Origin of the sequence: Streptococcus mitis, from assembly GCF_002096845.1 — a bacterium.
Taxonomy (GTDB): domain Bacteria; phylum Bacillota; class Bacilli; order Lactobacillales; family Streptococcaceae; genus Streptococcus; species Streptococcus mitis_A.
The window spans coordinates 1-56,944 of the sequence record NZ_NCVK01000002.1; the positions used below are offsets into that span (position 1 = coordinate 1).

The 56,944-nt window shown below is 39.4% G+C and carries 59 protein-coding genes and 1 pseudogene (1 of these 60 cut by a window edge); 14 read left to right on the plus strand and 46 right to left on the minus strand.

Features of this window, described 5'->3' with window-relative positions:
- Positions 1 to 342: 342 nt before the first annotated feature.
- The 7 genes from B7695_RS00360 to B7695_RS00390 form a co-directional block, all read right to left on the minus strand.
- A complete protein-coding gene (locus B7695_RS00360) occupies positions 343 to 1,569 on the minus strand; it encodes a tyrosine-type recombinase/integrase (RefSeq protein ID WP_016398787.1) in 1,227 nt (408 codons plus the stop codon).
- A 3-nt stretch (positions 1,570 to 1,572) separates the two neighbouring features.
- Positions 1,573 to 1,767, minus strand: a complete 195-nt coding sequence (locus B7695_RS00365) for a DUF3173 family protein (RefSeq protein ID WP_070479310.1) — start codon at positions 1,765 to 1,767, stop codon at positions 1,573 to 1,575.
- Between the two features lie 4 nt (positions 1,768 to 1,771).
- Positions 1,772 to 2,587 (minus strand): rolling circle replication-associated protein, encoded by an 816-nt coding sequence (locus B7695_RS00370; protein WP_070479308.1) that lies wholly within the window; start codon positions 2,585 to 2,587, stop codon positions 1,772 to 1,774.
- Positions 2,588 to 2,690: 103 nt separating this feature from the next.
- Positions 2,691 to 4,100, minus strand: a complete 1,410-nt coding sequence (locus tag B7695_RS00375) for a cell division protein FtsK (RefSeq protein ID WP_084889270.1) — start codon at positions 4,098 to 4,100, stop codon at positions 2,691 to 2,693.
- Positions 4,097 to 4,534, minus strand: coding sequence for a hypothetical protein (locus B7695_RS00380; protein ID WP_001863907.1), 438 nt, complete (start codon positions 4,532 to 4,534; stop codon positions 4,097 to 4,099). The genes B7695_RS00375 and B7695_RS00380 overlap by 4 nt, the downstream gene beginning before the upstream one ends.
- 184 nt (positions 4,535 to 4,718) lie before the next feature.
- Complete coding sequence (locus B7695_RS00385) at positions 4,719 to 5,405, minus strand: hypothetical protein (RefSeq protein WP_084889271.1); 687 nt, start codon at positions 5,403 to 5,405, stop codon at positions 4,719 to 4,721.
- 4 nt (positions 5,406 to 5,409) lie between these two features.
- Positions 5,410 to 5,625, minus strand: coding sequence for a helix-turn-helix domain-containing protein (locus tag B7695_RS00390; protein ID WP_000626832.1), 216 nt, complete (start codon positions 5,623 to 5,625; stop codon positions 5,410 to 5,412).
- Positions 5,626 to 5,739: 114 nt separating this feature from the next.
- Between B7695_RS00390 and B7695_RS00395 the strand changes: the two genes are divergently transcribed.
- Together B7695_RS00395 and B7695_RS00400 are read left to right on the plus strand one after the other, a co-directional pair.
- Positions 5,740 to 7,104: a DUF6994 family protein gene (locus B7695_RS00395; protein WP_084889272.1), complete on the plus strand. Its 1,365-nt coding sequence runs from the start codon at positions 5,740 to 5,742 to the stop codon at positions 7,102 to 7,104.
- Between the two features lie 20 nt (positions 7,105 to 7,124).
- Positions 7,125 to 7,517, plus strand: coding sequence for a hypothetical protein (locus tag B7695_RS00400; RefSeq protein WP_070479298.1), 393 nt, complete (start codon positions 7,125 to 7,127; stop codon positions 7,515 to 7,517).
- Between the two features lie 185 nt (positions 7,518 to 7,702).
- Here B7695_RS00400 and guaA read toward each other — a convergent pair whose 3' ends face one another.
- Complete coding sequence (guaA, locus tag B7695_RS00405; RefSeq protein ID WP_041171154.1) at positions 7,703 to 9,265, minus strand: glutamine-hydrolyzing GMP synthase; 1,563 nt, start codon at positions 9,263 to 9,265, stop codon at positions 7,703 to 7,705.
- Positions 9,266 to 9,511: 246 nt separating this feature from the next.
- Between guaA and B7695_RS00415 the strand changes: the two genes are divergently transcribed.
- Positions 9,512 to 10,210 carry a GntR family transcriptional regulator gene (locus B7695_RS00415; RefSeq protein ID WP_084889273.1) on the plus strand — a complete coding sequence of 233 codons (699 nt, stop codon included), beginning with the start codon at positions 9,512 to 9,514 and terminating at the stop codon, positions 10,208 to 10,210.
- A 148-nt stretch (positions 10,211 to 10,358) separates the two neighbouring features.
- On the opposite strand, the gene B7695_RS00420 is transcribed toward B7695_RS00415, so the two are convergent.
- From B7695_RS00420 to parE, 8 genes are all read right to left on the minus strand, one after another.
- Positions 10,359 to 11,255: a DMT family transporter gene (locus B7695_RS00420; RefSeq protein WP_084889274.1), complete on the minus strand. Its 897-nt coding sequence runs from the start codon at positions 11,253 to 11,255 to the stop codon at positions 10,359 to 10,361.
- Between the two features lie 8 nt (positions 11,256 to 11,263).
- Complete coding sequence (locus tag B7695_RS00425; RefSeq protein ID WP_084889275.1) at positions 11,264 to 12,199, minus strand: serine hydrolase domain-containing protein; 936 nt, start codon at positions 12,197 to 12,199, stop codon at positions 11,264 to 11,266.
- A complete protein-coding gene (locus B7695_RS00430) occupies positions 12,196 to 12,921 on the minus strand; it encodes a CppA family protein (protein ID WP_084889276.1) in 726 nt (241 codons plus the stop codon). Before B7695_RS00430 ends, B7695_RS00425 begins: the two co-directional genes overlap by 4 nt.
- A 288-nt stretch (positions 12,922 to 13,209) precedes the next feature.
- Positions 13,210 to 13,911 (minus strand): thiol-activated cytolysin C-terminal domain-containing protein, encoded by a 702-nt coding sequence (locus B7695_RS00435; RefSeq protein ID WP_084889277.1) that lies wholly within the window; start codon positions 13,909 to 13,911, stop codon positions 13,210 to 13,212.
- A gap of 315 nt (positions 13,912 to 14,226) precedes the next feature.
- On the minus strand, positions 14,227 to 16,707 hold the full coding sequence (parC, locus tag B7695_RS00440) for a DNA topoisomerase IV subunit A (RefSeq protein WP_084889278.1): 2,481 nt from the start codon (positions 16,705 to 16,707) through the stop codon (positions 14,227 to 14,229).
- A gap of 473 nt (positions 16,708 to 17,180) precedes the next feature.
- Positions 17,181 to 17,741 (minus strand): nucleotidyltransferase family protein, encoded by a 561-nt coding sequence (locus B7695_RS00445; RefSeq protein WP_084889279.1) that lies wholly within the window; start codon positions 17,739 to 17,741, stop codon positions 17,181 to 17,183.
- On the minus strand, positions 17,738 to 18,598 hold the full coding sequence (locus B7695_RS00450; protein ID WP_084889312.1) for an aminoglycoside 6-adenylyltransferase: 861 nt from the start codon (positions 18,596 to 18,598) through the stop codon (positions 17,738 to 17,740). The genes B7695_RS00445 and B7695_RS00450 overlap by 4 nt, the downstream gene beginning before the upstream one ends.
- A gap of 27 nt (positions 18,599 to 18,625) precedes the next feature.
- The gene (gene parE / locus B7695_RS00455; protein WP_084889280.1) at positions 18,626 to 20,569 is read right to left on the minus strand and encodes a DNA topoisomerase IV subunit B; all 1,944 of its coding nucleotides are present in this window, start codon (positions 20,567 to 20,569) and stop codon (positions 18,626 to 18,628) included.
- A 135-nt stretch (positions 20,570 to 20,704) separates the two neighbouring features.
- Here parE and plsY point away from each other — a divergent pair, with 135 nt between their 5' ends.
- A complete protein-coding gene (gene plsY, locus B7695_RS00460; protein ID WP_084889281.1) occupies positions 20,705 to 21,346 on the plus strand; it encodes a glycerol-3-phosphate 1-O-acyltransferase PlsY in 642 nt (213 codons plus the stop codon).
- A gap of 38 nt (positions 21,347 to 21,384) precedes the next feature.
- Here the strand turns inward: plsY and B7695_RS00465 are convergent, their stop codons facing one another.
- The 9 genes from B7695_RS00465 to B7695_RS00505 all read right to left on the minus strand — a co-directional run bounded on the left by B7695_RS00465 (position 21,385) and on the right by B7695_RS00505 (position 29,758).
- Positions 21,385 to 22,341, minus strand: coding sequence for an ABC transporter permease (locus tag B7695_RS00465; RefSeq protein ID WP_000029124.1), 957 nt, complete (start codon positions 22,339 to 22,341; stop codon positions 21,385 to 21,387).
- 2 nt (positions 22,342 to 22,343) lie between these two features.
- A complete protein-coding gene (locus tag B7695_RS00470; RefSeq protein WP_084889282.1) occupies positions 22,344 to 23,402 on the minus strand; it encodes an ABC transporter permease in 1,059 nt (352 codons plus the stop codon).
- On the minus strand, positions 23,395 to 24,930 hold the full coding sequence (locus B7695_RS00475) for an ABC transporter ATP-binding protein (protein ID WP_084889283.1): 1,536 nt from the start codon (positions 24,928 to 24,930) through the stop codon (positions 23,395 to 23,397). The genes B7695_RS00470 and B7695_RS00475 overlap by 8 nt, the downstream gene beginning before the upstream one ends.
- A gap of 143 nt (positions 24,931 to 25,073) precedes the next feature.
- Positions 25,074 to 26,126: a BMP family lipoprotein gene (locus tag B7695_RS00480; RefSeq protein WP_084889284.1), complete on the minus strand. Its 1,053-nt coding sequence runs from the start codon at positions 26,124 to 26,126 to the stop codon at positions 25,074 to 25,076.
- 89 nt (positions 26,127 to 26,215) lie between these two features.
- Entirely contained in the window at positions 26,216 to 26,605 is a 390-nt protein-coding gene (locus B7695_RS00485; RefSeq protein ID WP_084889285.1) for a cytidine deaminase, read from the minus strand.
- The gene (deoC, locus tag B7695_RS00490) at positions 26,592 to 27,254 is read right to left on the minus strand and encodes a deoxyribose-phosphate aldolase (RefSeq protein WP_084889286.1); all 663 of its coding nucleotides are present in this window, start codon (positions 27,252 to 27,254) and stop codon (positions 26,592 to 26,594) included. Before deoC ends, B7695_RS00485 begins: the two co-directional genes overlap by 14 nt.
- A 19-nt stretch (positions 27,255 to 27,273) precedes the next feature.
- Positions 27,274 to 28,551: a pyrimidine-nucleoside phosphorylase gene (locus B7695_RS00495; RefSeq protein WP_084889287.1), complete on the minus strand. Its 1,278-nt coding sequence runs from the start codon at positions 28,549 to 28,551 to the stop codon at positions 27,274 to 27,276.
- The gene (locus B7695_RS00500) at positions 28,548 to 29,138 is read right to left on the minus strand and encodes a class I SAM-dependent methyltransferase (protein WP_084889288.1); all 591 of its coding nucleotides are present in this window, start codon (positions 29,136 to 29,138) and stop codon (positions 28,548 to 28,550) included. Before B7695_RS00500 ends, B7695_RS00495 begins: the two co-directional genes overlap by 4 nt.
- Positions 29,139 to 29,353: 215 nt before the next feature.
- On the minus strand, positions 29,354 to 29,758 hold the full coding sequence (locus B7695_RS00505; protein WP_084889289.1) for a hypothetical protein: 405 nt from the start codon (positions 29,756 to 29,758) through the stop codon (positions 29,354 to 29,356).
- A 213-nt stretch (positions 29,759 to 29,971) separates the two neighbouring features.
- Between B7695_RS00505 and coaA the strand changes: the two genes are divergently transcribed.
- From coaA to B7695_RS00520, 3 genes are all read left to right on the plus strand, one after another.
- Positions 29,972 to 30,892: a type I pantothenate kinase gene (gene coaA, locus B7695_RS00510; RefSeq protein ID WP_084889290.1), complete on the plus strand. Its 921-nt coding sequence runs from the start codon at positions 29,972 to 29,974 to the stop codon at positions 30,890 to 30,892.
- 67 nt (positions 30,893 to 30,959) lie between these two features.
- Positions 30,960 to 31,196: a 30S ribosomal protein S20 gene (gene rpsT / locus B7695_RS00515; protein WP_001274000.1), complete on the plus strand. Its 237-nt coding sequence runs from the start codon at positions 30,960 to 30,962 to the stop codon at positions 31,194 to 31,196.
- 52 nt (positions 31,197 to 31,248) lie between these two features.
- Positions 31,249 to 31,773, plus strand: coding sequence for a DNA topology modulation protein (locus B7695_RS00520; RefSeq protein WP_084889291.1), 525 nt, complete (start codon positions 31,249 to 31,251; stop codon positions 31,771 to 31,773).
- Between the two features lie 26 nt (positions 31,774 to 31,799).
- On the opposite strand, the gene deoD is transcribed toward B7695_RS00520, so the two are convergent.
- The 8 genes and pseudogenes from deoD to rpiA form a co-directional block, all read right to left on the minus strand.
- Entirely contained in the window at positions 31,800 to 32,510 is a 711-nt protein-coding gene (gene deoD / locus B7695_RS00525) for a purine-nucleoside phosphorylase (RefSeq protein ID WP_084889313.1), read from the minus strand.
- Positions 32,511 to 33,059: 549 nt separating this feature from the next.
- Positions 33,060 to 34,343 (minus strand): chloride channel protein, encoded by a 1,284-nt coding sequence (locus B7695_RS00530; protein ID WP_084889292.1) that lies wholly within the window; start codon positions 34,341 to 34,343, stop codon positions 33,060 to 33,062.
- Positions 34,337 to 34,582 (minus strand): annotated as a pseudogene (locus B7695_RS00535) (phosphorylase family protein); the annotation flags it as partial. The gene B7695_RS00530 and the pseudogene B7695_RS00535, both read right to left, overlap by 7 nt.
- Positions 34,583 to 34,865: 283 nt before the next feature.
- On the minus strand, positions 34,866 to 37,610 hold the full coding sequence (locus tag B7695_RS11700) for a galactose-binding domain-containing protein (RefSeq protein WP_084889294.1): 2,745 nt from the start codon (positions 37,608 to 37,610) through the stop codon (positions 34,866 to 34,868).
- Between the two features lie 330 nt (positions 37,611 to 37,940).
- Positions 37,941 to 38,750 carry a purine-nucleoside phosphorylase gene (locus B7695_RS00550; protein WP_084889295.1) on the minus strand — a complete coding sequence of 270 codons (810 nt, stop codon included), beginning with the start codon at positions 38,748 to 38,750 and terminating at the stop codon, positions 37,941 to 37,943.
- Positions 38,747 to 39,307 carry a DUF1697 domain-containing protein gene (locus tag B7695_RS00555; RefSeq protein WP_084889296.1) on the minus strand — a complete coding sequence of 187 codons (561 nt, stop codon included), beginning with the start codon at positions 39,305 to 39,307 and terminating at the stop codon, positions 38,747 to 38,749. The genes B7695_RS00550 and B7695_RS00555 overlap by 4 nt, the downstream gene beginning before the upstream one ends.
- A 1-nt stretch (position 39,308) precedes the next feature.
- Entirely contained in the window at positions 39,309 to 40,520 is a 1,212-nt protein-coding gene (locus B7695_RS00560) for a phosphopentomutase (protein WP_084889297.1), read from the minus strand.
- Positions 40,521 to 40,533: 13 nt separating this feature from the next.
- Positions 40,534 to 41,217, minus strand: a complete 684-nt coding sequence (gene rpiA / locus B7695_RS00565; RefSeq protein WP_084889298.1) for a ribose-5-phosphate isomerase RpiA — start codon at positions 41,215 to 41,217, stop codon at positions 40,534 to 40,536.
- A 203-nt stretch (positions 41,218 to 41,420) separates the two neighbouring features.
- On the opposite strand from rpiA, the gene B7695_RS00570 reads away from it, so the two are divergent.
- Entirely contained in the window at positions 41,421 to 41,606 is a 186-nt protein-coding gene (locus B7695_RS00570) for a hypothetical protein (protein ID WP_084889299.1), read from the plus strand.
- A gap of 112 nt (positions 41,607 to 41,718) precedes the next feature.
- Here the strand turns inward: B7695_RS00570 and trxB are convergent, their stop codons facing one another.
- The 7 genes from trxB to B7695_RS00605 all read right to left on the minus strand — a co-directional run bounded on the left by trxB (position 41,719) and on the right by B7695_RS00605 (position 46,093).
- Entirely contained in the window at positions 41,719 to 42,630 is a 912-nt protein-coding gene (gene trxB / locus B7695_RS00575) for a thioredoxin-disulfide reductase (RefSeq protein WP_084889300.1), read from the minus strand.
- 85 nt (positions 42,631 to 42,715) lie between these two features.
- A complete protein-coding gene (locus tag B7695_RS00580) occupies positions 42,716 to 42,940 on the minus strand; it encodes a DUF4059 family protein (protein WP_000926599.1) in 225 nt (74 codons plus the stop codon).
- Between the two features lie 77 nt (positions 42,941 to 43,017).
- A complete protein-coding gene (locus B7695_RS00585) occupies positions 43,018 to 43,761 on the minus strand; it encodes an amino acid ABC transporter ATP-binding protein (RefSeq protein WP_000590965.1) in 744 nt (247 codons plus the stop codon).
- Positions 43,761 to 44,561, minus strand: coding sequence for an amino acid ABC transporter permease (locus tag B7695_RS00590; RefSeq protein ID WP_084889301.1), 801 nt, complete (start codon positions 44,559 to 44,561; stop codon positions 43,761 to 43,763). The genes B7695_RS00585 and B7695_RS00590 overlap by 1 nt, the downstream gene beginning before the upstream one ends.
- A 157-nt stretch (positions 44,562 to 44,718) precedes the next feature.
- Positions 44,719 to 45,075: an arsenate reductase family protein gene (locus tag B7695_RS00595; protein ID WP_078351980.1), complete on the minus strand. Its 357-nt coding sequence runs from the start codon at positions 45,073 to 45,075 to the stop codon at positions 44,719 to 44,721.
- A gap of 5 nt (positions 45,076 to 45,080) precedes the next feature.
- Positions 45,081 to 45,599, minus strand: a complete 519-nt coding sequence (locus tag B7695_RS00600) for a methylated-DNA--[protein]-cysteine S-methyltransferase (RefSeq protein ID WP_084889302.1) — start codon at positions 45,597 to 45,599, stop codon at positions 45,081 to 45,083.
- On the minus strand, positions 45,599 to 46,093 hold the full coding sequence (locus B7695_RS00605; RefSeq protein ID WP_084889303.1) for a GNAT family N-acetyltransferase: 495 nt from the start codon (positions 46,091 to 46,093) through the stop codon (positions 45,599 to 45,601). The genes B7695_RS00600 and B7695_RS00605 overlap by 1 nt, the downstream gene beginning before the upstream one ends.
- A 134-nt stretch (positions 46,094 to 46,227) precedes the next feature.
- Here B7695_RS00605 and B7695_RS00610 point away from each other — a divergent pair, with 134 nt between their 5' ends.
- Positions 46,228 to 46,671, plus strand: a complete 444-nt coding sequence (locus tag B7695_RS00610; RefSeq protein ID WP_084889304.1) for a DUF1836 domain-containing protein — start codon at positions 46,228 to 46,230, stop codon at positions 46,669 to 46,671.
- The gene (gene trhA, locus B7695_RS00615) at positions 46,671 to 47,318 is read left to right on the plus strand and encodes a PAQR family membrane homeostasis protein TrhA (protein WP_001097996.1); all 648 of its coding nucleotides are present in this window, start codon (positions 46,671 to 46,673) and stop codon (positions 47,316 to 47,318) included. The genes B7695_RS00610 and trhA overlap by 1 nt, the downstream gene beginning before the upstream one ends.
- Before the next feature lie 281 nt (positions 47,319 to 47,599).
- Here trhA and B7695_RS00620 read toward each other — a convergent pair whose 3' ends face one another.
- From B7695_RS00620 to B7695_RS00640, 5 genes are all read right to left on the minus strand, one after another.
- Positions 47,600 to 48,526, minus strand: coding sequence for an aldo/keto reductase (locus tag B7695_RS00620; RefSeq protein WP_084889314.1), 927 nt, complete (start codon positions 48,524 to 48,526; stop codon positions 47,600 to 47,602).
- A 101-nt stretch (positions 48,527 to 48,627) separates the two neighbouring features.
- Positions 48,628 to 50,625 (minus strand): methionine--tRNA ligase, encoded by a 1,998-nt coding sequence (metG, locus tag B7695_RS00625; protein WP_084889305.1) that lies wholly within the window; start codon positions 50,623 to 50,625, stop codon positions 48,628 to 48,630.
- 123 nt (positions 50,626 to 50,748) lie between these two features.
- Positions 50,749 to 52,008: an ABC transporter permease gene (locus B7695_RS00630; protein WP_001180431.1), complete on the minus strand. Its 1,260-nt coding sequence runs from the start codon at positions 52,006 to 52,008 to the stop codon at positions 50,749 to 50,751.
- 1 nt (position 52,009) lies between these two features.
- On the minus strand, positions 52,010 to 52,711 hold the full coding sequence (locus B7695_RS00635; protein WP_033680086.1) for an ABC transporter ATP-binding protein: 702 nt from the start codon (positions 52,709 to 52,711) through the stop codon (positions 52,010 to 52,012).
- A complete protein-coding gene (locus B7695_RS00640) occupies positions 52,695 to 53,903 on the minus strand; it encodes an efflux RND transporter periplasmic adaptor subunit (protein ID WP_192855697.1) in 1,209 nt (402 codons plus the stop codon). Before B7695_RS00640 ends, B7695_RS00635 begins: the two co-directional genes overlap by 17 nt.
- A gap of 289 nt (positions 53,904 to 54,192) precedes the next feature.
- Between B7695_RS00640 and gor the strand changes: the two genes are divergently transcribed.
- From gor to B7695_RS11310, 3 genes are all read left to right on the plus strand, one after another.
- Entirely contained in the window at positions 54,193 to 55,539 is a 1,347-nt protein-coding gene (gor, locus tag B7695_RS00645; protein ID WP_084889307.1) for a glutathione-disulfide reductase, read from the plus strand.
- A 196-nt stretch (positions 55,540 to 55,735) separates the two neighbouring features.
- Positions 55,736 to 56,272: a biotin transporter BioY gene (locus tag B7695_RS00650; RefSeq protein ID WP_061425168.1), complete on the plus strand. Its 537-nt coding sequence runs from the start codon at positions 55,736 to 55,738 to the stop codon at positions 56,270 to 56,272.
- A 61-nt stretch (positions 56,273 to 56,333) separates the two neighbouring features.
- The gene (locus tag B7695_RS11310; protein ID WP_033683202.1) at positions 56,334 to 56,480 is read left to right on the plus strand and encodes a hypothetical protein; all 147 of its coding nucleotides are present in this window, start codon (positions 56,334 to 56,336) and stop codon (positions 56,478 to 56,480) included.
- Here the strand turns inward: B7695_RS11310 and B7695_RS00660 are convergent.
- Positions 56,477 to 56,692 carry a YdbC family protein gene (locus B7695_RS00660; protein ID WP_000807437.1) on the minus strand — a complete coding sequence of 72 codons (216 nt, stop codon included), beginning with the start codon at positions 56,690 to 56,692 and terminating at the stop codon, positions 56,477 to 56,479. The two genes, B7695_RS11310 and B7695_RS00660, sit on opposite strands and share 4 nt — an antisense overlap.
- A 98-nt stretch (positions 56,693 to 56,790) precedes the next feature.
- On the opposite strand from B7695_RS00660, the gene B7695_RS00665 reads away from it, so the two are divergent.
- Positions 56,791 to 56,944, plus strand: the 5' end (the start) of a protein-coding gene (locus B7695_RS00665; protein WP_084889308.1) for a hypothetical protein. It continues 167 nt past the right edge of the window; only the first 154 of its 321 coding nucleotides appear in the window; its start codon is at positions 56,791 to 56,793; its stop codon lies off the right edge, out of view.

A 56,944-nucleotide genomic window follows, 5' to 3' on the forward strand; every position in this document is an offset into this window, starting at 1 on the left:
ACTTACCCTGACACGGATTTCCACTGGTTTTTACAATTTTTATCAGACTAACTTCCACTTGGATTAGCGGTGGAACTTAGTTTGGGAATTTAGCTTCTAATATTTTAAGCTTTGTATAGTAATTGTTAAACTATCGAATATAAACCAATTTAACAAGTAGCCAAAAAGTCTAGAAAGGTAAAAACCAGTATCCAATGATACTGGCTCGTAAAAATATATAAATTAGTCCTTAGATGACTACTCCCACTCAATTAAAAATTTCATAGGTTTAGTGCCAGAAAACCTTGATTTATTAAGGTTTATAATGCCTTTTAAATATATTTGGCGGGATTTCTGGCGGGGTTATCTTTTTAGATTTTGATTCCCGTTGAATTGAATTTTTGTTTTTGGAGCTGTATGTATGGATATATTCCCACTCATTATTTCAGCAATAGATTCGTCAGCTCCACGCCAAAGGTGTGAGTAATGTTTCAAAGTAATTTCTGGGCTAGAATGACCTAACCTTTTCGACAAAATCAAGACAGATACATTAAACTCGTTTATCAAATAAGAAGCGTTACTATGACGAAGTCCTTTTCCCTGTATTCGCTTTACATTAGCTAGTTCAGAATATCGTTGAATAATTCTAGCTAGTGTAGATTTTATCATTGGAAGGCTATCATATGTAAATATAAAATCAGTTTCATTGCCTAAACCAATTTCTTTCTGTCTGTCTTTCCAACGCTTTAAAATAGAAATCGTATCATCATCTAGGGAAATAATACGTTTGCCATCACTTGTTTTGGTATAGGCATTTCTTTGCCAGTTTTTTCTTGATTTTAGAATAAGCATATGATGAACACGCATACGCTTTTTATCGAAATCAATATCATTCCACCAAAGTGCCATTCCTTCATTTACTCGAATACCTGTCATGAAAAAAGTCCAAAGCATAACGAAATTAAGATGTTCATAAAAATCATCAAGACAGATTTGAGCAATAACACGCTCAAATTCTACTTTAGTCCAGTATGGAACGATAGCCTTTCCTTTCGGAATAGCTTTGGCTTTCTTAGAGATATTAGTTTCCAAATAACCCATTTCTACAGCATAATCAAGAGACTTTCTAAACATACCAAAGATTAGACTAGCGTAGGCTTGAGAGTAGCCAGAACCGTTTTCATCTTTACTTGACAGTAACCATATCCGATAGTTTTGAATATCTTCAATAGTCAAACCACGTAGTGTCTTGTTATAAAATCGTTCAGCAATCTTTTCAAGATTTTTGATTCTGACAGCATAAGTACTTTCTTCCACATACGATTTATAATATGGTATATAACAATCTAAAATAAACTGCTTGACAGTCATATTGTAATTAGCGTAAGTATGAGCTTTGTGATACTCTCGTTTTACCCGAGTCAATTCTAAATACGCCTCTCTGGCAGTAGAAAAAGGCTTACCGTTGCTATCTTTTCTACTTTTCTTTCTAATACGTTTACCACTGATTCTATCAATACCTAGCTCTGTTTCATAGAAATATTTTCCTTTCGTATCAACAAACACACCGCTATAACGTGTTTTTGCCATTTGTTATTCCTCATCTAGTTTTACACCGATAAGGTTTTCTACTCTTTCCCGTGGGACTAGTCCAAGTCTACGGTTATTGTAGAATGGTATACCTTTATTATACACCAAATCCTGCTTTACCGCTTGAATAATACTAATTGCAGTATGTTTCTTATATCCTAGTTTTATCAAGTCGTCTTTACTAATCAATGATTTCATACGCTTACTGTTCCCTTCTGATTTTTATTCTTGTATCAGTTGAATTTTGAATAACCTCCCCATTGTCATCTATTGATAGATTGTAAATCGCAATATCTTCTTTGTACTCAAGATTATCTAAATGACCTACTGAAAAACTGGGGGTTAATCCCTCAAAATAATTTCTTTCTAAATTTTCATAGCTTACTATCGGTTTTATTAAACCACGAGATGAAAAATATTTTGGCTGTTTATATCCACTTGGAATAGCTAGTAAATCTTTTGTGATATATTTTGTAATGTAGTTAGCAACTTTTTCAGAAGAATCGATTTTTGTAACGGTACTAAATCCTAATTGATATGAATCAACATTATAGACTTGCTTGCCATTCTTTTTTATCAATCGACCAGTTTTAGTATTTCTTGCTTTTGTTAATTTTGGACTAAAACCGCCTGTTACTCCATGAAAATGAAGCCGTCCATTTTTGTGTAATTCTGGTATGAAAATATAGTGAAATTTTCCATATTTTTCACGCTGAGCTTTGAGCCAAGCGCGTATTTTCTTTTTTACGATTAAATAATCATGGGAATTGATTTTTTCGTCGTTAAAAGTTAATGTCCAAAATAAATCGAAATCATTGCACAGCATGTAGTGACGAATACGCCTTTTTATCCTATTGGCTTGCTGATAGAGTTCTTTTTCACTTGGACTTTTAAAAGTATTAGATACTGTAGTATCGGTTTCTCCTAGTCTTCTAAATTTTGGTTTTCGATAGTATATGACCTCGAAAGTATTTGGATTATATTGAATTATTTTTGTGTTATATAATTCTCTAGTCATTAGTCCTCCGCTTATCATGCCTGCATGTCAAGTAGCAGGCTAATATACACATCTAGCGAGCCCTGGCTTGCTTATGGGCAAGCCGGCTCACTAGATAGTTAGTTCATTCTATCTGCTTTCTTGGAATAGTTTGAAAGTCCCTTATTTTATCTTTGAAATCTATTGAATCTAAATCAAAATATGGAGTCTCAAAATATTTTATTCCGTTTGTTCTCGGAGTTAAAATATATCCTTTTCCAACTCCTCCTCTGTACTCCGCCAAAAGGTCTCTTTTCTCTTTACCCATGACACTGTAAAACGTTTCTTCGGATATGCTTGATTCACTTCCTAAAATAATTCTTGTCTGGCACTGTTCGGTTACTGCACGTGGTAAATCTGAAGCAAGTAATTTTTGGCTTGCCAAGATGAGTAAACCACGTCCGGAAGCTCGTGATTTTAGGGCAAGTATTTTTAGCAATCTAACCATCTCCTTTTGTTGGGAAGGTGTGCCAGATTCTAAGGCTGCAAGCACCTCATCAAATATAAGATAATGGGCTGGAAGTGAGAAATCACTATAAGTAGTTGAAAAATCAACTGAAGAAAAAGAGAAATAACGTTTGTAGGTATCTTGCATTTCAAAAACCATTTGCTCAAGAAGTAGAACAATCTCTTCTGCTGTACGTGCAACAGGAATACCGAGGTTTTCAAAGGTTGCACCTAAAGAAGTTCGTTTTGCGTCAATTAAACTCACAGAATGCCCCTGTTTAATTAGCATACCAGCAAGAGCAGCAAGATAAAGTGATTTTCCTGCTCCGCTAGGGGCTATAACAATCTGGTGGCAAGCCTCGCTAGCTATATCAAAGCGAATGTCATTATATAGTTTTATAGGAGAGTAATTGATACAGTAATCGTCATCGGCTATCTCAAATAATTCACTTACAGAATATCTCATTGGATTCTCTCCGTATTTAAGAACAATAATATTCTTCTCTATAGTGGATTCTAAAAGATTCCATTCTCTATAGGTAGTCTGAATAAGAAATTCGGTCAACCGCCTTGTTATTTCTTTTACTTGCTGAATATTAGGAATTGTCCCTGAAGGATTGAGTTCAATTATAATCCTTTCATTTTCTTTATAAAATTTCCATTCAACTGTTTTTATCTGTATTTTATTAAAGGGAAGTTGAATTAGGTCTAAACGTTCTGTTGCAAGTCTAAGAATGCTTAAAAATCTGTACTTCCATATAGGAGAATAAGTAGAAAATAAGAATTTTACTACAATATACCATATAAAAATAGCTAACAGAACAGAAGATATAACAATACTTATCTTGTAGATAGTGCTTAATAAAGGAAAATGTGATGAAAGAAAGGTAATAATAACAGATATTAGGAACACCTTTAACAGTTTCTTAATAAGAGAGTACTGCCTTTCTTTACGGCTTTCTATAGTTTCTGAAACAGATAAGTAAGTAGGGGTATATTCACGACAATCATATTTACTAAGTTTCCTTTTTATTTTAGATACTATCATGATTTAGCACCCGATAACTTTATTTCTGAAATAATGAGTTTGAATTCTCGGTACGCACCACCATTTCGACCATCAGATACCCATTTTAACGCTAATAATGCTCCTTCTAAATCTATTGTTTTAGCAATGATTAACTCATTATTAATTTTTTTTAAAAAAGATTCATCGTTGTATATCTCAATAGTGAAAGGTTTTATGCTACTTAAATCTCCACCAACCTCTTGAATAGCCTTAACAATTTCTGGCTGAAGAGCCAATAAAACTTTTTTACTTATTGTTCCATCAATGACTTCATTTTTTTCATTACGTTTAGGAACATCTCTACATTCAATAACAAAAGCACTAGTAGGAGTATGTTCTACATTGGACGTACCAATTAGTAGATTTTTCAAGCTTGGTGAGTTAAAACTCACTTTTCCAAAATTATTTTCCATTTGTTACCTCTTTATCTTTGTGTGCACACTAAATTAATTTTATCAAGCAGTTCATGACCTCCTTGACAGTCATATTGTCTCATTTTTAATTAGTTGAAATGTGGGGATAAAAATTTTTTGACAACAAAAAAATCCCCACGCGAAGTGGGGAAAATATGCTATACAGTACTAAATAAAAATTGTATCATTTACGATAAATTAAACTTTCGAGTGTTAGTTTATCTATTATTGGTAATAAAATATACTTTGCTAATAAATCCAACTTTTCTGGAAGTTTCTGGTAGCTAAGATAAGATTCCTTATTTTTATGTGATAGTGTGACAGAGTCTTTTTTTCTAAATAAAAATACTGAATCATTTTCTAAAATTTCTATAGTATCAAACTGATTATAGGTAAAATCAATAAATTTATCTTTTAATTCATTGTAAGAAGAACTTGCTAAAGGAAAATGTTGTTGAAAATATTCTTTTATATCCTCTGTATTTGTTAGTGATAAATTCAATAAGTGCTTAGAATATTCTGGAATTTCTTGAATATCAAGAATCATTTCAATAAAGAAATCTTCTAAATATTCGTCTATATCACAGCCCCATAATACTTCATTCTCATCATTAAAATAATGTTCTTCATTAACAAAGTATTTCAATACACTGGGAGTGATTAAATAGGGATTGTTCCTACTTAAATCAGATAAATTGGAGTAATTTAATATTTTCCCAATAAGTTTTTCATCTGAATGTAAATCAATATGTCTTTTGAGTTTTAAATCTTTGTATTTCTCTTGGATTCTTTGTGAACATTTTTTAAAAATAAAATGACATGAGTTAGGAAATTTTTCCTTACATGAATTATTGAATTGCTTACTTGACATATATTTAAACTTCTTCTATATCATCTGGAATATAAGTAATTACATCATACACATTGCAGTTCAAAATAAAACATAGGGTATCTAATGTAGCTGTAGTTATTGGTTTTCCTTTTTTCATTCTATGTAGTGTATTGCTGGATAGACCGTGGTGAAAAATTAATTCGTATTCTGTTTTTCCTTGTTTAAACAAAGTCTCGTAGAAGGGTTTATATGAAATCATCGTTCTCATCTCTTTTCTAAATAGATAATTTCATTTTATCGTTATTAATCTATTGACTATACTCAATAAATTGACTATAATTAGAGGGAGAGTTATTGATTGGAGGATTTTATATTGAAACTTGAAGATTTTCAGACTTTCCCATTTAAAAGTGTGCAAGAATATATTTCAGACAAAGAAAAAGCAATAAAATTCAGTTTCTTATTGCAAGGAGATGAGCCTGACCGTTCTGAATTGATAAAATTAATATATAAAGACATTTTTGAATGGTATGATGATAAAGTACATAGTGGCGATACTCTTATAACATATCGTACAGCAATTTTTCGAAAATATTATGGAAAATCATATAGTAACTTATCAAGAGATAAACAACACGAGATTCTTAATATTATAAAATCATATACTGAACATGACGATGATTTTCCTTTCGAGTTTGAACTTGATAATAAAGAAAAAAAAGTTTATCAGATTTGTAACAATTATCAAATAGGAAATTTTGGAATTTTCCCAAAAGGAAGAATAAATCCTAAAAGAGCACAGTCTCCATATAATGATTATTTTGACCTTGCTTTATCAGTAATATGGGATTTATATGATGGTACATTGACTCCAGACGATGAGTTTAAAAAAGCAATTTTAGATGAGAAAGAATATTTTGACCAATTTAAAGATTTTGAGACATTTCTATCTGAGAATTTCCTAACTGTATTTTTTGATGATGACGGATATTTAATTCGATTATCTGAAATTGATAATTTTGAGGAATATGTAAGAATTAGTAATCAAATTATTTATACTAGAGGACTTGCCATTCTAACCTACCTTCAATCAAGGTATGATGATAATAGTGAAGTGCCCACCCAACAACTTGAAGAAAAGAAAACAGTTCCTAAACCAACTACCAAAGAGATGGCACATCGAACTCTGGAAATTGCAGAAGAAGAAATAGATAAAATTTCTAAACTTGATGAACATTTTAATGAACTTGAGGTTAATCTTCATAAAGTAAAATTTGAAGCTACAAAAAAACGAATACACGGTGCTATTGTTCTTTTCTTGCTCGTTGTATCACTATTCTTTTATACTTCAGAAATTCTCATATTCATTTGGATTTTATCTGTAATACTATATGTAGCAGATAAAATCAGAATTATTAAAGAGAAAATAAAATACGATAAAATGCTAAATACGACTCAGGAAAAATATAGAGAAGAAAAGAAAAAATTATTATCTACTTTGCGAAAAGAGTACTATTCCATTCCAACTGAATTTAGAACATACAATCATGTCTCAGGTATACGATATTTTTTGAACGCTGATATTGCATCAAATTTGCAACAAGCTATTCACTATTATTCAAATGAATACAATTCTAAAAGAATGCAAGACCAAATTTATAGCTTACATCATTCAAACACAATATTACAAGATAGAATTAAGGAGCTCGAATTAGAAAGAGAGCTGGAAAAATACTAATCAAAAAGGAGAATACTACAATGACAAAATTTAATTTACAATCAAATCAAATTTATAGTGAATTAAGTAAGTTTGAGATAGAAGAAATACTGTATAATGCTACAAAACAATTGAACGGTAGTGTTGAACGGCAAAGTTCTGAAGAAATTTCATACTCTGGACAGGGAAATTTTTTTGATTACATGAAGCACCCAGGTTTAAGTAGATATACATGTTGGCAAGTCTTAGTTACTATATCAGATTTAGGGGATAAACGAAAAGTTGAGCTAACTGCAGTCGGAGAAAGTCCGATTAGTTACCTACTCAATAATTTTCTATCATTCATTACTTTTGATACCTTATTCCAAGGTCATCGTAATCTTAATTTTGGCATATCAAAAGAAAAGGCTAAATATCTTTCTAATTTGTTGTAGAAGATAATTTATATACAAAAAACTCTCTTAGTACATATTCACACTAAGAGAGTTTTTTGTAATCTATTTGCCAAGTTTGGCGGGAAAATTGGCGGGGTAACTTTTCTAAAAAGATAAATTTATACCATTCTAACTTCTAGAAACCCGATAGAATCGGTGTAAAACATTCATTTTTACTTTCTATATTATTCCCACTCTACTGTTGCAGGTGGTTTACTTGTAATATCATATACGATACGGTTAACGTGATCCACTTCGTTTACGATACGTACTGAGATTTTTTGAAGTACTTCCCATGGAATTTTGGCAAAATCAGCAGTCATACCATCGATAGAGGTGATAGCACGGATTGCAATCGTGTAGTCGTACGTACGACCGTCACCCATAACCCCAACTGAACGAACGCCTGTGTTAACAGTGAAGTATTGCCAGATATCGCGGTCAAGGCCAGCTTTGGCAATTTCTTCACGGAGGATAGCGTCTGATTCGCGAACTGTTTCAAGTTTTTCTTCAGTTATTTCACCCATGACACGGATCGCAAGTCCTGGTCCTGGGAATGGTTGGCGCCATACGATATGGTCTGGCATACCAAGCTCTGTACCAAGGGCACGAACTTCGTCTTTATAGAGAGTGTTGAGTGGTTCGATCAATTCAAATTGCATATCTTCTGGAAGACCACCCACGTTGTGGTGTGACTTGATAGTTTGAGCTGTATCTGTACCAGACTCGATAACGTCTGTATATAAGGTACCTTGAGCAAGGAATTTCACATCTTTGAGCTTGCTTGCTTCGTCATCGAATACATACACAAACTCGTTACCGATGATTTTACGTTTTTGTTCAGGGTCAGAAACGCCAGCAAGTTTGTCAAGGAAACGTTTAGCAGCGTCTGCTTTGACGATATTCAAACCAAACTTACCACCAAGCATGTCCATAACTTGGTCCGCTTCTCCTTTACGAAGAAGACCGTGGTCTACGAAGATACAGATCAATTGATCGCCAATAGCCTTTTGGAGAAGAACTCCAACGACAGATGAGTCAACCCCACCTGAAAGGCCAAGAAGGACACGTTTATCACCGACGGTTTCACGGATTTTTTGAATCTGCATATCAATGAAGTTATCCATTGACCAGTCGCCTTTAGCTTTACAGATGTTAAGGGCAAAGTTACGAAGGATATCATTTCCGTATACAGAATGGCGAACTTCTGGGTGGAATTGGATACCGTAAATGTGTTTATCTGGGTTTTCAATGGCTGCATATGGGCAGTCAGCTGATGTACCTGTACGAACAAAGTCAGAAGGAATTTCAGTAACTGCATCACCATGGCTCATCAATACAGTTTGTTCATCAGGTGTTGATTCAAAAAGCGCTGATGGTGTGTGAGTAAGAGTTGATTGACCGTATTCACGATTTCCAGCATCACCTGCAGGAACAACTTTTCCTCCAAGTTTATGGGTTAATAACTGCATACCGTAACAGATTCCCAAAATTGGAATTCCAAGTTCGAAGATTTCTGGGTCAATATCAAATGAACCATCTTCGTATACAGAGTTTGGACCACCTGAAAGGATGATTCCTACAGGATTGATTTCACGAACTTCAGCAGCTGAAATTTTATGGCTCTTTAGTTCTGAAAAAACACCAATCTCACGGATACGGCGTGAAATCAGCTGGTTGTATTGGCTACCATAATCCAATACGATGATTTTTTCGACATCTTGCAAATCAGTTGAAATGTTGCTCATCTTTTTCCTTTCTCAAAAGAAATATCTTTTCCAATATTCTATCACAAATAAGGGCGAATTACCAACTAATACTCAATGAAAATCAAAGAGCAAACTAGGAAGCTAGCCGCAGGCTGTACTTGAGTACGGTAAGGCGACGCTGACGTGGTTTGAATTTGATTTTCGAAGAGTATAAACAAGGCGAAGATTGACTTTTTCTAGTTTATTGAGGTACAATAGAGAAAAGATAGAAATGAAGTGAAAAACATGCTACCCGCTTATATGAAAATCCATGATCAGATTAAAAAGGATATTGACGAGCACCGTTGGGCCATTGGTGAGAGGTTGCCGAGTGAAAGAGATTTGGCTGAACAATTTGAGGTCAGTCGCATGACCCTCCGCCAAGCTGTATCTCTATTAGTCGAAGAAGGCGTTTTAGAGCGTCGTGTAGGAAGCGGCACCTTTGTTTCCAGTACTCGGGTACAAGAAAAGATGCGAGGGACAACCAGTTTTACTGAAATTGTTAAGTCCCAAGGCAAAATTCCCTCTAGTCAACTCATTTCCTACAGAAAAACCATTCCCAATGAGCAGGAAGTTGCCAAGTTAGGAATTTCTCCAACCGAAAACATTATCCGAATGGAACGTGTTCGCTATGCCGACCAAGTTCCTCTGGTTTATGAAGTTGCTTCTATTCCTGAAAAATTCATTAAGGACTTTAAAAAAGAAGAAATCACCAGTCATTTCTTCCAAACCTTGCAAAAACATGGCTACCGTATTGGTAAATCACAGCAGACTATTTATGCTCGCCTCGCTAAAGAAAAAATTGCCCACTATTTGGAAGTTGAAAAAGGACATGCTATTCTTGGTTTAACTCAGGTTTCTTACCTAGAAGATGGTACTGCTTTTGAATACGTGAAAAGTCAGTATGTAGGCGAACGCTTTGAATTTTATCTTGAAAACAATTAATACTCTTCGAAAATCAAATTCAAAACGTGTCAACGTCGCCTTGCCGTACTCAAGTACAGCCTGCGGCTAGTTTCCTAGTTTGCTCTTTGATTTTCATTGAGTATAAAATACTACGCAAAAACTCTCTGTCACGGACAAAGAGTCTTTTTTATTTTTCTAAGAGTAAATCTTTCAAAGAAATCAGAGTTACTGCAATTAAAATCATTGCCATGCCAAGAAAATCAATGGGATAAAATTGTTCATTCATGATTAGGAAGGCAAAGAAAACAGCCGAAATTGGCTCAATTGAAGCCAACAAACTTGACTTGACCGGCCCAATCAGACTGGCTCCTTTTAGAAAGGCTGTATAGGCAAAGACAGTCCCGATAAGGATAATACCTGCAAATGCAAGGAGAAAATCAAGACTAGTCGGTATATTGGTCTGTAGAACCCCTGTAAAAGGAAGGGCAACCAAACCTGCTATGACCATTCCCACACCAATGACCAAACTGCTCCCCCACTTCTTAATCAAGGTTATGGGCAAAATGATATACAGGGCGTAAGTCAGAGCAGAAAAGAGCCCCCAGAATAAGCCAGAAGGTGTCATGGATAACTGGTCCAACTGCCCATGTGTTGCGATCAGGAAGGTTCCTCCGATGGCTAATATGATAGAAACAATCTCTCCCAGTGTCGGCGCCACCTTATCCTTGATACAGCTATAAATCAAAATCCCGACAGGACAAACATACTGAAGCACCGTCGCGGTTCCTGCATTGGTTTCCTGAATAGCAGTTAGATAGGCAAATTGATTGAGGAAGAGGCCAATTAGAGCAAAAATGAGAAGAGACAGCAAACTCTTCTTATCCGTTAAAAAGGCCAGCATTTTATCCTTTGCAGTAGCATAAGCTAAGAGCATGAGAATTCCACCAGCGATTAAAAGACGCAAGTTGGTCAAAACCAGAGCCGAAATTCCGTGCGCCATCAGGTATTGGCCACTCGTTCCTGACAAGCCCCAAGCAATACCAGCCACAACTGTTAGTAAAGTCCCTTTTAAAATATTTGACATGTCTCTCCTTACTCTTCTTTGCGAATCAAGTCCATCACTTGATTACGGTCTAAAATCCATTGAGCCCTCTCATCCTTTTCATAGGTACGATTCGATAGGAAAATGGCCGCTTCTTGCTTCTGACGATTCCACATGATAAAGGTACCTGTATAGCCCGTATGGTCTAGCCAATCTCCTTCCAAATTCCATGCCAAAGAACGTTCCTTGTCATCCAAAGGAGAAAAATTTTGACTTAAGTCTCTTGCAAAATCATCTGCTAAATAGTGTTCTAAAAAGATTTGTAAATCCTTTACAGTCGAAAACAAACCAGCACTACCAGCATGTCTACCCAGAAGGCGAGCCTTGGGATCATGTACCATACCTGCCTCTACACCTCTAACTGTTGGAACAGCAAGCTCAACAGGGCCAAACTTGGTTTCCTTCATTTCCCAAGGTTTCAAAACTTGTTCTTGTAAAATCACATCCAAGTCTTGATTAAAGATTCTTTCCAAAATAAAACCCAAAAGTAAAAAATGAACATCCGAATAAAGAAAGGCTGGCTGGCTTCGTCTGTTGAGATGAAACATAGCTTCCTTTAATTCAGAAGCTGCTAAAAGATCTCTATTGGGAATAAAAGGATCAAGATTTGTAGCGTGAGTTAAGAGCTGGCGAATAGTGATATCTGGATAATCACTTTCAGGTAAAAAATCGGTTACTGGTCTGTCAATATCTAATTGACCGTTTTCCCACAAGAAGGTAAAAACGGTGCCAACCCCAACAACCTTGCTGACACTAGCTAGGTCATAAACTAGTCCTGACTCAGTCTGCAAGCCATGCTCTGGGTCACTCTGACCTAAATAGAACTCCGTCCATTGATTGTCCTTAAAATACGCAAAAGAGGCTCCGGGATAAATCCCTGCCTCGATTTGTTCTTCTATTTTTTTAATAATCTGGGTCCACTTCATACTTCTTCAAACCACAATTCAACATTATTTCTATCTTTTCCAAGGAAGAATTTTTCAGACTTAGGAATAAAATATTCAGTAGACTCAAATTTCTGGCGCAGACTTGCTATATCTAGTTCATTGACCAAGAACTTAAGCATCGATAAGTCCCAAGTAATCGCATTGTCCACAGTCAGATCCTGCCCCTGAGCTGGAATAAAATCAAGGGATTCTCCAACTTCAGATGGCTCCAAGAAACTATCAACATCAGTTGGGAGGTGTAATTCCATAGAAATTTCAAATTTACTTAAAGAAATTGACTCCAGATCTGTTTGAAATTCTGGCTTTTCTCCTACTTCTACTAAACTTTCTCTATCATCTTCCGCATGAATCAAAATCAAATCATCTTCTGGTGAGAAAATTTCAAAAGCGTAGCCATTTTGACCTTTATATAATCGATGAATCGAATCTGTTTTAGCTAATAAGGCCTCGATTTCTAAGGGATTTTCCACCTTGACAATCAATCTAGCTAGTTTTTTTCTTCCCTCTACCTTACGAGTGCGCATACTTGGAGCTTCTTCTAAAACCAGCTTTTCTAGACCTGTTTGATCACCTAGTGACAGAAAGGCTGACTCTTCTAACAAGGCCTTCATGCCAAGGGTTTCAATATAAAATGTTTCATTTAATTTTCTATTATTAACTTTTAAAGTAGGAATAATCCGTACAATCTGATTTACATTCATAAATTCCTCCAACTCTTTTATTTTAAAGGATTTTAGAATTTTTTACAAGAAATTATGCTCAGATTTACCAATTTTCACCCCATTAATAATTTTTCTTCAAAAGGCTGACCTAAAACTCCATTTTTAGGAAAAAATAAAAAAGTCAAAAAGTAGATAGGATAAAACTGGAACTCTAATTAATGGATTGATAAGAAATAATTGACTATCTTTGTTGATTTTTGATTACAGAGGAGTATTAGAAAGAAAAAGAACCAGCTCTTAGAACTGATTCCTTTTACAAGTGAAAAATTAGTTGTTTTCAACTTTTTCATCGTATTTTGGTCTGATTGTTGTACCTGAGTTAACAATGGTACGTTTTTGAACAAGAGGAAGGTCTGTACGATTGTAAACTGTACGCCATGGTTCCCAAACAAGACCTGTTTTTTCTTGAATCTTCACGCGTATATTACGTACATTTCCTTTAAATTGAAGCTCCGTTTGGAAGCCAGCAGTTCTGTTCTGACCGTTATGCTCCCATTGACGTGAGCGAATGCTTTCAATTCCATCCTTATCATAAGTTACTTCATTTCCATCTTTGTCCAATAAAATAACATCAAAATTAGATAAACGATTTGCTACATCTCCATCTCCACGATTGTAAATACGAACAATTCCTACTGATTCTTCTTTCTCTAAATCTACTTTCCACCAAGAATGATCTTGAAAATCTGTATGGGTAACAGAACGGTGGCTCCATGCGTTATCACGATTGCCGTCAACTGCTCTAGAAGCATCTCCTCCATAAGCAATTGAACTCTGACTCGCAGGTTTATGAGCAGCAATATTTTCACCAGCAACTGCAGCTACACTTGGCTCTGTCGCTTTTACTACATTTGATTGAAAAATTAGTCCAGAACCTAGTAAAAATGTTGCAATGGCAACGCCACATACTCCAACGCTACGTTTACGAATAGAAAAACGAAATCCTTTATCTTGTTTGTTTTGAGACATACAAAACTCCTTTTATATTTGAATAAACTATTTATAGAACGCGCTTTCTTTAAACAACAAAAGTATAACATAAAAATATTATAGATGCAATTGTTTTCTTAAAAATTATTATTTTTTATTAGGAAAACTTGTATAGTTGCTCATATGTTACTAATTTCACATTCAAATCGATAGCGGTCTATACCAATGAAAGCAGGCCTAAGTCCCTATCAGTTGGGAATCAGCACTGTTCGTTTTTTGTATATATAATCAAACTCAAGTCTTAAATCTATGGCTTAACAAATTTCTCAATGAAAAGCTTTTCATTGTTTTTTATCATTTCTTAGATTCAAATTCTGTATAAGGTTCCTGAAGATAGGCATCAAAAACTTCTTCATCAGAAATGGTGTCTGATATAAAGCTACCGTTACTTGTGCGTTCTGATAGATTCAAATCTTGTAATCGGCTTTCATAGATCGTGCCTTTGTTAGATTGGACAAGCAGAGTTTGATCGTTCCCATCCACTTCTGTACTAAAGAGATCACCAACAAATCCTTGCTCTGCAACTGCTCCTGCTAAGAAGACTCGATGTGGTTTGTTTTTCAACTCACGCAAGACTTGTAGTCCTCGTTTGGCACGGCTAGTTGCTGGAATTTCCTCAATGGAAACACGTTTTAAACTTCCACGCTGGGTCAAAAGGTAGAAGGATGAAGTGTTACAGATAAAGGCAGATTGGAGGATGTCATCTTCTTTCAGATTCATAGCCTTGACCCCTGCCGCCCTAGCACCGACAATCGGAACCTCTTCAATATTGAAACGAAGGGCATAACCATTTTGACTAATCAAGAGAACATCATCGAGTTTAATCGGAGCTACTGCTACAATCTGGTCTGTCTCGTCTTTGAGCTTAGCATACTTGACAGACTTAGACTTGTAGGTTCGCCATGGAGTAAACTCTTTACGTTCTACCCGCTTGATTTGACCGAGACGAGTCGCTACAAAGTAGGTTGTCGCATCATCAAACTGATCCACTACTTCAACATAAAGGATTTCTTCATTCGTTTCAAAGTTTGTAATGGTCTGGCTCAGATGCTCGCCGATATCCTTCCAGCGAATATCTGCTAATTCATGGATTGGTCGATAAATGACATTTCCAAGTGTCGTAAACATCAAGAGATGCTGGGTAGTCTTGACAGCTTGAACAAAAATCAAACGATCGTCATCACGTTTGCCCATTTCTTCCAGCGTTGAAGCCGCAAAGGAACGTGGACTAGTACGCTTGATGTAACCTGCCTTTGTCACGCTGACGTAGGTATCTTCCTCGGCGATAAGACTAGCTGTATCAATCTCAATTACTTTTGCTGTGTCTTCTAAAGTACTCAAACGAGGAGTCGCAAACTTCTTCTTAACCTCACGAAGTTCTTTCTTCATGAGATTATACATAGTCCGCTCATCACCGATAATCGCCGCCAGCATGGCAATCTTTTCACGCAGTTCTGCTTCTTCTCCCTGCAAGACAACCACATCGGTATTGGTCAAACGGTATAGTTGCAAGGTAACGATAGCCTCAGCCTGTTCTTCCGTAAAATCATAGCTAACTTTGAGGTTTTCCTTGGCGTCCGCCTTATTCTCAGAAGCACGGATAAGAGCAATGACTTCATCCAAGATCGAAATCACACGAATCAAACCTTCGACGATATGGAGACGTTTCTCAGCCTTTTCCTTGTCAAAGCGGGAACGCGCCAAAATCACTTCGCGACGGTGGGCGATGTAGCTAGACAAGATTGGAACGATCCCAACCTGACGAGGCGTGAAATTGTCAATCGCCACCATGTTAAAGTTGTAGTTGATTTGCAGGTCTGTATATTTGAAAAGATAATTAAGAACAAGCTCCGTATTGGCGTCTTTCTTGAGTTCGATAGCGATACGTAGACCATCACGGTCAGACTCATCACGAACCTCAGCAATACCTGCAACTTTGTTATTGACACGAACATCATCGATTTTTTTGACCAGATTAGCCTTATTGATTTCATAAGGAATCTCAGTAATAACGATTTGTTCCTTACCACCTTTTAGCTTTTCAATCTCAGTCTTGGAACGAACAACCACACGCCCTTTCCCAGTTTCGTAAGCCTTCTTGATTTCGTCACGGCCCTGAATAATTCCTCCTGTCGGGAAGTCTGGTCCAGGCAAGAATTCCATTAGTTTATCTACCTTGGCAGTTGGGTGGTCAATCATGTAAACCACCGCATCAATAACCTCAGCCAAATTATGAGGTGGAATATCTGTGGCATATCCAGCCGAAATCCCAGTCGAACCATTAACTAAGAGGTTTGGAAAGGCTGCTGGCAAAACCGTCGGTTCTTTCTCGGTATCGTCAAAGTTCCAAGCAAAAGGAACTGTTTTTTTCTCGATATCCTGAAGAAGATAGCCAGCAATCTCAGACAAACGTGCCTCGGTATAACGCATAGCCGCAGGCGGATCACCGTCCATAGAACCGTTATTACCATGCATTTCAACTAGAATCTCACGGTTTTTCCAGTCCTGTGACATACGAACCATGGCATCATAGATAGAACTGTCACCATGTGGGTGGAAATTCCCCATGATATTACCGACAGACTTAGCCGACTTACGGTAGCTCTTGTCAAAGGTATTGCCATCCTTATTCATAGAATAAAGAATGCGACGCTGAACCGGCTTCAAGCCATCACGAATATCTGGCAAGGCCCGGTCTTGAATAATGTACTTGGAGTAGCGACCAAAGCGCTCTCCCATGATGTCCTCTAGGGACATATTTTGAATGTTACTCATATAGGATACAGAGCCCGTAAAATATCAAGTGAAAATAGAAAATTCTTGAAGTAAGCAAGCTCAGCAGAGAATTTATCTTTTTTACGCATCATTTAGGGCGTGTTTAACTCCTTTCAAAGAATATAGAGTAGGTTTTTACAGAAAAGGTGTTCAGTTAAGATATAAAGGGACGATTTGGCTTGCCAAAACTGTCTGTAGAAAAATAGAAAATCGACGTAGGGATGGATGAAGTCAAGACGATTTGACTTTTTTCCGAATAAAATTAGTCCCGTGTTCAGTTACTACAAATAACTAAATGACTCTTTCTGTAGTTTAATGTGTTTAAAATGTGTTGCTTCAATTAATAAGAAATTTCACATAGCATTTAGGGCGTGTTCAACTCCTTTCGAAGAATGTAGAGTAAATACTATGAAAAAAATATAGAGTAAGTGAGTTTCACCCAATTCCTGTATCGTCATTTCCACTTGAAATGTCTACTTCACAAATCCTCGTTTATACTTGATATGACTGACGATATTGCTATCTACATCTTTCCTATCCCAAAGTTGAAGTTCCCATGGGTAATAAAAATTACTTTTATTTTTAAAATAGATATGAATACCGACATAGCCGTCTTTATCTCGTAAATACCAGTTTTTTAGTCCGTACAGCTCTTGCCAATCATCTAGTTTCTCCATAACTTGAGCTATCTCTTTGGAACTTAAAATCATACGAGCACCAAAAATATCATTAAGAATGGAATTCACAGGATAGCCCTCTTGACGCTCAGAAAAACGTGTAATTTTATCTAAAATAGACTCAGAAGTTTTGACACGATAAACATAGGCAATATCTTGGACATCCGCTTTCATCAGATAGTCATTAATTGACTCATGTAAATTCAGACGGTAGGCCAAAATCGCTTTAGTCGGAACTTTTGAAAAGGTATGCTTGAGATTGATTTTTTCCACCTTACCCGTTTCAAAATAATCTTTAGAATATTCTCGATGAATACGATTAATCTCTGTAATGAGGCGTTCCACTTTTTCAATCATGAGTCTCCTCCTCTCGCTTTTTCGTTTTTCCAGTTATTCCCAAACTTCTTCACTCTTTCCTCAGCATACTCAATCATCTTCTCCGCCACTTCTTTATCGTAGTCAAAGCCCAGCTTTTGAGCAAGTTTTTGAGCTTCTCTATGGAAAAGTTGCATCGTAGCCAATAAAGACTGAATGATTTTATCTAAACTTGCGAAATCAAGTAGACTTGAGAATTCCTTCTCTTTCTCAGCAGGTAAATAGTTGAAGAGATACTTGTAGTTCTTGCCGATATCGACTTTCCCCCTATCACTTGCAACCTGCCAAGCCAAAATTTTCAAGAATTCTTGTTGACAAATGCCGTAGAGATGGTCAGTCGCGTAGATGAGCTGATTCCGACAAATCCCTTTAACCACGTAGGCTGACACCCACCAAAATTCATTGCAGGATTTTACAAAATTCGTTTCAGTAGCTGGGCTTGTCCAGTAACGCTCTAGATTTTGAGAATAGGGTTCAAATAAATGTTCTGGATCTTCTAAAACAGTGAATCCTGCCTCACTATCCACCCACTCTTGGATGTGGTCTTTGGGGCAGAGAGTCAAATCAATACGATTACCATCTTCAAAGAGCATGAGATAAAGACGACGATGGTCAAGAACAACCTCTTGCTCTATAATTCGTTTTCCGAAATAGTCCAACCAAGAAAGGTCACTCGTCAGATTATCAAAATCATCCACGACATAGACCACATCGTAGTCTTGAAATTCATCTTTTGGAACATTTTGGTTTGTCCGTGAACCAGACATAGCGACAGCTTTGACTTGTAAGGTTTCGGCAGTCTTTAAAATTACATCGAACATTTCTGCTTCAGTTCTCATGTTGATACCCATTCATTAAAAAGTGACTTAAAATACTGTCGCTTCTTCCAGCGTAAACTTGACATTATCCTCAATCCACTTACGGCGTGGTTCGACCTTGTCTCCCATGAGGACGTTTACGCGGCGTTCAGCGCGAGCCAAGTCTTCGATCGTGACACGGATAAGAGTACGAGTTTCTGGATTCATAGTTGTTTCCCAGAGCTGGTCCGCGTTCATCTCACCAAGCCCCTTGTAGCGTTGGAGGGTAGCGCCTTTACCGAACTGTTTACGGAGTTCTTCTAGTTCCCCGTCCGTCCATGCGTAAGCTACTTCTTCCTTCTTGCCTTTACCTTTTGACATCTTGTAAAGAGGCGGAAGGGCGATATAGACATGTCCTGCCTCGACAAGAGGACGCATGTAGCGGTAGAAAAATGTCAAGAGCAAGGTCTGAATGTGGGCACCATCCGTATCCGCATCGGTCATGATAATGATCTTATCATAGTTGGCATCCTCAATAGAAAAATCTGCTCCAACACCCGCACCTATAGTATAAATCATGGTATTGATTTCTTCATTTTTGAGGATATCCGCCATCTTGGCTTTGGCTGTATTGATAACCTTACCTCGAAGGGGCAAGATAGCCTGGAACTTACGGTCACGGCCTTGCTTGGCAGAGCCACCGGCAGAGTCCCCCTCGACTAGATAGAGTTCATTCTTAGCAGGATTCTTAGATTGGGCTGGGGTCAATTTCCCAGACAGCAAGCCCTTGTCTTTTTTATTTTTCTTACCATTACGGCTCTCATCACGCGCCTTACGTGCTGCTTCACGAGCATCACGGGCCTTGATGGCTTTGCGAATAAGATTTGAAGCTAGTTCCCCATTTTCCATAAGGAAGAAAGTCAACTTATCAGCTACAATTCCATCCACAACCGGACGAGCTAGAGGACTTCCAAGTTTATCCTTAGTCTGACCTTCAAACTGAAGGTGTTCTTCAGGAACAAGAATAGAAAGAACAGCTGCTAGTCCCTCACGATAGTCTGAACCTTCTAGGTTCTTATCTTTTTCCTTGAGAAGACCTGTCTTACGCGCGTAGTCATTCATGACCTTGGTAATGGCAGACTTGAGTCCTGTCTCGTGCGTTCCACCGTCCTTGGTACGAACGTTATTAACAAAGGACAAGATGTTATCTGAGAAACCATCATTGTACTGGAGGGCCACTTCCACTTGGAAACCATTGTCTTCCCCTTCAAAGTATAGAACAGGTGTCAAGATCTCCTTATCTTCGTTCAGATAAGAAACAAAGTCTTGTACCCCATTCTCATAGTGGAACTCAATCGCTTCATCTGTTCGCTTGTCCGTTAATGACAAGGTCACATTTTTCAAGAGAAAGGCTGACTCATTGAGACGTTCTGAAATGGTGTTGTACTTGAAGTCTGTCGTAGAAAAGATTGTCGCATCAGGCATAAAAGTAACCTTGGTACCTGTTTTAGACTTAGGTGCCGTTCCAACCTTTTCTAGAGTGGTAACTGGCTTGCCACCATTTTCAAAACGTTGCTTGTAGATTGCACCATCACGAGTAATTTCAACCTCCAGCCAACTAGATAGGGCGTTTACAACGGAAGATCCAACCCCGTGGAGACCACCAGAAGTTTTATATCCTCCTTGACCGAATTTTCCTCCGGCGTGAAGAATGGTAAAGATAACCTCAACGGTTGGAATTCCCATAGCGTGCATCCCTGTCGGCATCCCACGTCCATGGTCTTGTACAGTCAAACTCCCATCTTTATTGATGGTCACATCAATACGATCACCAAATCCAGACAAAGCCTCATCGACAGCATTATCGACGATTTCCCAGACTAGGTGGTGGAGACCAGCTCCATCGGTCGATCCGATATACATCCCTGGACGTTTTCGGACCGCATCCAACCCTTCTAGCACCTGAATGGCATCATCATTATAATTATTAATATTGATTTCCTTTTTTGACACAAGGAACCTCCTATTCGTTCATCTTTACTATTCTACAGGTTTTCCAAGGATTTTGCAAAATTTTTCTTTCTCCGGTGTGACAATTTTAGAAGAGATTCTCTGCCTTTCTTCTCCATTTCATGATATAATAGGAGTATGATTACAATAGTTTTATTAATCCTAGCCTATCTGCTGGGTTCGATTCCGTCTGGTCTCTGGATTGGACAAGTATTCTTTCAAATCAATCTGCGTGAACATGGTTCTGGAAATACTGGAACAACCAATACCTTCCGCATTTTAGGCAAGAAAGCTGGTATGGCAACCTTTGTAATTGACTTTTTCAAAGGAACCCTAGCAACGCTTCTTCCGATTATGTTTCATCTGCAAGGCGTTTCGCCTCTCATCTTTGGACTTTTGGCTGTTATTGGTCATACCTTCCCTATCTTTGCAGGATTTAAGGGTGGCAAGGCTGTCGCAACCAGTGCGGGAGTGATTTTCGGATTTGCGCCTGTCTTCTGTCTCTACCTAGCAGTTGTTTTCTTTGGGACCCTCTATCTTGGTAGTATGATTTCACTCTCTAGTGTCACTGCATCTATCGCAGCTGTCGTCGGAGTTCTACTCTTTCCACTTTTTGGTTTTATCCTGAGTCACTATGATACTCTCTTCATCGCTATTATCCTAGCACTGGCTAGTTTGATTATCATTCGTCATAAGGATAATATCACACGTATCAAAAATAAAACTGAAAATCTTGTCCCTTGGGGATTAAACTTGACCCACCAACATCCTAAAAAATAAAACGCCAGTTTGAACAGAACTGACGTTTTTTTGTATGCTTATTTTGATTTGATATAGTTGATACCATCTGCTTTTGGTGCAACTGCTTTTCCAAAGAAGGCTGCCAAGACTAGAATTGTCAAAACATAAGGTGCGATTTGAAGATAAACCGCAGGAACTCCTTGTAGGAATGGCAATTGAGAACCGATAACAGCCAAACTTTGTGAAAGTCCAAAGAAAAGACTAGAAAGCATGGCTCCGATTGGATTCCATTTTCCGAAGATCATCGCAGCAAGAGCGATAAATCCAGGTCCAACAATAGTTGTTACTGAGAAGTTAACTGAGATTGATTGAGCATAAATCGCTCCACCAATTCCACCTAGGAAACCGGAAATAATAACCCCTAAATATCTCATCTTGTAGACATTGATTCCCAAAGTATCCGCTGCTTGAGGGTGTTCACCGACAGAGCGAAGACGAAGACCAAAGCGAGTCTTGAAGAGGATAAACCAAGCAAGGAACGAGAAGGCAATCGCCAGATAACCAAGAAGACTAGTTGACTTGAAGAAGATATCACCAATCACTGGGATATTTGCCAAGACTGGGAAGTCAAAACGTCCAAAAGTTTGACTTAGGTTGTCGGTTTGTCCTTTGTTATAAAGAACTTTAACCAAGAAAACAGCCAAGGCTGGCGCCATCAAGTTCAATACCGTACCGCTGACAACATGGTCTGCACGGAAATGAACCGTTGCTGCTGCGTGGATGATGGAGAAAAGACCTCCAACCAATCCTGCTACAAGCAAGGATAGCCATGGAGTTGCTGCTCCAAATTGTTCTGCAAATTCAAGGTTAAAGACAACCCCAGAAAAGGCACCCATAACCATAATTCCTTCAAGGCCGACGTTGACCACACCACCACGTTCAGAGAAAACACCACCAATACTTGTAAAGATGAGGGGTGCTGAGTAAATCAGCATAGAAGACACCAAGAGGGTGAGCAAGGTTGTAATAGACATCTTTACTTACCTCCTTTAACTTGTTTTTTCGGTTTGACAAAGCGTTCGATAAGATAATGAACACTGACAAAGAAGATAATAGAAGCTGTTACAATGCTGACAAGCTCAGACGGTACCTGCGCCGCATTCATACCAGGGGCTCCAACTTGGAGAACACCAAATAGGAAGGCTGCAAAGAGAATACCGATTGGTGAGTTGGCTGCAAGCAGACTAACTGCCATCCCGTTAAATCCAACAGCCAATGACGCCCCTTGAACATAGACGTTCTGGAAGGTTCCAAGCCCTTCAACAGCTCCACCAAGACCTGCCAAGGCACCTGAAATAATCATTGATAGAATAATAGTCCGTTTGGCAGAAATACCAGCATATTCTGAAGCATGTGGATTAAGACCAACCGCACGGATTTCAAAACCAAGAGTCGTTTTCTTGAGCATGAACCAAATGACTGCAACGGCAATGATGGCAAAGAAAATACCAATATTCATCCGCGAGTTACCAGTCAACTCAGCCAACCAAGGTGTCTGATAGGTTGCATTAGCCCCAACACGAATGGTCGAATCTGTACTTTGCATGAAGTCTTTAGGGAAAGCATGGATAAAGGCATTTCCTACATACAAGACAATGTAGTTCATCATAATGGTTACGATAACCTCTGACGTCCCCAGATAGGCTCTCAGAATACCTGGAATCGCTCCGACAATCCCACCAGCAATCAAGGCAATCACGATGGTTGCTAGAATCATCAAGGGACGTGGCATATCTAGATGCGACAGGGCAAACCAACCACTGAGAATCCAACCAGCCAAAGCCTGACCAGGAAGCCCGACGTTAAAGAAACCAGCGCGACTGGCAACAGCAAAACCAAGACCAATCAAGACCAAAGGCCCCATGGCACGGAAGATTTCTCCAATCCCACGCAGGCTACCAAAGGCTGTATAGAACAATTCTTCGTAGCCCCAAATAGCATCATAACCGAAGATCCACATGACAATGGCTCCAAGTAAAATTCCTAGGAAGACAGAAATCAAGGGAACCGAAATTTGTTGTAATTTTTTAGACATCACTCTTCTCCTTTCCCAAGTTTCCACCCGCCATCAAGACACCAAGTTCTTGTTTATTGGTTGTTTCTGGTGATACAATACCTTGAATCTTACCATCGTGGATAACGGCAATACGGTCTGAGACGTTTAAAATCTCATCCAATTCAAAGCTGACAACAAGGACAGCCTTCCCATTATCACGCTCTTCAATCAAGCGTTTGTGGATATATTCAATGGCACCGACATCCAACCCACGAGTTGGCTGGCTGACGATAAGAAGATCAGGATCACGATCAATTTCACGAGCAATAATTGCTTTTTGTTGATTTCCTCCTGAGAGTGCAGCTGCAGGAACAAATTCACTGGCAGCACGAACATCAAATTCTTCCATTAGCTTTTTAGCATAAGAAGTAATATTTGAATAGTTCAAAATTCCATTTTTACTATGTGGTTCTTTATAGTAAGTTTGAAGGGCAATATTTTCAGAAATCATCATTTCCAAAATCAAGCCATCACGGTGACGGTCTTCTGGAACGTGCCCAACACTCAACTCTGTAATCTGACGTGGGTGCAAGCCTACAATTGAATCTCCTTTTAGCTCAATGCTACCAGATTCAACCTTGCGAAGACCTGTGATGGCTTGAATGAGTTCAGACTGACCATTTCCATCAATCCCCGCAATACCAACAATCTCTCCAGCACGAACATCCAAGGACAGATTTTTCACAGCTGGAACACCACGGTTTTCATTGACCACCAAATCTTTGATTGACAAGACCACTTCTTTTGGTTGAGAGGCTTGTTTCTCTGTTTTAAAGGAAACAGAACGTCCTACCATCATTTCTGCCAAATCAGCATTAGTAGCCCCTGCAATTTTGACGGTTTCAATTGATTTCCCACGACGGATAACTGTAACGCGGTCAGAAACTGCGCGAATCTCGTCCAACTTGTGAGTAATCAAGATAATTGATTTTCCTTCTTTGACAAGATTTTTCATAATAGCCATCAACTCCTCAATTTCTGATGGAGTCAAAACAGCCGTTGGCTCGTCAAAAATAAGAATATCAGCTCCCCGATAAAGGGTTTTTAAAATTTCTACACGTTGTTGGGCTCCAACTGAGATGTCTGCTACCTTGGCAGAAGGGTCCACAGCTAAGCCATAACGTTCAGAAAGAGCCTTGATTTCTTTGCTAGCTCCAGCGATATCTAGTACACCATTTTTAGTCAATTCACTTCCTAAAATAATGTTTTCAGCCACCGTGAAAGCCTCTACCAACATAAAGTGCTGGTGAACCATTCCGATTCCCAAGTCAGCTGCTTTAGATGGGGAGTCGAGGTTGACAACTTGACCGTTGACCGCGATTTCACCACTAGTTGGTTCAAGAAGCCCTGCTAACATGTTCATGAGCGTGGACTTACCAGCCCCATTTTCTCCTAAAAGTGCATGAATTTCACCTTTTCGTAGGTGCAGGTTGATTTTGTCGTTGGCAACAAATTCACCAAACACCTTGGTAATATCACGCATCTCAATGACATTTTCGTGTGCCATGTGCTCTTCCTTTCAGAGTCTTATTTTATTTCAATAAAACTTGCTAGTTTGTCTAGTAGCAAGCTTTACTGAGACAAAATGACTTTGTCTCAATTCTTAAAAAAGCGGCCGATGGCCGCTTCCTAAGAAATAACTTCCATCCATTATTTTGCAGGAACTTTTACGCTTCCATCAAGGATTTTAGCTTTTGCATCTTCAACGGCTTTTTTACCTTCTTCAGAAAGGTTAGTTGTTACCAAGTCAACCCCTTTATCTTTCAATGAGTAAACGATCACTTGACCGCCAGGGAATTCACCTTTTTCTGCCTTGTTAGAAATATCTTTTACAGTTGTACCAACTTGTTTCAAAGTAGATGCAAGAACAAAGTTTGATTCTTTGCCATCTTTAGAAGTGTATTTACCTTCTGCTTCTTGGTCACGGTCAACACCGATAACCCAAACTTTTTCATTTTCAGGACGGCTTTCGTTGAGTGATTTTGCTTCTGCAAAGACACCAGCACCTGTACCACCAGCTACTTGGTAAACAATATCTGCACCGGCTGCGTATTGTGCGGCTGCAATTGTTTTACCTTTAGCAGCATCACCAAATGAACCAGCGTAGTCAACTTGTACTTTGATAGATGGGTCTACTGACGCAACACCAGCCTTGAATCCTGCTTCAAAACGAGAGATAACTTCTGACTCCTGCCCACCTACAAAACCAACTTGTTTTGTTTTAGTTGTTTTTGCTGCAGCTACACCTGCAAGGTAACCTGACTCATTATCAGCGAAAGTTACGCTCGCAACATTCTTTTGATCTTTAATCACATCATCAATCAAGACATAGTTCAAATCAGTGTGCTCTGCTGCTGCATCTTTAACTGCATTGTGAAGGGCAAAACCAACACCGAAGATTAGGTTGTAACTTCCAGCCGCTTGTTGCAAGTTGTTAGCATAGTCAGCTTCACTTGTTGATTGGAAGTAAGTGAAACCTTTATCTTTTGCAAGATTGTGTTCTTTACCCCAAGCCTGCAAACCTTCCCAAGCTGATTGGTTGAATGATTTATCATCAACACCACCAGTATCAGTGACGATTGCTGCTTTTGTCTTCACATCAGAAGATGAATCTGCCTTACGAGAAGAGCGGTTACCACATGCAGCAAGTCCAACTGCTGCCACTGCAACTAGACCAAGGCCTAGCCATTGTTTCTTGTTCATTACTGAACCTCCTAAATAAGATGTGCAACGATGTTGCAAGTATGGATTGGTTGGCCACAAGGACCGTGCCACTCAGAGAGCGACTCAGACTAATTTAAGTCTGTAAAAGAATATGGAAGTAATTCCCCGACCGTCATCTCGACCGTCGATTTATCTTTTGCGACTAAGGTCACTTTTAGATCTTGTTCAAAAAATTCGACCATTACTTGACGACAAGCACCACATGGTGAAATTGGTTTTTCAGTCTCTCCATAGACAATCAATTCTGAAAATTCTCTTTGCCCTTCAGATACAGCCTTAAAAATGGCTGTTCTCTCACCGCAATTGGTCAAAGGATAGCTAGCATTTTCGATATTGACACCTGTATAAGTGCTACCATCTTTCGCTACTAAAACAGCTCCGACTGGAAAATGAGAATAGGGCACATAGGCTTTCTTGCTGGTTTCAATTGCCAGTTCAATCAACTCAGTAGTCGCCATCTGCCAATTCTCCTTTTAAAATGGCTACCCCAGCTGACGTTCCGATACGTGTCGCCCCTGCTTCCACAAAGGCAAGAGCATCTGCATAAGAACGAGCTCCGCCAGCAGCCTTGACCCCCATATCAGGACCAACTGTTTCACGCATTAATGTAACATCTGCTACCGTAGCACCACCAGTTGAAAAGCCAGTTGAAGTTTTGACGAAGTCAGCTCCCGCTTTTTGGGCTAATTGGCAAGCTACAACTTTTTCTTGGTCTGTCAGCAGGCACGCTTCAATAATGACTTTCACTAACTTGTCACCACTTGCTTCCACTACTGCGCGAATATCCGATTCAACCAAGGCTAAATTGCCTGATTTGAGAGCCCCAACATTGATCACCATATCAATCTCATCTGCACCATTTTGGATAGCTTCCTTGGTTTCAAAAGCTTTCACAGTTGAAGTTGTTGCTCCCAAAGGGAAACCTACTACTGTGCAGACCTTGACATCTGTGCCTTCAAGTCCTTTTTTAGCATGTTCAACCCAGGTCGGATTAACGCAAACACTGGCAAAATCATACTCTCTAGCTTCAGACAACAAACAATCAATTTGATTTTCTGTTGCATCTTGTTTTAAAAGCGTATGATCGATATATTTATTTAATTTCATATTCGGATTCTCCTGCGGTTTATGAGATAATTTCTATAATTTCTCGTAAACTTTGCACCCTATCATTTATTTTAACATATTTTTGAAAATCTGTAACTAGCTGAGGAGAAATTTTTCCATTTGTGTATACTTTTGCAACAATTTCTCCCTTTTGAACAGAATCTCCAACCTTCTTTTCAAAAACAATTCCTGTTTCATAGTCCAAGGCATCAGACTTGACTGCACGGCCTGCCCCCAGTCTCATAGCATAAAGCCCAAATTCCATTGCTGGAAGAGCTGAAATGACACCCGTTTCCTGGGCAGGAATTTCTACCACATGGGCAACATTGACAGGACGGTAGAGGTCTTCCAAGTCCCCACCTTGGGCTTGCACCATTTCCTCAAACTTAGCCAGTGCTTGACCATTCTCAAGATGTTGGCGGACTTCTTCAACTGTTTTATTTACATTTGCCAGGCCAAGCATAATTTGAGCCAATTCACAGATGAAGTGGGTAATATCCTGACGTCCTTGACCCTGTAAAATCTCCAATGCTTCAAGGATCTCCAGACGATTTCCAATAGCACGCCCTAAAGGCTGGCTCATATCCGTAATCACTGCTACTGTCTTCCGACCAACAGCCTTACCAAGTTCCACCATGGTTTGAGCCAGTTCACGCGCCTCATCAACCGTCTTCATGAAAGCACCCTCACCAACAGTCACGTCTAGCAAAATAGCATCCGCTCCTGCCGCGATTTTCTTGCTCATCACCGAACTCGCAATCAAAGGAATCGTGTCGACAGTTGCAGTCACATCACGGAGGGCGTAGAGAAGCTTGTCTGCTTTAACCAGCTGGTCTGATTGCCCAATGACAGATACTCCAATGTCCTGCACCTGACGAATGAAATCTTCTTGACTGTGCTCGACTTGATAGCCCTTAATGGACTCCAATTTATCAATTGTACCGCCAGTATGGCCGAGACCACGACCACTCATTTTCGCGACTGGAACTCCAAAACTCGCTACTAAAGGAGCTAAAATCAGGGTCACCTTATCACCAACACCACCAGTAGAATGCTTGTCAACCTTAACCCCATCAATAGCAGATAAATCAAACTCTTGCCCTGTCTGAACCATTTTCATAGTTAAATCAGATATTTCTCGAGTCGTCATTCCTTTGAAATAAACAGCCATAGCAAAGGCAGACATCTGATAATCAGGGACAATTCCTGACACATAGCCTTCTACCAGCCATTCAATTTCACTCGAAGTCAGTTCTTGACCGTCTCGTTTTTTTTGGATTAAATCAACTGCTCTCATTCTTTCACACTTCTAAGGATATAGTATCCCTTATCTTTTTTGACGATTTCACAATTACCAAACACATCTTCCATCTTGGACTTGGCACTTGGAGCCCCTTGTTTTTTCTGGATAACGATTGTCAAATCCCCACCAGTTTCCAAGAAATCTTTACTTTTCTCAATGATTTCATGAACCACTTGCTTGCCTGCACGGATAGGAGGATTGGAAATGACATGGTCAAAATGTCCTTCAACTTGTTCATAGATGTTGGACTGGAAAATCGTCGCTTCTACTTTATTTCGTTCAGCATTTTGTCGCGCCAAATCCAAGGCACGATTATTGATATCGACCATGGTCGACTGAACTCCATAAGCCTTAGCTAAAGACAAGCCCAAAGGTCCGTAACCACAGCCTACATCAAGGACAGTTTCTCCTTGATTGACCTCAAAACACTTGAGCAAGAGTTGACTTCCAAAGTCAACCATTTTCTTGCTAAAAACACCCGCATCCGTCAAAAAGGTCATTTTTTCTCCCAACAAGTCCACTCTCAATTCATGAATGTCGTGAGCAGCGTCAGGATTTTCTGCATAGTACATTTTATTCATAACCCTATTCTATCATATTTTGGATCGAATTGTAAATCGTTTACATATCAAGGCTAAAACAAAAAAATTGAAGGAAATTGCTTTACAATAGCTCCCCTTCAATCTCTTTCAACCTTTATAAGCAACTTGTATTTCATCTAGGACTACAGGTATCATTACCATGATAAAACACATAACACAAAGTTTATTGTTTATCATCAGGCGCATTGTCAGCGCTATTTCTTTACTTTTAAATATTTCATTATCAATAGGATTCCCAACAAAATGTTTAAATAAAAGCCCAACTGATACGTTTTTGTCAGGAATTCCAAACTTGTCCAAAGTCGTATCAAATCTTCTAGTGACATGCGGAAGAAATAACCCTCTGTAGCAATCCATAGAACCAAAAAGAAATAACTACCAGCAGCAAGCCATTTCGTCCACCGTTTTTTTAGGAAGAAAGCAATCAAGAGCGAACAGATAAAGACAGCTGTTACAATGGCATGTTCCATCAAAAAAGTAAAACCGTAATAGATTTCCACAAAGCGTCTACCATTATCCGCATTGACTCCTTTTATAAAAGGTAGAGCAAAACTTAAAATAAAACAGAGTTCCAATAGGTAACGTTTCAAGATTTTCATAGTACACCTCCTATAAGTTATAAACCCAAAATCCCCCTTTATAGCTGATAAGTCAGTAGAAAGCAGCTCCTACTTCATCAATAAATTGGTCATCCTCTATCTACTTATAGTATATACTATTGGGTATATACTATTGACTTAACACATTCAAGAAACCGCTTTATTTTTTTAGCTTTTTATGGTATGATAGACAAAATATCTAGGGGAAAACAAATGACCAACGAATTTTTACATTTTGAAAAAATCAGCCGCCAGACTTGGCAATCTTTACATCGAAAGACCACACCTCCTTTGACAGAAGAAGAATTGGAATCTATCAAGAGTTTTAATGACCAGATTAGCTTGCAGGATGTTACCGATGTCTATCTCCCCCTAGCCCATCTCATCCAGATTTACAAGCGTACCAAGGATGATTTGGCCTTTTCAAAAGGAATTTTCCTTCAACGTGAAAGTAAATCCCAACCTTTTATCATTGGGGTTTCTGGGAGTGTTGCTGTTGGAAAATCAACAACCAGTCGCCTACTGCAAATCCTACTGTCTCGTACACTTACAGATGCTAGGGTTGAGTTGGTAACAACTGACGGCTTTCTCTATCCCAACCAGACCTTGATTGAACAGGGGATTTTAAATCGCAAGGGATTTCCTGAAAGCTATGATATGGAAGCTCTTCTCAACTTCTTGGACCGCATCAAGAATGGACAAGATGTGGATATTCCTGTCTATTCTCATGAAGTCTACGACATCGTACCTGAGGAAAAACAAAGCGTCAAAGCTGCTGACTTTGTGATTGTTGAAGGAATCAATGTCTTTCAGAATCCACAAAACGAGCGTCTCTATATCACTGACTTTTTTGACTTTTCCATCTATGTTGATGCTGCAGTAGATGACATCGAGAGTTGGTATCTAGACCGTTTCTTGAAAATGCTGAGTCTGGCCCAAAACGACCCTGATAGCTACTACTATCGTTTTACTCAAATGCCGATTGGGGAAGTGGAGGCCTTTGCTCATCAGGTCTGGACCAGTATCAATCTAACAAATCTGCAAAATTATATTGAACCGACCAGAAATCGTGCAGAAGTGATTCTTCATAAAAGCAAGAACCATGAAATCGATGAAATTTACTTAAAAAAGTAATTTTCCCTTGTCAAAACGTAAGTTTTCAGATATAATGGTATAGTTAGTAAATATGGAGGTAAGAACATTGGCAAATATTAAATCAGCTATCAAACGCGCTGAATTGAACGTTAAACAAAACGAAAAGAACTCAGCTCAAAAATCAGCTATGCGTACTGCTATCAAAGCTTTCGAAGCAAACCCATCTGAAGAACTTTTCCGTGCTGCTAGCTCAGCTATCGATAAAGCAGAAACTAAAGGTTTGATTCACAAAAACAAAGCAAGTCGCGATAAAGCTCGTCTTTCAGCTAAACTTGCTAAATAAGAAACAGTCCATAGAGGCTGTTTTTTTGTCTCCAAATAGGAAAAGGTAGAAAATGAAAATTGCAATTATCGGATATTCTGGTTCAGGTAAGTCAACGCTAGCTGAAAAGTTGTCTCACTACTACTCCATCCCAAAACTTCACATGGACACACTCCAATTTCAACCTGGTTGGCAAGATAGTGATCGCGAATGGATGTTGACCGAGATGAAAAACTTTCTCACCAAGCATGAAGTTTGGGTCATCGATGGGAATTATTCTTGGTGCTATTACGAGGAAAGAATGCAGGAAGCTGACCAAATCATCTTTCTTAATTTTTCGCCATTGACCTGTCTCTTTCGAGCCTTTAAACGTTATCTTAAATACCGGGGAAAAGTAAGAGAAAGTATGGCAGCTGGTTGTCAAGAACAGTTTAATTGGGAGTTTATCAGATGGATTCTCTGGGACGGACGGAGCAAATCCGCTAAGGAACGCTACAAGTGGATTCAAAAAAACTATCCATATAAAGTGGTCATCCTCAGATCACAAAAAGAGATAGACCAATTTCTAGATAAGAAAAGGAAGTCCTCCAATTCATAAAGAAGGGCTTCCTTTTTTGAATATAATTATTTTGCAATCAAGGTTTCTAATCCAACCTTCATCATATCGGTAAAGGTATTTTGGCGTTCTTCTGCAGTTGTATCTTCATCTGGATTGACCAAACTATCAGAAATAGTCATGATGGCAAGCGCGTCAACATGGTGTTGGGCTGCCAGATAGTAAAGGGCTGCTGCTTCCATTTCCACAGCCTTGACTCCCCATTTACCAAGCTCAATGTTCTTTTCAAAGTAGTTTGAATAAAAGACATCAGAAGACAAAACGTTCCCAACGTGGGTGGTCATACCGAGTTCTTTAGCGATATGGTAGGCCTTGTCCAGCAAATCAAAGCTAGCGATTTGTGGGAAATCGTATTGAGGCCAATCGTTGCGGATGATATTTGAATTGGTAGCAGCTGCTTGTGCCAAGACCAACTCACGAACGTGAACATCCTCATTCAAAGAACCGGCTGTACCGACACGGATCAATTTTTTCACACCGTAATCGACAATCAATTCACGAGCATAGATAGAGATTGAGGGCATACCCATCCCTGTTCCCATAACAGATACACGGTGACCTTTGTAAGTACCTGTGTATCCAAACATGTTACGCACTTCGTTAAAGCAAACAGCATCTTCAAGGAAATTCTCAGCGATAAATTTCGCACGAAGAGGATCTCCAGGAAGAAGAATTTTATCAGCAATTTCACCCTGCTGAGCAGCAATATGGATAGACATAGTTAAGATATAAAGGGCGACAGAGAACAAAGTAAAAATAGGAAACTGACGAAGCATCACAGATGCTAGACAGTTTATCTTTTTTACACAGTTCTCCGCCCGTATTCAGTTCAATGAATACAGTTAACCCATCCTTTCTTTATTCTAAAATTTATAATCAGAAAGATACCAAACCCGTTAAAAAGCCAAAGGAAAAATAGGAGTTGGGCACAGTGAGCGATGCTCGCTAGACCAACTATCTTTTTCACACTGCTTTTAAGGTGGGGTCAATTCCTTTCTTAATTTTGATGATATTGAGAAGATTAGACCGGATTCAATTCAAACCCGAACTCCCCTTCTCTTCTGAGTTTTTAGAAAAGTTTTCCGCTCGAGTTCAAATTAGAACACACGCTCTACCTTTCTTTTTTTTATTTTTATAGCTATGAAAAATCGGATTCAATCATGACTCCGATAAGCCTACTTCTTTTTTATTTCAAACATTTATTGATAAATTGACAATAGTTTTTAATCTTTTAAGATAAATCTTTGATTAGAAGAAACGGTCGTTCTCTATCTTATTACTCTATTCTTTGACTTCTGACACAGTATGCTAGCCCAAGAAAAACGGTCTAATATTTTTGCAAATTCATAGGCTAAAACAGCTGTTACTAAGAGATACGGAATAGAATCTAAAGCTAGCCCAGTGAACCCTATTACTAATCCAGTTGCAGACCAGGGAGCCCTCAAGGTCACAGACAAAAAGCAAACAGATCCCAAAAGCAAAATGCTTGGCTGGCTATCCCCACCTAGAATCATGCCCAAGAGACCAGCTCCAGCCATCCCCAAGGCAAAAGATGGCGTAAGGGTACCACCATAGGCCCCTGCCCACAGAATAATAAGAACAACTAATGCTTTTAGAATAAACAAGAGGAATACTGTTTTGCCATTGCTACCATTCAATACTTCCTGAGCCATCATACGTCCATTTCCAAGTAGATGTGGAAAATAACTTGCCAACCCAGCAAGAAAAAGAAAAGCTGTAGGCAATGTGAGAAGTACTCGTTTATCTTTTATCCTGTTTGAAGACACTTCTTTACTCAAGCAACCAAAAAGCCAAGCTAGTGGGGTTAAGAAAAGAAGTAATAAGGGAATAATCCACATTTCCTTTAATGACCATGCAATGGCTGGAATCTGGTAGAGAGCCTGATCTGAAATAACCAAGCCTGCTGTATAGGTTGACACATAGGTAGTCAAACCGACTAAGATAAATCGTTTAATAGATAGAGCAATTCCTAGAGTTTCAAAAACAAAGAAGACACTTGTTAATGGAACCTGGTAGACAGCTGCTAAACCAGCACCAGCACCACAAGCAAGGAGAAAGATTTGATCCTTCTTAGAGAGAGAACATATTTTTCCAATTGGTCCTGCAAATAGAGTTCCAATCTCTCGTGGCGCAGCTTCTTTACCAATAGGGGCTCCCCCTCCAACTGCAATAATCTGCCAAATTGAATGAAATAGCTGTTTTAAAAAATGAAGTTTGTTTTGTGAAGTCTCATACTTCATCTGCGCTTTAATGGAAAAAATCTGTGATTTTTTTTGCAAGAAATACCAGACCAAGGATGAGCTGACACCCACGATTATTAAACTTAATCCTATCCGCGACGAGGAAACTCCATCTGTCAAGAATACAGTTTGATGCTCTGACTGACCAAAAGCTATCCCCTCTATCATCTTTAAAAGATAATGTAAAAAAATACCAGATAAACCTGAAACTATTCCTTGCAAAATGACTGCTAGGAATAATTTAAGATTATAAGGGATTTTCTGAAAAATACTCCTCAATTCTTTTAACATAGTAATAATTCAGCAAAAACGGCTTTAAGTAAGCCTTTAAAATCACCTTTAACACACTCAGTCACTTCTATAACCTCTTCGTGGTTAATCTCTTCTTTGAAACCAGTAGTATAGTTAGTAATCCATAAAATTCCTAGAAGTTTCAAACCTGAGTAGGCTAAAACAATAACTTCAGGAGCAGTTGACATTCCGACCACATCTGTTCCAAGCATCTTATAGGTACGAATTTCTACTCGTGTTCAAATTAGAACACGCGCTCTACCTTTCTGTTTATACTCTTCGAAAATCTCTTCAAACCACGTCAACGTCGCCTTGCCGTATATATGTTACTGACTTCGTCAGTTCTATCTACAACCTCAAAGCAGTGCTTTGAGCAACCTGCGGCTAGTTTCCTAGTTTGCTCTTTGATTTTCATTGAGTATTAATTTTGTTCTTTCACAGAGAGCTACCTGAGTTCTATTCAAGCTCAGGTAGCACTTCTCTTACAAACTAAATCATCTCATTATTAAATAGTAGGATTTTTTACAAGACATCGTCATCAGAAATCTTAGAATTCAATGTCGTACCCCAATGAGTGATTTTTCGATGTGGTTGGGCGAGAAGAGGTCTGTTGTCATAGATTGTTTGCCATCTATTCCAGATAAGACCCGTTCTCTTTTCGATCTTAATTCGCAGATTTCTCATATTTTCTTTGATTGGGAGGTTGAGGACAAAACCTGCAGTCTGGTTACGTCCGTTTCCTTCCCAAGAACGACTACGAACAACTTGGTTTCCATCTTTGTCTACTGTGACTTCTTCCCAGGATATTGAGTAGCGTGCAATATAAGCTCCGCTATGTTGAATCGTTAGGGTTTTATCTTTTACAGGAGTGTAGTTTAACAGTTGCACAGGCTTAGAAGCTTGCGTAGTTACATTATTTTTAGCTACAAATCGAAAAACTTCTACTTCTGCAAGACTGAGGGCTTGATTGTTCTTACGTAGTTGCACACGAACACGGCGTCCCAATTTCCCATTTAATTGAACATCCAAGCTCGTTCCGTCAAGTTTAGAAACATACTGTCTAGCAACTTCTGTTCCTTTTTCATCATACAAAATCACATCAAAGTCTGACAGACTTTTAGAAAGTTCTCCATCCCCACGGTTATGAAGTCGGACAAGCCCAACCTGTTCCGTACGACCTAAATCAACTTCCCACCAAGGCTGGTTTTCAAATTTTGTATGGGTAATTGATTGCTGGCTATAACTACTATTGGTATTGCCATCCAAGGCACGACTAGCATCTCCACCAAAATCAGTAGAACTTTGCTTAGCTTGTTTTTTCCAAGCGATATTCTCAGCACGATATACTTGGACTTCTGCAAGACTGAGGGCATTATAGCCTTCTAGCTCAATCCGAACATAGCGCGCTTTTTTATGGTTAATCGCAATTTGTGCTGACACATCTTTAAGAGATGTTATGCGTTTTCTCTCAATTTCTTTACCAAAACTATCTAAAAGAATGACATCAAAGTTTGCCAATCTATCCTGGGCAGTGTCTGTTCGGTTGTAAATATTGATTTGGCGAATGGTTTCTTCTTTAGCCAAATCTACTTGCCACCACGGTTTAGATTGGAAGTTGGTATGAGTGACAGAATTGTGACCATAGTTACCATCAACTTTGCCATCCACAGCTCTTCTAGCATCTCCTCCGAAAGCTGTCGAACTTTGAGTAACCCGTTTCCCTAGAGCTATATTTTCAAGAGGTTCAGCGCTTGGTTGACTAGAAGATTGAGGCAGAGCCTGTTTCTTAAAGAATCGCACTTTATCTAATTTCGGATCACGATAACCATGTTTATCCAAGGTAGCTCGTTTACCAATATTAAAGTTAGGAATATCATTCATTCGACTTTCAAAATAGCCACGAGAACGGTGTTTAAAGCGTGAATTACCTGTAAATGGAACAATATCACGATCGTTATGAATCAAGGGAGTCACAACATTATCATTATCAACCACATAATGCTTAATTTTTCCACTAACAGCTAATTTACGGCTTTCCAAACCAACATCCCAGAAACCATTCTTAGCATTCCAAACAGTTCTGGAAGTAATCACTTTAGGCGCACTGAAAGTCGTCACTTTCCTCAATACATGGTTATAAAAATCAGGATATTTTTGGTAAGCTTCAACTGCTGCAATCTGAGCTAGGTAGCCTCCAAGAGAATGACCTGTCATATACAACTTGGTAATACTTGTATCCTTGGCTAATTCCCCAACAACCTTGCGGATATCATCCGCTTGAGCTGGTTTATTTCCACCAAATAAAACCAAATCTGCACTTAAATCCTTAGCGTCATTAACTCGCGTTCCACGAATAGCCAACATATGAACCGTTCCATCTTTTAGATAAGGAAGGTCACTCTTGGTCTCAAATAAGAAAGCATCCAAGCCACTATCTGTATGATAGGCTTTTTTCATCTTCCAAAATGGTGCCAGTTCATTGTGCATCATTTTATATTCTTGACGGTCAAGATAGAGACTAGGGAAAGGATTCTTATGATCTAAAATTTTCTCAATATAATCATCGTCTCGATAGGCTAACTCCATAAAGAGAAGAGAATCACGGTCTGTGACATACCATTCTTTCTTATTGTCATCTTCTCCATCTGCCAAACCATCCCCATCACTGTCTGCTAGCAAGGGATGACTGTTATATCCTAGATAATCCTTACCATCTTTGTTGTAAACATAAAGTTCATCTTTGTTTTTGATGCCATCTTGGTCATCATCCCCTTCCAAATCAAGAACTTTTTCACCATAGAGAGATTCATCAATCAAATCATTTTCTAAATGCAATTCCCCTTTGGAAATCTTAACCAAATCTTCTGCTGTTAGAGAACGAGTATTTGTTGGTTTTTCTGTCACAACTTCTTCTTTAGTTTCTTCTACAGGAGCATGAATAGGTGAGTCTTGAACAGGCTCTGTTATCTCTACTTTTGACTCTTCCCTTTTGTTTTCAAGAACTTCACTTGCTTCTGGAAGCGTTTGAGGAGCTAGTCTTGGCTCCTCTCTAAGAGGAGTTTCTAGTTTTGGAGCAACATTTTCCGTCTCTCTCAATTCCTCCTTAGAATCTAGCACTCTTGTTGCCACTTCAGATGTTACATCTTGCTTTAGTTCATTGGCTGAAATTCCAGCTGGAGCTAGAAATGCGAAGCCGACTGCAACAGATACAACCCCGATACTTAATTTTTTTATGCCAAAACGCATAATTCGTTGACCGATTTTCATTATTTCTTATCTTTCTTTTCGTTTATTTGTAAGCAGACTCAAGCAAAATCTCATTGTGCTATATATGATAAGACTGAGAAATTCAGAAAGTAAATTCATTCTTATCTTTCCTTATCATAACTAGTCTGCTTGGCGTAGGAAGCTAATCCCAGCATCCTAGATTCTTGTCTTTCACAATGCTAACTATCAGACGCAAACATATCTATTCTTCCGCTTCTTTCAGTTATAAGAGCAGAAAGAACCTCATAGTATACTTATATTTCTTCGTTGACCCTGATAGGTAGTCAATCATGAAAAGGTAGAGGCATTCCCCCTTTTAAATCTTTTTTCTTACAATTCTGCAAGAATAGCTTTAAGCAAGCCTTTGAAATCACCTTTGACACGTTCGGTTACTTCTACAACTTCTTCGTGGTTAAGTTCTTCTTGGAAACCGGCCGCAAAGTTAGTGATACATGAAATTCCCAGAACTTTTAAACCTGAGTGGGATGCCACAATAACTTCAGGAACAGTCGACATACCAACTGCATCTGCTCCCAGTGTCTTATAAGCACGGATTTCTGCTGGTGTTTCATAAGTTGGACCAGTAACACCGATATAGACACCTTCATCAAGCTTGATACCAAGTTTTTTAGCCACTTCATGGGCAGTAGCACGGTATTCTGGTGTGTAGGCCTTAGACATATCTGGGAAACGAGGACCAAATTCATCCAAGTTTTCACCCATCAATGGGTTTTGACCTGTCATGTTGATATGGTCTGAGATAGCCATCAAGGTACCAGGACCAAATCCAATACCGCCAGCTGCATTGGTTACAATAACACCTTCACATCCAAGAACTTTCATGACACGTACTGGGAAAGTCACTACTTCCAGAGGATTTCCTTCGTAGAAATGGAAACGACCTTGAAGAGCCAAAACCTTGCGACCTGCAAGTTCCCCATATACTAATTTACCAGCGTGACCGACTACTGTTGAACGGCCCCAGTTTGGAATCTCAGCATAGTCTACTACAACAGGATTTTCGATTTCTTCTGCCAATTCTCCAAGTCCTGATCCAAGGATTAGACCGAACTCAGGCGTTTGGATTCCCTTTTCTTTCAGGAAAGCAGCTGTTTCATTGATTTTATCTAAAAATGTCATTGTGTGTCTCCTTTTTTAGTTTTTAGCATTTGACCGATTTTGTCAAAAGTTTTAGCATTGCGAATGGTAATGTGGCGATAGAAAGGCATCTTGAGCAGTCCCTTGTGATAGGCAGTTTTAGAGTAGGTTTCTTCAGAAAATTTCCCCCAGAAAATGCCAAGTTTTCCAAAATGAACGACCTCATCTTTCAGCTCTAAACTCTCAACTGTCGCGATGACTTGTTCCACATCCAAACCCTCCGTGTAGAAAAGGACATCTTTTCGTGCCAAGTCTTCGTTCCACCAAGCTGGTAGATTATCCACTTCTGCTTCATAGTCTTCTTGACTCAGTAAAGAAAAGCTCTGAATAAATGGATAATGGACTGCAAAGAAAGTCTCTAATTTTTCAACCAATCGAGCTTTTGGTTCTGTCGAAGTAAAGAAAATATTGCCACTGTTGATGTAGCTTTCAACCTTTTCCAGTCCCACGTCTGTCAATTCTTGACGAAGCTCCGCCATGACGACCTTATTCTTACCACCAACATTGATACCTCTCACCAGCAAAGCATAGCGCGTCATCTTATACCAATTTATCTAAGAAACTTTCCCCAATCATAGCAGTTTCCACACCAAAGTTATCGGCAACAGTCGCTGAAATATCTGCAAAATGTCCTACTGGAATGACACCATTTCCTTTAAAGGCAGGACTGTAAGCCAAAAGTGGGATATATTCGCGAGTGTGGTCTGTTCCTGCGTAAGTTGGGTCGTTCCCGTGGTCCGCAGTAATCAAGAGAAGGTCGTTCTCTCGCATGGCTGCGATAATTTCAGGTAAGCGTTCATCAAACTCATGCAAACAATCACGGTAACCGTGAGCATTACGACGGTGGCCGTAAAGGGCATCAAAGTCAACCAAGTTTGTGAATGAGAATCCTTTTTCAAACTCAGCAAGGCCCATTGTCTTCAATAGTGTATCAATTCCATGGCTGTTTGACTTGTTGTGGCCCATGTCATGGTTGATACCCGCACCGTTAAAGATATCGTTGATTTTACCAACAGCATAAGTATCGATACCTGCTTCATTGAGTTTATCGAGAACGGTTGGAGAAAATGGAGATACCGCCAAGTCACGACGGTTAGCTGTACGAGTGAAGTTACCTGGTTCACCTACATAAGGGCGAGCAATGATACGACCTAGAAGGGCTGGACGCTCAAGTGTAATCGAACGAGCGTATTCACAAATACGGTACAATTCATCCAAAGGGATGATGTCTTCATGAGCAGCAATTTGCAAAACAGGGTCAGCTGAAGTATAGATAATCAACTCTCCAGTTTCCATTTGACGAGGTCCAAAATCATCGATAACAGCTGTACCTGAGTAAGGTTTGTTGGCTTCACGAATGACCTTACGTCCTGAAAATTCTTCGATTTTTGTCAAGATTTCTTCTGGGAATCCGTTCCAGAAAGTATCGAAGGGCTCAGTAATGTTGAGTCCCATGATTTCCCAGTGTCCAGTCATGGTATCCTTACCAAGGGATACTTCTTCCAATTTTGTTGCATATCCAGTTGGATTGCTTTCAGCTGCTACAGTCTTAAGAGGAGTTTCGCGAGGGATATTTCCCAGACCGATTTTAGCCATGTTTGGGACATTCAGACCAACTGTTTTTGAAATGTGTCCCAATGTGTCAGAAGATCCATCTGGAACCCCTGCATTGACAAAGTTATTAGCATCTGGTGCTGCACCGATTCCTACAGAATCCAGTACCACCAAATGAATACGATTAAATTTAGACATCTTATGCCCCCTTCTATTTTCCTTTTTTTGAAGTTAAAATCTGAACTCCATCTCGTCCAGCAACGATGACCCTATCCACCATTTGGTTGAATAAGCCGTGTTCTACGACACCAACGATATGGTCCAATTCTTGTCCGAAAGCAATTGGATCTTCGATGACATCCAAGGCAAGGTCAATGATAAAGTTCTGCATATCCGTCACAAAATGTTGACCGTCTTTTTCACGGAAGCTTGGTTTGTAGCCAGCTCGCTCAAAACGACGAAAGACTTGTTCTGCGCCATACTGAACCACTTCTACTGGCAATTTAAAAGCACCTAGTTTTTCGACCAGCTTGCTTTCATCCACCACCCAAATATATTCTTTTGATGGTGTCGCAACAACCTTCTCCATCAGAAGAGCACCACCACCGCCTTTGATTCCGTTAAACTGACTATCCACTTCATCCGCGCCATCAACCGTCACATCGACAAAGTCTACTTGGTCAATAGACTTGAGCGGGATATTAAGGCCTTCAGCCTGTTTACTGGTCACACTAGAGGTCGTTACAGCTGTAATCTGCAAACCTTCTTCCTTGATACGACGACCGATTTCTTCGACAAAATAATAGGCAGTCGAGCCTGTTCCAAGTCCAACGACCATTCCATCGCTCACGAACTCAGCAGCCTTGATACCTGCCATTTTCTTCAAATTTTCCATCGATTGACCTCCATCATTCTCAGTTCTTATTTTACTATGAAACCGTTTTTTATTCAAGAAAAAAGATTTAAACAGTATTTTTTTCTTGAATTTCTTTCAAAATATACATTTTCTTTTTACTAAACGAATAAAAATTATAGTCTATCCTAATTTTGAGTACACTAAAAATAGAGCTTAAAACCCAATTTCAAAAAAGCTAACTGATGAACCCATTAGGTTTGTTTAATCGAGTAAAAGAATTAATCGAAACAAAAGATTTCGAAGTTGCTAAAACATTTGTTGCAGAAAATCAAGAACAACTTGGAGAATACTTCTCTCAAGCTCAGCAGTTGATTTCTGGTTCAGAAAGTCTAGATGGCCTCGTTGACAAGATTAAAGGATTTTTCTAAAAATATAAGAGGCTGGCAAAACTCAATTTCAGTAGAAAATGAAATTAATTTTCCCACAATAAAACACATAGTGTCAAATTTTTTGTAAATCTGATACTATGCGTTTTTATAATTAACTATGTTCTGTGATAAATTTATAGGCTTCTTGACCAGCGACAGCTCCATCTCCAACTGCTGTTGTTACTTGGCGAAGGTCTTTCTGGCGAACATCTCCAACTGCAAAGATACCATCAACTGCAGTTTTCATGTGGTTATCTGTCACAATCCAACCAGCCTGATCTTGGATATTCAATTCTTTAACAAAATCGCTAAGAGGGTCCAAACCAACATAGATAAAGACACCACCGAAGGCTTTTTCTGTCACTTGACCTGTTTTCACATTTTCAAATACGACAGATTCTACTCGGTTTTCACCCTTGATTTCCTTCACTACAGAATCCCAGATAAAGCTGATTTTCTCATTCGCAAAGGCGCGGTCTTGTAAAACCTTTTGGGCACGAAGTTGGTCACGACGGTGAACAATGGTAACAGTCTTGGCAAAGCGAGTTAAGAAGAGGGCTTCTTCAACAGCTGAATCCCCACCACCAACTACCAACAAATCTTGATCACGGAAGAAAGCACCATCACACACGGCACAGTATGAAACACCACGACTATTCAGTTCTTCTTCTCCAGGTACTCCCAAAGGACGGTGTTTAGAACCAGTCGCTACGATAACGGTACGAGTTTCATATGTTTGGTCATCAGTCATCACTTTCTTAAAATCACCATGATCTTGGACATTTTCAACATAACCATAAATGTGCTCAACACCAAGATTTTCAAGTGGTTCAAACATCTTTTCAGCCAATTCAGGCCCACTAATATTAGCGTATCCTGGGTAATTTTCAATATCAGATGTATTATTCATCTGACCACCTGGCAGACCACCTTCAATCAAGGCTACTTTCAAATTGCTTCGAGCAGCATACAAGGCTGCAGTCATACCCGCAGGTCCAGCACCGATAATAATAGTATCGTACATATAGATTCCTTCTTTCTTGTTGTAACTATCTTTATTCTAACTCTTTCTTGTCAATCAAGCAAGGATTATGCCTTGAAAGCAAGGATTATGCCTTGAAAACAAGAATTAAACTCATAACCGCAAAGGATAATACTGGAACAACCAAAACCCCAATCATAATCATATCATAGAGATGGGCTTGGCGAGCCTTGGCTGTCTTATCAACTCCCGACATGGCTCTCAGTCCAATCCAAATCCCTAAAAAAATCAGGACAAGGATGGTGGTCAAGATCAAACTCTCGAAATATAAAGAAAATAGTTGCAGTAGCATGATTTCTCTCATTTCTATCTTTTTTAAAGAGTAAACTCAGCTAGTCCAGCTAACTGAGTTTTCCTTTATCTATTATATCAAATATAAGTCCGTTTGTAACTAGCGAAGAATTCTTTTGTCCGCTCTTCTTTAGGATGGTGGATAATCTCATCCGGTGTTCCAGACTCAATGATTTTCCCCTTATCTAAGAAGAGAATCTTATCAGCCACTTGGGCTACAAAGGACATGTCATGACTAACCAAAATCATGGTTTGACCTGACTTAGCAGCATCTGCAATAGACTTTTCTACTTCACCGACCAATTCTGGGTCAAGGGCTGAAGTTGGTTCGTCTAAGAGCAAGACATCTGGTTTCATAGCAAGCGCACGCGCTAGGGCAACCCGTTGCTTCTGTCCACCTGATAAATGTCGAGGGTAATGGTTTTCACGGTCAGAAAGTCCAACCTTAGCCAACTCTTCCTTGGCAATCTTAGTCGCTTCTTGGTCAGATAATTTCTTGACAACAACCAAGCCTTCTTTCACATTATCAAGTGCTGTTCGGCGTTCAAACAAATTAAACTGTTGGAAAACCATAGACAGCTTACGGCGTAGGGCAAGGATTTCTTCTTGAGTGATTTTAGAAAAATCAACTGAGAAATCATCAATCTGAATAGAGCCACTGTCAGGTGTTTCAAGATAATTGAGACTGCGAAGGAAGGTTGATTTTCCAGCTCCTGAAGAACCAATCAAGGCTACAACTTCCCCTTTTTGAATATCCAAGTCCAGATGATCTAAGACAGTCTGTCCTGAAAAGGATTTGCTTAAATTCGAAATCTTAATCATTAACGAAGATCTCCTTTCACATCTGTTTGCACTGTATCGGGTGCAGAAATAGCCATTTTTCTCTCGATGAAGCGACCGAGACTTTCAATTCCGATATTGACTACCCAATAAACAAGGGCAACGGAGATAAAGCGTTCAAAATAGCGGTAATCAGCACCACCTAAAATCTGAGCTTGGGCAAAAACTTCCACAACACCCGCACTAAAGGCTAGGGAAGTTCCCTTGGTCAAGCCGATGAGGGAGTTAATTAAGGTTGGAGTAGCTACCACCGCTGCATTTGGAATAATCACTCGACGATAAACTTGCGCTCGGGTCATACCCAGACTTCGTGCCGCCTCAATCTCACCAGGATTGACTGAGAGAATGGCTGCACGAATGGTTTCACTAGCATAAGCTGCCTCATTAAAGGCAAAGGCGACAATGGCAAAAGCAGCGGCTGGAATCGCATTGATATTGAGACCAGTTCCCCATTGCTGATTGAGGGCTTTTAAAGCCAACGGAATTCCGTAGTAGGTCAACATGAGTTGCACCAAAATCGGTGTCCCTTTTAAGAAGCTAACAAAGAATGCCTGCAAGGGATATAAAATCTTGACACGATTGATTTTCACAATGGCAAAAAGAAGTGCCAAAATCAAGCCAAAAAGGGCACCACCAATGGTCAACATAATCGTTGTTGGAAGTTGTTGGACAATTCTCGGAATTCCATCAAAGACCGAACGCAAGCTAAAAAGCTTGCCATCCGGAATCAATTGCATCAAGTTTTGGTACCAATCTGATGCTAAAATCGTTGTAACATTCATAAAAACATCCTCTCCTGATAATGATTCATTCTACCATACTTCTGCCGTCAATGAAATTATTTGCTACGGTCAGGTACAGACTTTGTCTACCTACTAGTTTATCATACTTTGAAACAGGGAGGCTATATATTTTATCTATCAAAGAGATAAGTAAAAACTATCTCAATCCCAATTCTTCATAAGCTTTTCGATAACCGATTTGCTTAACAGTTCCATTTTCTACTAAAATGGGCCGTTTTAACAACATACCGTCACTTGCTAGCAACTCAGCCGCTTCTTGGTTTGACAGACTTCCTACCTTATCTTTCAATCCTAATTCACGGTATTTGATCCCACTGGTGTTGAAAAATTGCTTCAACTCAAAACCTGAGGTCTCTAGCCAGTTTAAAATGACTTCTTGGCTAGGTGTTTCTTCAACGATGTGAACGGCTTTATAGTCCACACCGAGTTGGTTTAATTCTTGTTTTGCTTTTTTACAAGTTGAACATTTTGGGTATTCGATAAATTCTAACATATGTTTCACTTTCTATTGTTTATATCTTTAAAATCTACTCCTTCATGCTCCAAGAGCCAGGCTTTCTTTTCCACTCCTGCAGCATAACCTGTCAGACGCTTGCCTGCTCCCAGCACACGATGACAAGGTACTAGGATAGACCACGGATTGCGTCCCACTGCTCCACCAATTGCTTGAGCAGAAGGCACTTGTAGGTCTTTCGCTATTTGTCCATAGGTCACTGTCTGACCATAAGGAATTCCCTGTAAATAGGACCAAACTAGCTTTTCAAAATCCGTTCCGATTGGAGCCAAGGGTAAGTTGGATAAATCCTGAGGTTTGCCTTTAAAGTAAGCATCTAAGCAAGCAATAACTGGATCTAAAATGGGATGACTAACAACTTCTTCTATTATTTCATACCCTAGTCCCCTCTCAAAATGCTTCTGCTCATGCACCCAAATGCCATACAGATATTGCTCGTCGGCAACCAAAGACAAGGTTCCTATTGGCGAAAAGTAGAGTATTTTTACGTACTTCTTTTGCATTATTTCTTCAATTTTTGATAGGCCAAGCGTTCGCCATCAACTGGAACCTTACCAACCTGTTTAAAACCGAGTTTTTCAAAGATATGCTGCATGACCTTGTTTGCAACATGCGTATCTAAGCGAAAATCTAGGTAATCAAATCCTTCAATTAAGCCTTCTAGGAAAGTCTGAGCAACCCCCTGTCCCTGGACATCTGCTGCCACAGCAATACGGTGAAAGACTAGGTACTCTGACTCCCCAGCTTGCCAGTTGCCTTCATAAATGGCTTCATAGGCTGCCTCTGGACTCTTGGTCACAGCTGCATAAGCTAGTAGTTCTCCCTCTTCCAAGGCTACGTAGGCTTGACCTGAGATAATATCTTCAATAATAATATCAGCATTTGGATAACCATTTTGCCACTGGTCACTACCAGCATACGCTAAACATTTTTTAGCATCCTCCATCACTTGCATGATGGCATCTACTTCATTTGGAAAAGCTAAACGAATCTCCATCTTTTCTCCTCATTTCTGACTAGTTTCTCCCATCATAGCATAATTTAAGTCTTTCTACAAGCAGTTAAAACTTGACTTTATGTTTTTATTATTTTATAATCTAGTTATTAAAACTAGATAAAAAGGAGTTGAAAATGAAAACTACCTTTTCCTACCCAAAATGGGTAGAAATCCCAAATATTGACCTCTATCTGGACCAGGTTTTGCTCTATGTCAATCAGGTCTGCGCCCCTATCTCTCCTGATAAAGACAAGGGCCTAACAGCATCCATGGTCAATAACTATGTCAAACATGGTTACCTGACAAAGCCTGACAAGAAAAAATACCAACGCCAACAGATTGCCCGTCTGATTGCTATCACAACCCTCAAGTCGGTATTCTCTATTCAAGAAATAGCCCAGACACTGAATACTCTACAAAGTCAAGTCAGTTCAGAGAAACTCTACGATGCCTTTGTGGACTATATGAACCAAGGAATTGACCCATCTAACCCTATTATACAAAGTAGCTGCCAAACCGTTAAACTCTATCATCAAACTCTAGCCTTAATCCGTCAGACTGAAGAGGAGAAAATCTAATGAATACTAGTCTTAAACTCAGCAAACAACTCAGTTTTGGAGAGGAGATTGCTAATAGCGTGACCCACGCTGTGGGTGCAGTCATCATGCTCATCTTACTGCCTATTTCATCCACCTATAGTTATGAGGCACACGGATTTTTATCATCTATCGGGGTTTCCATTTTTGTTATCAGCCTATTTCTCATGTTCCTCTCGTCAACCATTTACCACTCTATGGCCTATGGTTCGACCCATAAATATGTCTTGAGAATCATTGATCATTCTATGATTTATGTTGCCATTGCTGGCTCTTATACACCTGTAGTACTGACTTTGATGAATAACTGGTTTGGCTATCTGATTATTGCCATCCAATGGGGAACGACCATCTTTGGTATTCTCTATAAAATCTTTGCTAAAAAAGTCAATGAGAAATTTAGCCTTGCTCTTTACCTGATTATGGGCTGGTTGGTTCTAGCTATCATTCCTGCCATTATCAGTCAAACAACTCCAATCTTTTGGAGTCTCATGGTAACTGGCGGACTCTGTTATACAGTTGGGGCTGGATTTTACGCCAAGAAAAAACCTTATTTCCACATGATTTGGCATCTCTTTATCCTAGCAGCATCTGCCCTCCAGTACATTGCCATTGTTTATTATATGTAAAAATAGGTTAGGACAAAAAATCCTAACCTCATTTTTTTTATTCTCTATGATGTTTTATACTCAATCAAAATCCAAAAATGACTCTAGTCCATTTTATAATATCTACTATCGTACCGTCGATTATGGGATACTACTTCCCTACCAGTATATAAATCAGAATAGTTAAATCATAATCATCCGTTTATGAACCGTACCTAACGAATCAAGACAGACTAATAGCCACATAACAAAAAACGTTTTGAAACATTTTTTGACTGTGATTTCTTTAAATGCATTTTTTCCTAAGGTAAATCATTCCCTGCAGCGATGTAAATTTCATACCATTCTTTTCTTGTTAAGTTAAAGTTTGTCGCTTGGCTAGCTTCTATCAAATGCTTAGGATTTGTTGTACCTACGACTGCCTGCATTTTTGCTGGATAACGCAATATCCAAGAAATGGCAATAGTTGAAGGGGTTACTCCATATTTAAAAGCTAAACGATCAAGTACTTGATTTAAAGCTTGAAATTTCTCATTTCCAACAAAATTCCCTTTAAAATATCCGAACTGCAAGACTGACCAGGCCTGGATAACCATGTCATTTAATTTGCAGTATTCAAAGACGCTTCCATCACGCAAAGCTGCCTTGTTGCCTTCCATATTAACATGAAAACCTGCTTCAAAACCAGGTGTGAAAGCTGCACTTAATTGTAATTGATTAATAGATAGAGGTTGTTTGACTTCTTTCTTCAGCAACTCCATCATCATGGGATTTTGGTTGGACACACCAAAGTATCGAACTTTACCTGATTTTTGTAGAATTTCAAAAGCTTCTGCCACTTGGTCAGCTTCCATCAAAGCATCTGGTCGATGAAGAAGCAAGCTATCTAAATAATCAACCTGCAATCTTTCTAAAATCCCATCAACTGATTGTAATATATACTCTTTTGAAAAATCAAAATAGGTAAATTCTTCTATGCGAATACCACACTTGGACTGAATCCACATCTTCTCACGCAAGTCAGGGCGATGTTTTAAGACTTGACCCAGTAATTCTTCGCAACGTCCACGACCATAGATATCTGCCAAGTCAAAGGCATTGATTCCGACAGATAAGGCTGTTTCAACCAGTCCCTCAACTTCTTTAACCGACTTGTCACTGGTTCGCATCATACCAAGGACAATTTCTGATAGTTCTCTTTTCTCTTGTCCAAATGAAATGTATTTCATGGCTTCTTCCTCCGTTTTCTTCATTATAAAGCAGAATGACACTTTTATCAACTGCTATCTCATAAAAGAAAAGAACCAGCTTAAACTGGTCCTTTTAAATCTTACCCAATCACACTTCCGTTTGGTACAGACGGATCAACTGTGAGAAGGGTTAATTTTCCATCATGTTCAGCTGAGAGGATCATCCCTTGACTGACATATTTCTTCATCATCTTACGAGGTTTGAGGTTAGCAACGATTTGGACTTTCTTGCCGACCAATTCTTGTTCATTTGGATAGTATTTTGCAATTCCTGAAAGAATTTGACGATCTTCTCCATCACCAGCATCCAAGCGGAATTGAAGCAACTTATCTGAACCTTCTACTTTAGACACTTCTTTGACTTCTGCGACACGGATTTCGACCTTGTCAAAGTCTTCAAACTTGATTTCTTCCTTGTTTAGTTTGAGTTCAACTTCGTCTGGGTTCCACTCTTTTTCGACTGCTGGTTTGTTGCCTTCCATTTGTTCCTTGATATAGGCGATTTCTTCTTCCATATCCAGACGTGGGAAGATTGGTGTTCCTTTGGCAACTACCGTTACACCTGCAGGGAAATCAGCCAAGCTCAAGTTTTCAAGGCTCGCTACTTCTTCCAAGCCAAGTTGATTCAAGACTGCACGACTAGTTTCCATCATAAACGGCTCAATCAAGTGAGCGACGACACGAAGACTGGCTGCCAAGTGACTCATGACACTTGCCAATTGGTCACGAAGAGCTTCATCCTTGGCCAAGACCCATGGTGCGGTCTCATCGATGTATTTATTGGTACGAGAGATCAGAGTCCAGACTGCTTCAAGAGCACGTGGGTAGTCAACTGCTTCCATGTGTGTATGGTAGTCTGCGATTGATTGTTCTGCAACCTCAGCAAGAGCATGATCAAACTCTGTCACGCCCTCTACATAGACTGGAATTTGTCCATCAAAGTACTTGTTAATCATAGAAACAGTACGGTTGAGGAGGTTTCCAAGGTCATTAGCCAATTCATAATTGATACGGCCGACATAGTCTTCCGGAGTAAAGGTTCCGTCTGAACCAACTGGAAGGCTACGCATGAGGTAGTAACGAAGTGGATCTAGTCCAAAACGCTCTATCAACATTTCAGGATAGACAACATTCCCTTTAGATTTAGACATCTTTCCGTCTTTCATGACAAACCAACCATGACCAATCAAACGTTCTGGCAATTTGATATCCAACATCATAAGAAGGATTGGCCAGTAGATTGAGTGAAAACGAAGGATGTCTTTTCCAACCATGTGGAAGACTGTTCCGTTCCAGAACTTGTCAAAGTTAGCGTGTTCGTCTTGATCGTAGCCAAGAGCTGTCACATAGTTGAGCAGAGCATCAAACCAAACATAGACAACGTGTTTTGGATTGGATGGGACTGGCACACCCCATGTAAAGGTTGTACGAGAAACTGCCAAATCTTCCAAACCTGGCTCGATGAAGTTGCGAAGCATTTCATTCAGACGACCATCTGGAGTGATAAATTCAGGATGGGACTTGAAAAATTCGACCAAACGATCTTGGTATTTGCTGAGGCGAAGGAAGTATGATTCTTCAGATACCCATTCAACCTCGTGACCTGATGGAGCAATACCACCAGTCACATTTCCAGCTTCGTCACGGAAAACTTCCGCAAGCTGGCTTTCTGTAAAGAATTCTTCATCTGATACTGAGTACCAGCCAGAGTATTCACCCAAATAGATATCATCTTGAACCAGCAAGCGCTCAAATACTTGAGCCACTACTTTTTCATGGTAATCATCCGTTGTACGGATGAATTTATCGTATGAGATATCTAGTAATTTCCAGAGTTCTTTGACTCCAACTGCCATCCCGTCAACATAGGCTTGAGGTGTGATGCCAGCTTCTTCAGCTTTCTGCTGGATTTTCTGACCATGCTCATCAAGACCTGTCAGATAAAAGACATCGTAGCCCATCAGACGTTTGTAACGTGCTAGGACATCACAGGCGATGGTTGTGTAGGCAGAACCGATGTGAAGTTTCCCAGATGGATAGTAAATCGGCGTTGTAATATAAAAATTCTTTTCAGACATAATTTTTCCTTTCCAGGCAAATGAAACCTGTTTTTCTAACACTTCATTATATCACATTTTTAAGGATTTTCGATAGGGAAATCTATACAAAAACAAGATAGACGAGTGTCCATCTTGTTGATCTTATTCATAACGAAGAGCTTCAATTGGATCAAGCTTCGAGGCCTTGTTGGCTGGCAAGACCCCAAAAACTATACCCACGCTAGCCGAAACTGCAAGACTAAATAGGGCAACCGGGATTGACACTCCTACTTCTATACCTGCAATCAAACCTTGCAGTAACAAACCTGCTAAGGCAGTTAAACCACTTGCAATTGTCAAGCCAATCAAGCCACCTAACAAGGTCAAAATCATGGATTCAATCAAAAACTGGATTAAAATATTAGCACGTGTCGCACCCAAAGCCTTACGAAGACCAATCTCACGGGTACGCTCTGTCACCGAAACTAGCATAATGTTCATAACACCAGTTCCTCCAACAAAGAGAGAAATTCCTGCAATGGCGCTAATAACCGTCGTCATAAAACTAAACGATTGTTGAACTTCTGCAAATACAGCTGACTCATCTGCTACTTGATATTCTCCCTGTTGCAAGCCAGCAAGCTCTGTCATTTTTCGTGCTAATTCTGGACCCAAAGTTTGAGTTAAGCTTGTGTCATTCACTCGAAAGACAATATTAGCAATTTCATCTACATTAAAATTCGCAGCAAGGGAGATATTTGTGGTAATAGGCAAGCCACCAAGACCATACATTTTTGAATTTTTAGATTCTGGGCTAGTATAAACACCAATGACTCGATAACTAAAACCATTGACTTCCACAACCTTGTTAATAGCCTCTTGAGGAGATCCAAATAGACTAATGGATAATTCTTCATCAAGCAAAATGACACTTGCAAATTCTTTGAAATCTTGTTCTCTCAGACTACGACCTGCAAGAATTTCATTGTTAACAGCCTCCATATAAGTTCTGTTACCACCTGTCAAATTGGCATTTTCAACCTTTTTATCTTTATAAGTCAAGATGGCGTTCGTTGAGTTGGTTACATAGTAATTATCCACTCCCTTCAGTTTGGCTGCCTCCTTGACCCAAGATTCTTGCGGTTTTGGTGGTTCAACATGAACTTCCTCTTCTTTTCCAGAAACCGTAAAAGCTGATTGTTTCTGAGTAAAAGATCCATCTTTACTTTTTTTAGAAGAGAAAAAGACACTGATATTTTTTTGAGATCTGGTCATATTTTTATTGAGCTGTCGAGACATAGAATCACCCAGAGCCATAATCACAACAACCGATGAAACACCGATAATAATCCCAATCATGGTAAGCAAAGAACGCATCTTGTGAGCCATAATAGATGAAAAGGCAAATTTCAGATTCTGCATCTTAGTTTTCCTCCTTTTCTAACTGAGCACTATCAGACGAAATGACTCCATCTCGAATGACAATCTGGCGTTTAGCATACGCAGCTATTTCAGGTTCATGCGTTACCATGATAATGGTTTTTCCTTCTTTGTTCAAGTCAACCAATAGTTGCATAATTTGATTCCCTGTTTTAGTATCCAAGGCTCCTGTCGGTTCATCCGCTAGGATGATAGAAGGATTGTTTACCAAGGCACGCGCGATAGCCACACGTTGCTTTTGACCACCAGATAATTCAGAGGGCAAATGGTGACTACGTTCTGTCAATTCAACCTTATCTAGATATTCCTCAGCTAACTTGCGCCGTTTTGAAGCCGAAACTCCCGCGTAAATCAAGGGCAATTCTACATTTTGCAGAGCATTGAGTTTAGATAGAAGAAAGAACTGCTGAAAGACAAAACCGATTTGTTGATTGCGGACCTTGGCTAGTTGTTTTTCACCAAGTCCAGCTACTTCTTGCCCTTCAAGATAATATTCTCCACTGGTTGGTGTATCCAACATGCCAATCGTATTCATGAGAGTGGACTTACCCGAACCAGATGGTCCCATGATGGCAACAAATTCACCCTCATTCACTTCTAGGTTGATATTTTTGAGAACCTGCAGTTCTTGGTCACCGTTACGGTAGCTTCTGCAGATATTTTTTAGACTAATTAGTTGCTTCATCAGCCTTCACCTCTTTTCCTTCCTCTAGAGAAGACGTTGGGTTACTGATGACCTTGACTCCATTTGTCAGACCTGAAGTGATTTCTTGGTTGTCTGCATCAGCATTGCCCAAACCAACTTCCACTTTCTTGGCCTTTTTCTGCTCGTCAAGCACCCAGACATAGTTCTTATCATTTTCAGTCACAACACTTGTTAGAGGAACCAAAATGGCTTTACTCTTATTCTTGACCTCAACACTTACTGAGAATCCTTGTTTCAAATCACCGATTTCACTTGTAACATCGATGGTATATGGATATTTAGAACCAGAATTACCACCTGCTGCGGCAGTAGCTGCACTTGCTGCTTCACCATTGTTTTTAGGGTAGTCAGAAATGTAGCTAATCTTACCAGTCCAGCTCTTATCTTGGTAAACTTTAGAAGTAAAGGTTACTTCTTGTCCTACAGAGAGGTTGGCAAGGTTATATTCAGATAGTTCACCCTTAACTTGCAAGTTTTCATTGCTAACGACATGAACTACCACCTGGCTAGCTCCAGTTGGAGATTTAGAAACATTACGGTTGACTTCGACCACAGTTCCCTCTAAGGTACTGAGAACCGTCATTGCATCCAACTGACTTTTAGCCTTGCTTAATTGCGCTGCTGCATCTGCACGAGCATCACGAGCATCACCCAGTTGTGCATCAATAGATGAAACTGAATTTCCTGAGACTGGAGCTGGAGCTTGCGCTGCAACACCTTCTCCTCCTGCTGGCGCTGGTAACTGTGGAGCCGGAGCTGAAGCGACTTCATTTCGTGCTTGATTGAGTTCGTTGATATGACGATCTGCCTTAGCTACTGCTCGACTAGCTGAATCATAAGCCGCCTGGGCTTCTGAACTACTATACTTGACTAAAGCCTGCCCTTCGCTGACCTTATCACCCACAGAAACAAGGATTTCATCTAAATCTCCCTTACTAGCATCAAAATAAACATATTGTTCATTTTTTGCTGTTACTGTCCCTGACAATAAGACAGAAGATGCCACGCTTCCTTCCTTAGCAACAACAAGATGAGTAGCTTCATCTTTTACAGCAGTATGAGAAGGTTGTCTAAAGAGCAAAATCCCCCCAGCACCTAATACAACTACACTGGCAGCACCGATTGCTGCATACAATTGCCACTTTTTAGCTTTACCATTCTTTTTCATAATGAAACTCCTTTTTGATTTAAAGTTCTTAACAATATTATACAAAAATTATCAATTTGAAACAATAACATTTCAGAACGAAATAATGACATTTCAGGATTTAATTATTGTTCGGAATTCATTTTACAATCATTGTACTAGTTATATCATACACTTTATTTTTCTTTTTTGCAAGCCTTTTCTTGAATTTTTTTGTACGTAGCAGATTTTTGCAATCAAATCAAAAAAAAGATAGAATATGACTATCAAAAAATGACACTCGACTATTTAAAAGAGTACAAAGGAGTTTTCAATGAGAGAATACGATATCATCGCTATCGGTGGAGGTAGCGGAGGAATTGCTACCATGAACCGTGCTGGTGAACACGGAGCTAAAGCAGCCGTTATTGAGGAAAAGAAACTAGGTGGAACCTGTGTCAATGTCGGCTGTGTTCCTAAAAAAATCATGTGGTACGGGGCGCAAATCGCTGAGACTTTCCATCAATTTGGAGAAGACTACGGCTTTAAGACTACTAATCTTAACTTTGACTTTGCAACCCTACGTCGCAATCGTGAAGCCTACATTGATCGCGCTCGTTCTTCTTATGATGGCAGTTTTAAACGTAACGGTGTAGACTTGATTGAAGGCCATGCTGAATTTGTAGATTCTCATACTGTCAGCGTAAATGGTGAACTGATTCGTGCTAAACATATCGTGATTGCTACTGGTGCCCATCCAAGTATTCCAAATATTCCTGGTGCTGAGCTAGGTGGCTCTTCTGATGATGTATTTGCCTGGGAAGAACTTCCAGAGTCAGTCGCTATTCTAGGCGCTGGTTATATCGCCGTTGAATTGGCTGGCGTGCTCCACACTTTTGGTGTCAAGACAAACCTCTTTGTTCGCCGTGATCGCCCTTTACGTGGTTTTGATTCTTACATCGTTGAAGGTTTGGTCAAGGAAATGGAAAGAACAAACTTGCCACTTCATACTCACAAAGTCCCTGTCAAGTTAGAAAAAACTGCTGAAGGCATTACCATTCATTTCGAAGATGGTACTAGTCACACAGCTAGCCAAGTTATCTGGGCTACGGGCCGCCGTCCAAACGTTAAGGGATTGCAACTTGAAAAAGCTGGAGTAACTCTGAACGAACGTGGCTTTATCCAAGTTGATGAATACCAAAATACTGTTGTTGAAGGAATCTACGCTCTAGGTGATGTAACAGGTGAAAAAGAACTGACTCCAGTTGCTATCAAGGCTGGGCGTACCCTATCTGAACGTCTCTTTAACGGCAAAACAACTGCTAAAATGGATTACTCAACTATTCCAACCGTTGTCTTTTCACACCCTGCTATCGGAACGGTTGGATTGACAGAAGAGCAAGCTATCAAAGAATATGGTCAAGACCAAATCAAGGTTTACAAATCAAGCTTTGCATCTATGTACTCTGCCGTTACTAGTAATAGACAAGAATCCCGTTTCAAATTGATAACAGCTGGTTCAGAAGAAAAAGTTGTCGGACTTCATGGAATTGGCTACGGCGTTGATGAAATGATTCAGGGATTTGCCGTTGCTATCAAAATGGGAGCAACCAAGGCTGACTTTGACACAACTGTTGCGATTCACCCAACTGCATCTGAAGAATTTGTAACCATGCGTTAATCGAAATAAAAGAAGCTGATACAAATGTGTCTGCTTCTTTTTTGATGTTTTACGAATCAACAAAACAATTACCCACCTTAACCAGTAAGCAAAATCGGCCGTTACAGTTTTTGTTACCTTGTTTTTAAAAATTGGTTGACAATGATTCCTCTATGAGTATAATAGTTACTATATATTAGAAAAGAGGTTAACTATTTTGAAAAAAGCTCACGTTTATGCTATCCCTGCTATTGGGGCTGCTCTCATTGCTGTTTTGGCACAAATCAGTCTTCCAATTGGACCTGTTCCCTTCACTCTGCAGAACTTTGCAATCGGCTTGATTGCTACTGTCTTTAGACCGAGAGAGGCTGTACTTTCTGTTGGACTCTATCTTCTTCTAGGCGCCATCGGTCTTCCTGTTTTTGCAGGAGGTGGAGCTGGATTGCAGGCTTTGGTTGGTCCTACTGCAGGTTATCTTTGGTTTTATCTTGTATACTCTGGACTTACTTCTTCCCTAACTAACAGCGAGAGTGGTATTGTCAAGATTTTTCTTGCAAACCTCTTGGGTGATGCCCTTGTCTTTGTCGGCGGGATTCTCAGCTTGCATTTCCTAGCTGGAATGGCATTTGAAAAAGCTCTTGTTGTTGGAGTCATTCCCTTTATCATTCCAGACCTTGGTAAACTTCTGGCTATTAGTTTTATTAGCCGTCCACTACTTCAACGCCTTAAAAATCAGGCTTACTTTGCTAACTAAAAAGGATATCGAGTTGTCATGACTCAGTATCCTTTTCTTTCATTTTGAAAACTTATACTCAATGAAAATCAAAGAGCAAACTAGGAAACTAGCCGCAGGTTGCTCAAAACACTGTTTTGAGGTTGTGGATAGAACTGACGAAGTCAGTAACCATACATACGGCAAGGCAACGCTGACGCGGTTTGAAGAGATTTTCGAAGAGTATTAGTTTCCTTTAAAGGCATCCACCATGGTTTGAAATTCTTCATTGGAGAGAGTAATCCCTTTGCCCATTTTAGTATGATCTGGACTCCAAGCACGAATATCAAACTTTGCAGGAGCACCATTAAAGCTCACACGGTTGATTTCCTTAGTCCAACCTTTTTCGTTTTCAGAAAGAGTCAACAAGTGCTCTTCGATTTTAAATGTAAATTCTGCCATTTTCTTCTCCTTTTTTAGCTTTCATTTGATTATTCGTAAAATCTTGTAGATTTTAGGAAAATTTTATATAATATTGATATAAAAGAAGGGAGGCCAATATGAGACATAAATTCCAGCAAGTTCTAGATAAAATACATGACTTTTTAAATGGACATGAAGAACCAGACCATACTGAAAGCAACTCCCTTACAGCCACTATTGAAGAGGCTATCCAGAAACAAACTGCTGTTCACCTTATCTTGTCTGAGACAA

What these genes read in the sequence shown, in the direction of transcription:
- B7695_RS00360 (WP_016398787.1), bottom strand. Translation starts at nt 1,569, where the DNA reads ATGGCAAAAACACGTTATAGCGGTGTGTTTGTTGATACGAAAGGAAAA.
- B7695_RS00365 (WP_070479310.1), bottom strand. Translation starts at nt 1,767, where the DNA reads ATGAAATCATTGATTAGTAAAGACGACTTGATAAAACTAGGATATAAG.
- B7695_RS00370 (WP_070479308.1), bottom strand. Translation starts at nt 2,587, where the DNA reads ATGACTAGAGAATTATATAACACAAAAATAATTCAATATAATCCAAAT.
- B7695_RS00375 (WP_084889270.1), bottom strand. Translation starts at nt 4,100, where the DNA reads ATGATAGTATCTAAAATAAAAAGGAAACTTAGTAAATATGATTGTCGT.
- B7695_RS00380 (WP_001863907.1), bottom strand. Translation starts at nt 4,534, where the DNA reads ATGGAAAATAATTTTGGAAAAGTGAGTTTTAACTCACCAAGCTTGAAA.
- B7695_RS00385 (WP_084889271.1), bottom strand. Translation starts at nt 5,405, where the DNA reads ATGTCAAGTAAGCAATTCAATAATTCATGTAAGGAAAAATTTCCTAAC.
- B7695_RS00390 (WP_000626832.1), bottom strand. Translation starts at nt 5,625, where the DNA reads ATGATTTCATATAAACCCTTCTACGAGACTTTGTTTAAACAAGGAAAA.
- B7695_RS00400 (WP_070479298.1), top strand. Translation starts at nt 7,125, where the DNA reads ATGACAAAATTTAATTTACAATCAAATCAAATTTATAGTGAATTAAGT.
- guaA (WP_041171154.1), bottom strand. Translation starts at nt 9,265, where the DNA reads ATGAGCAACATTTCAACTGATTTGCAAGATGTCGAAAAAATCATCGTA.
- B7695_RS00415 (WP_084889273.1), top strand. Translation starts at nt 9,512, where the DNA reads ATGCTACCCGCTTATATGAAAATCCATGATCAGATTAAAAAGGATATT.
- B7695_RS00420 (WP_084889274.1), bottom strand. Translation starts at nt 11,255, where the DNA reads ATGTCAAATATTTTAAAAGGGACTTTACTAACAGTTGTGGCTGGTATT.
- B7695_RS00425 (WP_084889275.1), bottom strand. Translation starts at nt 12,199, where the DNA reads ATGAAGTGGACCCAGATTATTAAAAAAATAGAAGAACAAATCGAGGCA.
- B7695_RS00430 (WP_084889276.1), bottom strand. Translation starts at nt 12,921, where the DNA reads ATGAATGTAAATCAGATTGTACGGATTATTCCTACTTTAAAAGTTAAT.
- B7695_RS00435 (WP_084889277.1), bottom strand. Translation starts at nt 13,911, where the DNA reads ATGTCTCAAAACAAACAAGATAAAGGATTTCGTTTTTCTATTCGTAAA.
- parC (WP_084889278.1), bottom strand. Translation starts at nt 16,707, where the DNA reads ATGAGTAACATTCAAAATATGTCCCTAGAGGACATCATGGGAGAGCGC.
- B7695_RS00445 (WP_084889279.1), bottom strand. Translation starts at nt 17,741, where the DNA reads ATGATTGAAAAAGTGGAACGCCTCATTACAGAGATTAATCGTATTCAT.
- B7695_RS00450 (WP_084889312.1), bottom strand. Translation starts at nt 18,598, where the DNA reads ATGAGAACTGAAGCAGAAATGTTCGATGTAATTTTAAAGACTGCCGAA.
- plsY (WP_084889281.1), top strand. Translation starts at nt 20,705, where the DNA reads ATGATTACAATAGTTTTATTAATCCTAGCCTATCTGCTGGGTTCGATT.
- B7695_RS00465 (WP_000029124.1), bottom strand. Translation starts at nt 22,341, where the DNA reads ATGTCTATTACAACCTTGCTCACCCTCTTGGTGTCTTCTATGCTGATT.
- B7695_RS00470 (WP_084889282.1), bottom strand. Translation starts at nt 23,402, where the DNA reads ATGTCTAAAAAATTACAACAAATTTCGGTTCCCTTGATTTCTGTCTTC.
- B7695_RS00475 (WP_084889283.1), bottom strand. Translation starts at nt 24,930, where the DNA reads ATGGCACACGAAAATGTCATTGAGATGCGTGATATTACCAAGGTGTTT.
- B7695_RS00480 (WP_084889284.1), bottom strand. Translation starts at nt 26,126, where the DNA reads ATGAACAAGAAACAATGGCTAGGCCTTGGTCTAGTTGCAGTGGCAGCA.
- B7695_RS00485 (WP_084889285.1), bottom strand. Translation starts at nt 26,605, where the DNA reads ATGGCGACTACTGAGTTGATTGAACTGGCAATTGAAACCAGCAAGAAA.
- deoC (WP_084889286.1), bottom strand. Translation starts at nt 27,254, where the DNA reads ATGAAATTAAATAAATATATCGATCATACGCTTTTAAAACAAGATGCA.
- B7695_RS00495 (WP_084889287.1), bottom strand. Translation starts at nt 28,551, where the DNA reads ATGAGAGCAGTTGATTTAATCCAAAAAAAACGAGACGGTCAAGAACTG.
- B7695_RS00500 (WP_084889288.1), bottom strand. Translation starts at nt 29,138, where the DNA reads ATGAATAAAATGTACTATGCAGAAAATCCTGACGCTGCTCACGACATT.
- B7695_RS00505 (WP_084889289.1), bottom strand. Translation starts at nt 29,758, where the DNA reads ATGAAAATCTTGAAACGTTACCTATTGGAACTCTGTTTTATTTTAAGT.
- coaA (WP_084889290.1), top strand. Translation starts at nt 29,972, where the DNA reads ATGACCAACGAATTTTTACATTTTGAAAAAATCAGCCGCCAGACTTGG.
- B7695_RS00520 (WP_084889291.1), top strand. Translation starts at nt 31,249, where the DNA reads ATGAAAATTGCAATTATCGGATATTCTGGTTCAGGTAAGTCAACGCTA.
- deoD (WP_084889313.1), bottom strand. Translation starts at nt 32,510, where the DNA reads ATGTCTATCCATATTGCTGCTCAGCAGGGTGAAATTGCTGATAAAATT.
- B7695_RS00530 (WP_084889292.1), bottom strand. Translation starts at nt 34,343, where the DNA reads ATGTTAAAAGAATTGAGGAGTATTTTTCAGAAAATCCCTTATAATCTT.
- B7695_RS11700 (WP_084889294.1), bottom strand. Translation starts at nt 37,610, where the DNA reads ATGAAAATCGGTCAACGAATTATGCGTTTTGGCATAAAAAAATTAAGT.
- B7695_RS00550 (WP_084889295.1), bottom strand. Translation starts at nt 38,750, where the DNA reads ATGACATTTTTAGATAAAATCAATGAAACAGCTGCTTTCCTGAAAGAA.
- B7695_RS00555 (WP_084889296.1), bottom strand. Translation starts at nt 39,307, where the DNA reads ATGACGCGCTATGCTTTGCTGGTGAGAGGTATCAATGTTGGTGGTAAG.
- B7695_RS00560 (WP_084889297.1), bottom strand. Translation starts at nt 40,520, where the DNA reads ATGTCTAAATTTAATCGTATTCATTTGGTGGTACTGGATTCTGTAGGA.
- rpiA (WP_084889298.1), bottom strand. Translation starts at nt 41,217, where the DNA reads ATGGAAAATTTGAAGAAAATGGCAGGTATCAAGGCTGCTGAGTTCGTG.
- B7695_RS00570 (WP_084889299.1), top strand. Translation starts at nt 41,421, where the DNA reads ATGAACCCATTAGGTTTGTTTAATCGAGTAAAAGAATTAATCGAAACA.
- trxB (WP_084889300.1), bottom strand. Translation starts at nt 42,630, where the DNA reads ATGTACGATACTATTATTATCGGTGCTGGACCTGCGGGTATGACTGCA.
- B7695_RS00580 (WP_000926599.1), bottom strand. Translation starts at nt 42,940, where the DNA reads ATGCTACTGCAACTATTTTCTTTATATTTCGAGAGTTTGATCTTGACC.
- B7695_RS00585 (WP_000590965.1), bottom strand. Translation starts at nt 43,761, where the DNA reads ATGATTAAGATTTCGAATTTAAGCAAATCCTTTTCAGGACAGACTGTC.
- B7695_RS00590 (WP_084889301.1), bottom strand. Translation starts at nt 44,561, where the DNA reads ATGAATGTTACAACGATTTTAGCATCAGATTGGTACCAAAACTTGATG.
- B7695_RS00595 (WP_078351980.1), bottom strand. Translation starts at nt 45,075, where the DNA reads ATGTTAGAATTTATCGAATACCCAAAATGTTCAACTTGTAAAAAAGCA.
- B7695_RS00600 (WP_084889302.1), bottom strand. Translation starts at nt 45,599, where the DNA reads ATGCAAAAGAAGTACGTAAAAATACTCTACTTTTCGCCAATAGGAACC.
- B7695_RS00605 (WP_084889303.1), bottom strand. Translation starts at nt 46,093, where the DNA reads ATGGAGATTCGTTTAGCTTTTCCAAATGAAGTAGATGCCATCATGCAA.
- B7695_RS00610 (WP_084889304.1), top strand. Translation starts at nt 46,228, where the DNA reads ATGAAAACTACCTTTTCCTACCCAAAATGGGTAGAAATCCCAAATATT.
- trhA (WP_001097996.1), top strand. Translation starts at nt 46,671, where the DNA reads ATGAATACTAGTCTTAAACTCAGCAAACAACTCAGTTTTGGAGAGGAG.
- B7695_RS00620 (WP_084889314.1), bottom strand. Translation starts at nt 48,526, where the DNA reads ATGAAATACATTTCATTTGGACAAGAGAAAAGAGAACTATCAGAAATT.
- metG (WP_084889305.1), bottom strand. Translation starts at nt 50,625, where the DNA reads ATGTCTGAAAAGAATTTTTATATTACAACGCCGATTTACTATCCATCT.
- B7695_RS00630 (WP_001180431.1), bottom strand. Translation starts at nt 52,008, where the DNA reads ATGCAGAATCTGAAATTTGCCTTTTCATCTATTATGGCTCACAAGATG.
- B7695_RS00635 (WP_033680086.1), bottom strand. Translation starts at nt 52,711, where the DNA reads ATGAAGCAACTAATTAGTCTAAAAAATATCTGCAGAAGCTACCGTAAC.
- gor (WP_084889307.1), top strand. Translation starts at nt 54,193, where the DNA reads ATGAGAGAATACGATATCATCGCTATCGGTGGAGGTAGCGGAGGAATT.
- B7695_RS11310 (WP_033683202.1), top strand. Translation starts at nt 56,334, where the DNA reads ATGAAAATCAAAGAGCAAACTAGGAAACTAGCCGCAGGTTGCTCAAAA.
- B7695_RS00660 (WP_000807437.1), bottom strand. Translation starts at nt 56,692, where the DNA reads ATGGCAGAATTTACATTTAAAATCGAAGAGCACTTGTTGACTCTTTCT.